The sequence below is a fragment of the Microcoleus sp. B4-D4 genome (assembly GCF_036705185.1).
In the GTDB taxonomy this organism is placed as follows: Bacteria; Cyanobacteriota; Cyanobacteriia; order Cyanobacteriales; family Microcoleaceae; genus Microcoleus.
In genome coordinates this window covers 12090-69760 of record NZ_JAUBTX010000033.1, presented here as the reverse complement: position 1 = coordinate 69760, position 57671 = coordinate 12090, and the positions used below count along the sequence as shown (strand labels likewise).

Sequence of the window (57671 nt, the reverse complement as noted above, 5' to 3'; positions counted from 1 at the left end):
AGAGCATTATGCTAAAGCAGACGGTACTGGCCCGCAAATTTATCTCAAACGGGAAGATTTAAACCACACTGGTGCTCACAAAATTAATAACGCTTTAGCTCAAGCATTGTTAGCAAAACGCATGGGGAAACAGCGGGTAATTGCTGAAACTGGTGCAGGTCAACACGGTGTTGCTACTGCTACAGTTTGCGCTCGTTTCGGTTTGGAATGCGTTGTCTACATGGGCGTTCAGGACATGGAAAGACAGGCTTTAAATGTGTTTAGAATGCGGCTGATGGGGGCCGAAGTGCGACCGGTGGCGGCGGGTACGGGAACGCTGAAAGATGCGACTTCCGAAGCGATTCGCGACTGGGTGACAAATGTGGAGACAACTCATTACATTTTGGGTTCCGTAGCGGGGCCGCATCCTTACCCGATGATGGTGCGCGATTTCCATGCGGTAATCGGTCAAGAAACGCGCGCTCAGTGTCAGGAAAAGTGGGCTGGTTTGCCGGATATTTTATTAGCTTGTGTCGGTGGCGGTTCTAATGCAATGGGTCTTTTCCACGAGTTTGTCGGGGAAGAAACTGTTAGATTGATCGGTGTTGAAGCGGCGGGCGAGGGTGTCGATACGGACAAACACGCTGCTACTTTGACTAAGGGAACTGTGGGTGTTTTGCACGGCGCAATGAGTTATTTGCTGCAAGATAATGAAGGTCAAGTGATTGAGCCACACTCGATTAGTGCTGGTTTGGATTATCCGGGCGTGGGGCCGGAACACAGTTATTTGAAGGATGCTGGCCGGGCTGAATATTACAGCGTGACTGATGCAGATGCGCTGGCGGCTTTTCAGCGTCTTTCGCAGTTGGAGGGGATTATTCCGGCTTTGGAAACTGCTCACGCGATCGCCTATTTGGAGACTCTGTGCCCTCCGTTAACGGGGAGTCCGCGCATTGTGCTTAACTGTTCGGGGCGGGGCGACAAAGATGTGAACACTGTTGCTAAAGTTATGAATATGGTTTAGCGGAATTTTGGGCGATCGCTCTGTAGGAATCGGTAACAATTAACTTTATTTGTCATTCAAATTCATGTCCAAAGCTTTGGTTTTGATTTCTTTAGGATTGTTGACAATCTTGCCTAATTGTGCTAATTCACTTTCGGCGCGATCGCTCCCACAAGATTCTATGAATACTAACGTTGCTTCGACGAGTTCGTTGGCTGACTTAGAAAAAGCTGTTAACCAACAGATAAATCTATACCGAGCATCGAAAAAGTTGCCGCCGCTGAGTGTCGATGCGCGAATTACTCAGCAAGCAAGAATTCACAGCCAAAATATGGCGAGTGCGAAAGTTAAGTTTAGCCATGACGGATTTGAGGGGCGGGTGAAAGCAATTTCTATTCCCTATCAAAGTGTGGCTGAAAATGTTGCTTACAACATGGGCTACAACGATCCGGTACGCAATGCTGTTGAAGGTTGGATCAAAAGTGAGGGCCACCGCAAAAATATGGAGGGTCAGTTTAATTTAACTGGTATTGGGATTGCCAAAAATGCCAAAGGCGAGTATTATTTTACTCAGATTTTTGTCCGCAGTAGATAAGGTGAGGGAAGAAGGAAGAGGGAAGAAGGAAGAAGGAAGAGGGAAGAGGGAAGAAGGAAGAGGGAAGTTCGGCAACGAGCAATGTACGGGATGTAACGGATGTAAGTCCGTCGGAAGAGGGAAGAGGGAAGAGGGAAGAGGGAAGAGGGAAGAAGGAAGAGGGAAGAGGGAAGAGGGAAGAAGGAAGAGGGAAGAGGGAAAAAAGCAGTCAACAGTCAACAGTCAACAGTCAGCAGTCAACAGTCAACAATTACTAATAATGGAATTTCCAGATTTTCAAGTGTGCGATGGTGATATTTCCGATGCTCTGTTATCTTATTATTTGACGGCGGAGGCGATCGCCGTTGATACCGAAACAATGGGTTTGCTACCGTGGCGCGATCGCTTGTGCTTGGTGCAGTTGTGCGATCCGCAAGGTAAAGTGGCTGCGGTGCGGATTGCTAAAGGTCAGACGGTGGCACCGAATTTAAAAAAGTTAATGGAAGTCCCGAATATTGAAAAAGTATTTCACTTTGCCCGCTTCGATATGGCAACAATGCGCTACAATTTAAGTATTGAGATTGCACCTATTTTCTGCACAAAAATAGCGAGCAAACTAGCGAGAACTTACACCAACAGACACGGACTTAAAGACTTAATTAAAGAATTAGAAAAAGTAGAACTCAACAAAACCTCTCAAAGTTCGGATTGGGGAAATTCCGAGAATCTTTCAGACGAGCAACTCCACTACGCTGCGAACGATGTCCGCTATTTGTTAAGCGCTAAACAAAAGTTGACTGCTATGTTGCAGCGAGAAGAACGCTGGGAAATTGCACAGCAATGTTTTCAATTTTTGTCGGTTTTTGTAACTTTGGATTTGTTGCAGTACAAGGATGTTTTTGAACACGGGCAATCTTAGGCGCGATCGCACAACTCCACTTATCTAGGTTCCTAATGCTTATTTGACGGGGCTAGATTCGAGTGAAAGAAAGTTCAAAACTTACAAGTATTTCTAATTAGGGCTGATCGGGATTGTGTTCGTGCATCAAAGCTTCAAGTTGGTCGTCAACATTTTTAACCACCTGTTCCAAAGCGGGTAGCCCGTCTAAAGGTAAAGGAGAAAGCCGAGTGCGATCGCGAATTTGATTCACTTTCCGCTGCAATTCTTTGGCCAGTTGCAGCGCGTCCCGACTCAAACTAGACAATTGCTGCTGCTGGTAAAACCTCAAAGCCGCTCCCCGCAGCACTTGCAGCGTGGCTTCTTCCTTGCCGCCCACTGCCATTACCCGCAAGCGCAACAGCAAATGAGTGTTTTTATATATGCGTTCAACTTCGACTTGTTTGGGATGTTCTATGGGGGAAACAGGCATATCCGTCAGCCGCTTCAACTCGTCGATGACTTCTTCAAACAGCACCGGATCGATACCTTCGACGATCGATTTCAAAACGCCGTCTTGACTCCAAAGAATGCGGCCCTGGGACTGGGGGCGCTCAAAAAACAGGCGGCCGATACCGTCTAGCAGCACTCTACCGAGCAATTCTTCCAGCAGTTGGGGCGCGGGTAAAGTTGCCAAAACTTCGACAGGGCTTGACAAATACAAGGCTTCGACATCCAAAACCGGTACATCTGCAGGTGTCGGGTACACTTCGGCGCTTGCTGGTTTGGTTGCTGCGGAGGCTGTTTGAAACTTCTCGCGAGGGGAAATGGGGGGTTTTTGGACAGACAGCAGGGTTTCTGATTCGGAGCCTAAAGTTGCTGGTGCGGGATTTTTGGGTGTTGGGGCTGCTGGGGTTGGTGTCGGGCCCGGTTCTTTGACTTGGTTGCCGTGGAGCAAGTAAGCTGAGAGCATCGAGCGTTGAGTTTCCGAGGGAATTTGCTCGGTTGTGACTGAGCAATTCATGTAAGCTAAAATCCGCTGCACGTAGTCCAAGGCGGAGTCATCTTGCCCATCGACTACGCCCAATTTCAATATATTGCCTTCTAGGGATATAGGCAAAACTTGATAGTAAAGGCAAGCTTCAAAGGGGACAACTGTGTCGATTAGTTGAAATATTCGATCGGAGTCCATGTCCATTGTAGCCGCCAAGTCTGTTGAAGATGTATGTACCATTAGCTGCTCTGTAGTCGGAAGCGCGATCGATCGCGCCACAACAACCTGATTTATATAATTAAACGCTGCAACTTCCCTGACGGAGACATTCGTCTGAAAACCGGAAGCTTTTATCAAAAAAAATCTTCAGTCTCAAAATTTTTTCCCTTCTGTGTTGCCATTTCAATATCTACCCAAAGATAGACAGTTAGATGATGACTTGCGTGCTGAGGGCAAACACTGGATCGATCGCGCGGCTGACAACGACAGAACGATCTCATTAATCCGCAAGTATTGCACCTGCACCACAATCGATGACTTGCGGGCAACGGCTAAATTGAGAATTTGTTAAAAAATCCTGACAAGTCGATGGCGCTGCTCATATTTTACCTCACAGAGTTCGCGGCGAGGCTAACGATCGAGATATCATGACGCCCGTGCTGCGATATCCCGATCGATCTTACCGAAATTGCGATCGCGCCAATGGCGATGTGCGAATTTTCCAGGGGAAAAATCGCAGGACTCTGTAGCTATTCCGGCATTGATTAGTAGCACGCATTCTGCAAAATCCTACTGTTAATTAAGAATTAGCAATTGCCCGCAACTAATGGCTCATCTAGTCGTTGCGGAGGGTTTGAGCGGCTAAATAGAGTTTACTCCACTCGCCGATAACTTGATTAGTTTTCAGCTTTAATTCAGATGCGATCGTCTCTACACTTTTTCCTGCCTTCAGCGATTCGACCAACTGCAGTTGCACCGGCGTGAGATTTTGTAAATATTGCTGCCACTGAGCGGGAGTCAAACCCAAATTGTGTTCTTTGAGCGAAGTTTCCAGCCAGTTAGCGACTAATTCCGGTGCTTGTTTGACCGCAAAAACCCGAATCGCGTGGTAACTGACTTTTTCTCGCAAGCGGTAAATTTGTTTGATGGGAACGTTCAAAGCCTCAGCAATTGCCTCTTGGGAACGGCCTTGCAGGTAAAGCCGCAGCCACTGACAAGCCAGCGGATCGACTTGATCCCTCAAATAATTCTCAAATTCTTGCTGGACAATCTGCCGCCCCGCTTGTCGCTCTTCCCAAACTTGATTTTCTTGGTAATCGGACATCGCCTGTGTGTCTAGCAGGCTGAGCGGTTCCTCTGTATCGTCGGGTAGAATTTGTTCCGACACCAGCCGCACCCAATCTCCCGCCGGGACTTGCGTCAACCCGCCCCGCTGGGAACGCCGCAGGTAGTTGACGAAGCGGTAAACTAGCAGCGGTTGGTTGCGGATGGGCCGCAAACAGTATTCTTCTGTACTAGCTAGCAGCAAAGCATTTCGCAGGCGTTTGTCTGTCGTGCATTCGGCAATCCAGGCGACTTGCTGCTGCAGGTAGCGATCGGAATTAAGCATTTCCTGAATCACTTCTTGCAATACCTCCACCGCACTCCGCTGTCTGTCGCGGCTTAGGGAAACCCACGCTTGGATTTTTTGCCTGAGCACTACCAAACCGCCCAGCCGCCCGATCAAGTTGCGGTAAGCTTTTTCTGGCGCGACTCCCAGATAGCGCTGCTGTAAAATTCGATATAAAAAGTCGATCGCCCCACAGGCGACGGTGAGTTGAGTCGGATTCAGAGAGTCAAATCTTTCTGGCTTGTCTCCCAACAGCCAGCGGACAACACTCTCGCGAGTGCTAGAACTCTCGTCGGGGCAATCTTTTTCTAGTCGCGACTTCCAATCTTGTGCCAGTCTTTCCGCCAAGGTCATGTGCTGCTGAGATTATCTTTCACCCCCGATTTTAAGTGGTATGCTGGTTTTTTGAGTCTTTTTTGGATTTAATAGGACTTGCGCCTCGGTAAAATAGTTCTGTCAATGCGTTATCGAGATCAATTCCAGGGTTTTTTAGATTGTGGAACGGGCAAATTAATTGCCTATTGACAAAAACACCCAATTCTGTTAATTAGTGGTTTTCAATCAACTGAGGTACTAGCCAGCCGATCGCGCATTACCAATTACTAATTACCAATTACCGATGACCGATTTACCCATTACCCATTACCAATCCGTACCTCACTAACTTCAGAATTTCTATATGCCTAACTTTTTATTAGAACTCGGTACCGAAGAACTGCCCGCATCTTTTGTCGCCAGCAGCGTCCGGCAGTGGGAACGGCTCGTACCTGCAACTCTGGCAGAACAATCATTGACAAATGAATCAATTAATGTATACGCCACTCCGAGGCGTTTGGCAGTTCTGATCAAAGGATTGCCAATCAAGCAATCAGACAGAGAAGAAGAGGTAAAAGGCCCGCCCGCAAGTTCGGCTTTTAAAGACGGGAAACCGACGAAAGCAGCCGAAGGTTTTGCCAAAAAACAAGGCGTAGAAATCGGTGCTTTGTCGGTTCGCGCTACGGACAAAGGCGATTTTGTGTTTGTGCTCAAAAAGATTCCGGGGCGGCTGAGTGCGGATATTTTGACAGAACTTGTGCCGCAGTGGATTAATAAGTTAGAAGGTAAAAGATTCATGCGGTGGGCTGACGGAGATTTGAAGTTTCCGCGCCCGATTCGATCGATCGTGGCACTGTTAGATGATACTGTACTGCCGATCGCCTTGGTCAGCGGTTCGGATACGGTCAAGAGCGATCGAATTTCCCAAGGACACCGCGTCTTGCATACCCCCCCTACACCCCCCCTTGCCAAGGGGGGGACATCGCTTCCTACACCCCCCCTTGCCAAGGGGGGGACGGGGGGGGTCACGATTCCGCAAGCCGAAGATTATGTCGAGTGTCTGCGGGCTGCTTGCGTGGAGGTCGATCGAACCCAGCGCAAAAATCAAATTAAAGCACAAGTAGAAGTCGCAGCCACAAAACAAGGCGGTTACGCCGACATTACCGAAGATTTGTTAGAAGAAGTCACCGACTTAGTAGAATGGCCGAACCCAGTAGTAGGGAAATTTGACGAAGAATTTTTGATATTGCCGCCGGAAGTAATCACCACAATTATTGTTACAAACCAGCGCTATTTCCCAATCCTCAAAAGCCCCGACTTTCCAGAACTTCTGCCCTACTTCATTACAATTTCCAACGGAGATCCGGCCGCATCGGCGATTATTGCTGCGGGTAACGAGCGAGTCGTGCGGGCGAGGTTGGCCGACGGTGAGTTTTTCTACAAAGCAGACTTGGCCAAGCCTCTAGAGGATTATTTGCCGAAGTTGGAGAAAGTCACTTTCCAGGAAGATTTGGGGACAGTGCGCGCCAAGGTCGATCGGCTGTGCAAAATTGCCAGCCTCATCACCAACCAACTGCAAATAACAGCCGAAGAAAAAGCTTACATAGAAAGAGCAGCCTTACTTTGCAAAGCCGACCTCGTTACCCAAATGGTTTACGAACTTCCCGAAATGCAAGGAATCATGGGGCAGAAATACGCCTTAGCCTGCGGCGAAGCAAAAGCCGTAGCCACAGCGATTTTCGAGCATTATTTGCCTAGAGGCGCGGGGGACAAATTACCGCAAACTCTCACAGGTCAAGTTGTCGCAATAGCCGACAAATTAGATACATTAGTCAGCATCTTCGGCTTGGGAATGTTGCCGACAGGTTCCTCCGATCCTTTTGCTTTGCGCCGCGCAGCCAATGCGATCGCTAACATTATTTGGGCGGCTCAGTTACCAATCAACTTGCACCAGTTAATCGCAGAAGTTGTCGCCGAATTTACTGCAGCACGCCCCCAGACATCGGCGGATTTGCTATCTCAATTATACGAATTTTTCCTGCAAAGAATTCGGACTTTGCTGCAAGAAGAAAAGAATGTAGATTACGATTTGGTGAATGCCGTTTTGGGAGAAAACGACCCCGAATATACCGAACGGGCATTGAAAGATTTGTTGGACACGCTGGAAAGAGCGCTGTTTCTGCAACAAATCCGCAATGACAAGACTTTGGATCGGATTTACGAAACAGTCAACCGTTCAACTCGTTTAGCGGCTCAAGGTGATTTGGATAAAGTTGAATTGGAACCGAAAAAAGCGGTGAAACCAGAGTTATTTCAAAAGTCGTCCGAACAAGCTTTTTATGATGCCGTGGTGCAGTTGGTGCCGCAAACTAAGCTATCGAAACAAACTCGAAATTACCAACAATTAGTAGAGAGTTTGACTGAAATTGCTCCGGCTGTGAGCAACTTTTTTGACGGCCCAGAAAGCGTTTTGGTGATGGATTCCGACCCGGAAATTAAGCGCAATCGCTTGAATTTGCTGGGTTTGCTGCGGAATCACGCGCGGGTGTTGGCTGACTTTGGGGCGATCGTCAATCGATTTTAGATTTTCGATTTTCGATTTTAGATTGGGGGATTAATTGGTTCCCAGGCAGAGCCTGGGAACCCAGATCACTCTGGCTCTGGCTCGCTATTGAAAAGGGAATATATGAACCATGAATTAGAGACAAATAATTCGTAAAAGCGCGGCAAGTTCAAATGTCGGTTTCTGGCTAGCGCCACTCGTTGTTACCATATACTATCTAGTATATAAAGAAAACCCTCTGATGAAGGAGATATACTTATTTGTAACGGTGGCGTTTACTTCGACCGTATCATCATATCAGCTTCGCTGTTTATCCAGAGAAATTGTCCGGTTAGAAGAAAAAATTGAAGAACTTGAAAGACGCACTGCTTGCAAAATTCAAAAAAAGGTCGATCGAAATCACAAAAGAGGACACGGCAGTGTCGTTTCCCTACGAATCAGGACACGGCAGTGCGGTTTCCCTACGAATATCGCGTGAGATCGCTCTCTGAAAAAATAAGCAAAATGGCCAATAGTCAACAACCAATTCAAGGTTAAGATATAAACTTATAAAACCAGGAAAGTTCGCTCCATCACACACACAACTTATGCCGATCGCTCACATCATTGGATTAGGAAAATCGGGGAATGCCGCCGCCAGACTGCTAAAACGCGAAGGATGGGAAGTAACGCTGAGCGATCGCTCATCTTCCCCAAACTTGCTCGAACAGCAACAGGAACTCGCCAGCGAAGGAATTGCAGTTGAGTTAGGTAAATCTTTTGAACCAGTCGAATCGATAGAATTAATAGTAGTAAGTCCCGGCGTTCCCTGGGACAGTCCAGGATTAGTACGCGCCAGAGAGTTAGGCATTGAAACAATCGGAGAAATGGCGCTCGCGTGGCGCTATCTCAAATCTCCTTGGGTGGGAATTAGTGGCACTAACGGCAAAACTACGACTACTGCTTTAATTGCTGCTATTTTTGCAGAAGCAGGGCTTCACGCTCCCGCTTGCGGCAATATTGGCTATGCTGCGTGCGAATTAGCTTTAGCTGAAAAACCGCCGGATTGGGTAATCGCAGAAATCAGCAGCTATCAGATAGAATCCTCGCCGTCTGTAGCGCCGCGAATCGGAGTTTTAACGACTTTGACACCGGATCACCTCAGCCGCCACAAAACTTTAGAAAATTACTACAACATTAAAGCGCATTTGCTGAAAAAGTCGGAATTGCAAGTAATTAATGGCGACGATCCTTGTTTGCGGCAGCAAGGAGTTGACATTTGGCCAGATGCGTGTTGGACGAGTGTTAAAGGTGAACAGGAATTATTAGGAAAGCGGGCTTTTGGAGCCTACATCGCAGACGGTTGGGTAATTGCTCAAAGCGAGAAAATTTTGCCTGCTTCGTCTTTGCGGATGGTGGGAGAGCACAATTTGCAGAATTTGTTGATGGCGGTGGCGACGGCTAATTTGGCGGGGATAGATAAAAGTGCGATCGCCCGGGCGATCGCTAAATTCCCCGGAGTGTCGCACCGTCTCGAACACATCCGCACTTGGGAAGGCATAGATTTCATCAACGACAGCAAAGCTACCAATTACGATGCGGCGCAAGTCGGGTTGGCTTCTGTCAGCGCGCCGGCGATTTTGATTGCGGGCGGCGATCCCAAAGAAGGGGACGATCGCGCTTGGATCGATACAATTAAGGCGAAAGCTGTGGGAGTGCTGTTAATTGGGGATGCGGCAGGTATTTTTAGCGATCGGCTAGAACAAGCAAATTATAATGCTTGGGAAATCGTCGAAACAATGGAAAAAGCAGTTTCCAGAGCCGCAGAATTAGGCAAACAGAACAACGCTAAAGTCGTGCTGCTTTCGCCAGCTTGCGCCAGTTTCGATCAATACCAAAACTTCGAGCAGCGGGGCGATCATTTCCGTCAATTGTGTCTCGAATCGCTTGCGAAAAAATCGGGCTATATCTAGATTATCAGTCAAGAAAGAAAATCAAATCAGGCTTTTGTAGGGGTAGTGGATGGTGCGAGCCTACCCCCTCCACTTGTTAACCCAAGCTTATTCGGCTATAATAAAGGCAGCCTAATTAGCATGGCCAGATTTTCATGCAGTTTGAGTGGGATGAAGCGAAGAATCTAAATAATATTCGCAAACATGACATTGATTTTGTAGATGTCCCTAAAATGTTTGATAGTCCAATGCTAGTTGAGCTAGACGATCGTTTTGATTACGGCGAAGACCGTTGGTTCGGTATCGGTTTCCTCGGTAACGGCATCGCGGTTGTTGTTTGGACAGAACGACAGAATGACGTGATTCGGATCATTTCAGCACGAAGGGCAAATCGATATGAGCGCCAAAAACTTGAGCAATACCTCTCGTACTATTGGAAAGCATTAGAAGAAATGGAAGATGAAGGAATTGATTACTCTGACATTCCACCCTTGACGGCAGAGTTTTTTGAACGCGCTACTGTAAGAATTCCTGCATCTCAAGCACAGCGATTAGTTCAAATTGACCCAGATATTTTGAAGTGGTTCCAAGCTAGAACGGGAGAACATAAAGCTTTAATCAACTCGGTTTTGCGTCGCTACATAGAAGGCAGTAGTGAAAATTCATCAGTATAAAAAAATACGCTTTGGTTGACAAGGTAATTGCTCCGCGCGCATCTCACAAAGATTGAGAAGTAACCTAGTCTCTGCGATTACTCTCCCGTAGCGCAATGACAAATAGCATTAACCCAAGCGTATCTATCTATCTATCTATGACTATGTTTGACCTTAAGTTGACACCAATAGATAATGCCGTGTCCGGTGCAGCAACCTGCGACTTTATAGATGCGCCATCCCTCAAATACTCTTCCAAATATCTTTAATTCTAGCCTGCTCTTCCCATTCCAGCTCATGAAAAACTAGCATCATTTCCTCATGGGTGTAATCAATAATAATAGCAGCAAACTGACCCACAGTGTCCGCTGACAGCATCGCTAGTTTCAATTTTGTCTTTGATTCTCCATCCATTAATATCATGTCAAATAAAATAACATTCCTCAGTTCGTAGTGAGGCCTAAAATCCTCAAAATTTGTTAAGCCAATCAGGACTAAAGTCCTCACTACAAACAATTTTAAACATTTATAAGTTAGTAGTTACAACTTCATTTTTCAAAATTTCTGCCAATCCAGACTAAAGTCCTCACTACCAACCAGTTTTATTTTAGCCGTTAGAGCTGACACAATATAACACTAAACCTTTGATTTACCCTTCACTTTGATTTTAACTTAGCCTGCAAATATCTTTGAGTTTTGCATTAAAACTAGAAACATCAGGAACACTGATTGTATCATAATCCTGCCAGGAAATTTGAAAATCTTCGCGACAAATCTGAGATCGCAATTTTTCATCAATCTCCAAAATCTTGCTTTCGGAAGCGACATTATTTTTCAACAAAATAGCAATTTCTCTTTCCAGTTGGCGATTTCCTTGCTCAAAGAAATCTTGAGAATTAGAACGAAACAAACCGCTATTGACTTGCTGAATTTGGCTTGGTGTCAGCGATTGAGCCGAGACGGCAGCCGGAAATGCCAAAGATGCTGCCACCCAAAAACTAGGAATTATTTGTTTGAGAATTCTGTTCATAACTGTCGGGAGGACTTTTTACCTCAATTTGTTTATCGTCTTCTGACTCGGTTGCTGATTCATCTTCTAGTGCAATTTTTTCTTGCCACTCGGTAAGCTGTTGAAAAAGCTGCTGGCTAATTTGAAATACGGGTTTGTTGGTTTCCGACATATTAACTCCTGAAGGTGATTGAAAGAATTAGATTTACTGGGTAAGGTGCTTTTGGCGCACCCTACTAATATTAGTTATAACTGTGAAACTTTGAGCAGCGCCATGATGATGCCAATTAAGGAACCGCCCAGTAAAGTTAAAGTAGCTAAGGTACTAATGCCAAATCCGGCGGCTCGTTTTTCCGCTGCTTGATAGTAACCCCAAGCAAACAAAATGCGTCCAATTATCCAAACTGCACCGATACCGGCGGCCCAAATTGGGCTGATAAATTGCGAGAATATCCACAGCGAGGGCAAAAATAAAATCAGTTGCTCTAAGGTGTTTTGATGAACTCGCACTACTCGCTCAAAGTCTGGGTTTCCTGTCATCTGCGGAGGAGAAACTTTGTACTTGAATCTGGCTCTGCCGACGTTGAGGGTAAGAATGAAGTAGAGAATTAATGCTGAGATAGTAATTAGACTGGGCCAGAGTGTGGCGTTTGCTTCTGCGAGCATGATTGGGTATGGTGCTGGGGTAGATATCTTGATTATAAATCAATTATTGTCGATCGCGCCATTCATCGCCATCGAGTAATTCAAGGCAGCGAATTTGATGCAACTGCTGGCTATTCGTGCCGTCGCAACTGGTTTCGGATTCGGGGACATCCTTCACAACTTGCTGGCTGCGCTTAAGTCTTTATTGCGAATTCAAGGAGATTATTTTGCTCAACAATGTTTCGTTCGATTCTCCGTAAAGGTGTGCCTTGTATTCCCAAAGTTTATCGATTAACTAGGCATAGATTCGTTAGTGTAAAGAAGTTAGTTTATACAATTTTGCCAAATAAGTGAGTGCTACCTGTGAACACGATGTTTTGGATGGTTAAAACTGCTAATAACAAGTTTTTATTAAATTGCTCTAGATGAAGTCCTATTTGTATAGGAACAGTAAGCAAAGGTTAATAAAGCGTGAATTTTTAGGTGAGTAGAGATATTATCCCATCCCTACTCGCTTGCGGGTCTACAATTCAATGACTGCGACTTTCTTTTTACTCTTTTGGTCGCGAAGAACTACGGTATTGTAAGGGGAGGTATCTGTTCCTAGGGGGACGGCACTTTTAACGGTACCCATAGTTCCTGTGAGTTCGCCTAGTTCTATGGATTTATTTAAATTTCCATCTATCGCTAGGTATGCACTCAATTTTACTTTAGAATTTGTGACTTCTAAATCCTTAAAGAGTACGGCCTCTCCTCCTTCAGGATCGATCCCTAAAATGGCCGTGCCGTGTGCGACAACTGAACTTTCTTCTTCATCTACGTTACCCATCTTGATGTCAGCGGGGTCTTGACCGTCCATAGCCAAATTTCCTCAAATGTTTGTTGATTTTAAATACTTTTTAGCTTATCTTAATGACAGAGCAATGACAAATCTCTTAAGACTGATATTCCACATCTCTATCGCTACACCGTTAGTAATAGAAATTTCACCCATCTGAGATGGATCGGAGGATTTTCAGCCGCAGATATGGCTAACTCATGTCCCAAATTTTGTAATTTACGAGCTAACTTTTGAAGGGTTTAAATTTATGATTTAAAAAGATGTATTTTTAAACTCATGCTAATTCTCTATAGCAATCCTAAGTGATTTACTCGTTCTACTCGTTACTTTCGCTCTGCCTGGTAACGCTTCTGGGGCGAGGCTCTGCCGACATTTTCGCAGGCGAGACTCTTCAAGAGTGACATCGATTCCTAGGCTCTTAACCTCTTAACCAGTTATTGAAAATGATTTAGGATTGCTATATATCGTCTTCTTGCCAAGGGGGTTGAGCAATTACCCTAGAAGTTAGGGAAGCTCACTTTGGCTTGGGGACGCTTGGAGCGATCGCATCTACGAACAGCTTTTGACCACATCCCTCATCCCTTCTCTGCTTTTTTCTTAATCTTGTCCCGCCTTAAGTTGGTAGCCATTTGGCTTATTAAAAGAAGTTTTGGCTCAGTAACTGAGTTTTTGCGTACTCAACAATTCAACTAGCCCGATCCTGTTTAGCGCTCCAGCCTCTTTTTGAGCTAACGCATCCTTAATCCCGATCGCCCTGAGTGCAGCGCTGCTGATAAATTTGAGCCGCTTTATCTGTAGGATTGTGGCGCAGGCACTCAGCAAACAATCGCTCCGCATCTCTAAGCTTTTGGCAATGGTAGAGTATCAAAGCTTCTTCAAATCGCGTTCTTGTGTCTAGTTTGCCCTCATAAGTCTCAGGCGGATCCGCATCGAAAACTTCAAACATCGATACCGCTTTTGATTTTCCCTTAACTTTTACGCGATCGATCAGACGAATAGCATACTGGTTAGAATCTGACAAAGACTGGAAAGTGTAGTTACTAATTAACATCGAAATTCCATATTGTTTAGTCAAGCTTTCTATCCGCGAGGCTAAATTCACTGCATCGCTAATCACCGTGCTATCCATCCGGTTTTTTCCCCCAACCGTACCGAGTATTAAAGAACCTGTATTGATGCCAATACCAATCTTAATCGGCACGTATCCAGAAGCAGTGCGATGTTGATTGTATTCGCTAAGACGATGCAGCATATCAATTCCTGCTTTCACTGCATTATCTGCCTCGCCACTAAATAGAGCCATAATTGCATCGCCAATATATTTATCAATAAACCCCTGATTTTCGATAATGGCGGGTTCCATTTGAGACAAATAGGCATTAATAAATTTGAAATTGTCTTGAGGGTTCATACTTTCCGACAAAGTTGTGAAGTCGCGAATATCGGAAAATAGTACCGACATATCCTGTTGAACTTGGTCGCCTAATTTAACATCAAGAATGCTCTCTTTATCCAAAATTTGGAGGAATTGACGGGGGACGAAGCGCTCAAAAGCCTGATTGAGTTCGGTGAGATTATTGTAGAGACTGGCATTTTCAATGGAAATTGCTGCCTGAGAGGAAAGCAGATTTAAGAGTTCTACGCGATCGGAAGTAAAAGCCTCTGTGGTTAGATTATTTTCTAAATAGATAATTCCTGTCAGTTTACCTTGATGTTGGAGAGGAAAGCACAAAATTGATTTAGGCTTATGCTCTTTGATATAGGGGGAATGAGCAAATTGAGGGTCATTAGCAGCATCGTTCAAGACTACACTTTCTTGCGTGCGAGCCACATAGTTAACAATCATGTGAGAGATTAGAAGTTGATCATCAGGTTCCCATACAGACTGGACAGGGATTGACTGCAACACAGTCACGCTATCTCGATCCGCAGAGCCTTCAGCTTCAATCAGCAATTTCCCCTTTTTTTCCAGAATCAAAAAGCCCTTTTGCGCTCCGGCATTCTCAATAATAATCCGCATCAATTTCGCCAGTAATTTATCTAGCACAATTTCTTCAGATAGGGTTTGTGAAGCTTTCATGACTGTGGTCAAATCCAGATCGGAAGAAGTGCTCCTGCCAGTTGTGGTAGGCGGCGTGGATATTTTTGTGCTAAGTGTTCCCCTGTTCGAGGGCTTTCTTTGTAATAACTGAGAATAGCGCGTATCTAAATCGTTAACTTTAGCTGTTGCACCCCAGCGGAGATAGCAATAACGGGCATCTTGCATATAGACTTGCGCGATTTTATCTTGACCTAAAGCGAGATAAAACTTAGCGGCGAGTTCGTGTGCCAGTGCTTCTTCATTGATGTATTCATGTTCTTGAGCAAGAGCAATAGCTTTTTTGTAATAGTCCATTGCCACAACCTCTGACCCTTGAACTCGGTGCAGTTCTGCTTCTACAAGATAAAATTTATGTAAATAATTCATTGGGGCATAATGCGCCCGTTTTTTGAGTTTTTTCTGGTTAGCTCGCACCCGATCGAGTAAGCGTTTCTGCTGAAATTTAGAGGTGGAAGAATATGTGGCAATTAGTGAGAGAGAATCGTAAAAGTAAACCAATGCAACGATCAGCATCGCTACTGCACTATCTATATATCTTGCTGCTAGTGCCGCATTTTCTAGGGCTTCCTCGTACTCTCCAAATAGGTAACAGAGCGTCAGTTTTTCAAGATATATGTGAAAAATTGCGATTCGGTCATTCGCCTCAATAGCCAGAGGCAGTATTTTCAACTCGTTATAACAATCACCAATTAAACGGCAGGGATTTTCCGATTGCCCCATCAAATTCAGCATCCTCTGCCGATTTAGATTAATCAAGTGAAAGCTTCGCTCTTGCTTTAATTTTTGGATGGCATTGCTGTATTTGTCCGACTCCCGCTCAACAACAGCTAACTCCTGCCCTATATAATAGGAATGGTAGGAGTACAGCGATAAGGAATATGCCCCATATTCTAAATCTCCTGTTTCTAGTCCGCTCGAATATGCGAGTAGTAAAGACTGTAATGTCTGCCTTCCATGCTCCCGCCAATGCCTGACAAAGTAATTAACTATATAGATTACTTTAGCTTTTACGTTCCTAGCATTGAGCCGCTCTAATAGACTTAAAGCTAGATTGCCAAATTTATACCCAGATTCAATGTCTCCTAATACTCCGCAAAGAATCAACCCATAAGCTGCATACATTATTGCCGAGAAGGAAGCATTGCCGTATTTAACCGATATATTGATGCCTTTAAAAACAACCAGAGGGAATAGGTTAGGAGCAGCTAGATAGGAAGCCGAAACTATTCTCGATAGAATACGAATTGCTGCCAACTGATCGGGAGCGGTCATTTCCGGTAAGTCGATTAAGTCTTCAATTCGTTTCCCCAACAAGGCTAACTTTGTCCCCATCAAACCGAGTAGAATATCTAATTTATTGGGCTTTTTGGGCAAGCTTACTCCCAACAGCTTCAGAACTGTTAATCCAGTATTAACTGCTTCTAATGGCTTGTTCTGTGCTAGATAAGCAGAGATTTTAACTTCATAAACTTTCACTTTATCTAGCTGTACTTTGCCCTGTTGCAGCACGACTGGAACTAACCTCTCCATTTCATCGAATTGACCGCACAAATAGGCAGCTTCTGCGGCTTCTATATACAGAGCAAGTGTAGTATCGTACTGCGTCTGCCAACTTGACTCCCCTTCACTTCCCCCCGAACTCTGGGAACACTGAAGGGGGTTCAATAATTCTAAGCCGACTGTTAGGTAGGTAAGGGCGGGTTGATAAGCGGCTGAGGCTTTTGCTTTCTTGCCAGCGATGAGATTTAACTTTGCCAATTCATCTCGTTTCTGCTGGCTTTCAAGCAGGTTGCTGCCGAAATTCAGTTGATTAACAATGTCAAAGATTTTTTCCTCTTGCTGCTGGAGGGGGGTATTATTCAGCAGCAACTGACCGATTTGCAGATGGCTAGCTTGCTTGCGGTGTGAGGGAATCAGAGAGTAGGCGGCTTGTTGGATGCGATCATGCACAAACCGATAAGCTACCTTGAATTGATCCGGATTTAGGTCTGTTTGCAGAAATTTGTAATCATCTCCCACTGGAACAATTAGACCTTCTCGCACGGCTGACCAGAGTTCGTTTGCCGTTTCTTTTTGCGGCTTTTCACCTACAATTGAGAGAATCTTTAAATCAAACTGGTTGCCAATACAAGCAGCCGTTTTCAAAATCTCTTGCGTCAGTTCTGGTAATTTTTGGATTTTTTGAGTCATCAACTCAACGACATTATCAGTAATATTTTGTGCTTGAATTTGCTCCAAATTCCACTGCCAACTGCCACTGAGTAAATCGAAATCTAATAGGTTTTCTGTATAAAGCGACTGGAGAAATTCTTTCAGAAAGAACGGATTACCCTGAGTTTTGGTAAGCAGTAATTCGGCTAATGGTTTTGCTCTTTGGGCGTCGCACTTAAGCGTATCGGCAATTAATTGATTGATACAAGTTAAATCTAACGGCGATAGCAATATAGAATTTACTGTTGCTCCAGTTTTTTGAATTTCTGATAAGGTAATTTTTAAGGGATGGGCTGCACTGACTTCATTATCTCGATATGCTCCAATTAGCAGGATATTTTTTGTATCTACATCAGTCATCATTAACTGCATTAATTTCAGAGTAGCGGAGTCCGCCCACTGTAAGTCATCGAGAAAGATAACTAAGGGATGTTCGGCTTGACAAAAGACTTGAATGAAGTTTTGAAAGACTAAGTTAAATCGATTTTGGGACTCTGCTGCTGCGAGTTCTAATACGGCTGGTTGCTTGCCAATAATCAGTTCGACTTCAGGAATAACATCAATAATAATTTGTCCGTTGGTTCCCAATGTTGATACTACTTTGTCATGCCATACCTGTAGTTGTTCGGACGTTTCAGTAAGCAGTTGCTGCACTAATTCTCGAAATGCAATGACAATAGCACTGTAAGGAATATTGCGTTGAAATTGGTCAAACTTACCAGAAATGTAATAACCGCGTCGTTCGGTAATTGGTTTATAGATTTCCTGCACTAATACTGATTTACCAATCCCGGAATACCCAGCAACAAGCATAAGTTGGCTGGTATCATTAGTTATCCGGTCAAAAGCTGAGAGTAAAGTTTCAATTTGGGTTGACCTGCCATAGAGCTTTTGCGGGATTTGAAATTTATCAGAAATATCTTGTTGGCCCACAAAAAAATGTTCGATTCTCTCATCTGCTTCTAGCTGCTTTAGACATAGCGCCAAATCGTTTCTGATCCCTAAAGCATTTTGGTATCGTTCCTCTGCTGTTTTCGCCATGAGTTTCATCACGATTTCTGAAACGACTAGAGGAATTTCGGGATTAACTCTATGGGGTGAGACGGGTTGTCTAGCAATATGACAATGAACCAACTCCATTGCATCGGTAGCGTCAAAAGGCAATTGGTTTGTCAATATTTTATAGAAGGTAACTCCGAGCGAGTAAAAATCAGTGCGGTAATCTATGGCTCGATTCATCCTGCCTGTTTGTTCGGGAGAAATATAAGCTAATGTTCCCTCTAAAACATTAGGGTTTTTTAAGGCAGTGTTTTCCCTTGATAAGATTGTGGACAAGCCAAAGTCAATAATTTTTAATTGTTTTGCTTGAAAATTAAAAACAATATTGGACAGGTTAATGTCTTTATGAATAATATTTGATTGATGAATTATACTCAGAGATTCAGTGATTTGAATGGCGATTTTGAGAAATTCTAATAATGTGAATTGTCTTTTTTTTAGAATTTCCTCTAAAGATTCTCCTCCAAAATCCTCTAATAGCATTACCAGCGTGTTATTGTGTCTTCGGATCTCGTGAGCCTTAATAACTCCTTGGCAGTCAAAGCTGCGCGTGATTTCATATTCCTGCTGGTAACGGACAAGTTCGGCGGGGGCAGGATAATCTTCTTTGAGGACTTTCAGGATCAGCGGTTGGTTATCCTGTTCTCTAATTCCCCGATAGACAATAGAATTGTCACTTTCGTAAATTTGGGCTAAAACTTTAATTCCAGGGAGTTTAATCATGTTTGGCTTTCCATCTTTGGTAGTTATGAACGTTACGGGCGATGGTCAACGACTGCTGATGGTACTCGATCGCCTTGGCATAGTTGCCTAGGGAAGTGTAAACATTTCGCAGATTACCCAATGCTGCTCCCTCACCTTAGCGGTCTTTAATCTCTCGGTAGATAATCAATGTCTGTTGACTAAAGTGCAATCAACCCTGGAACCCTTGTTCCTGAGTTTAGATCAAAGTTGGCTGACCGTTGTTCAATTCTAAGCGGCTGGATTTTAACCACAAAAACTTTTACCTTATTCGATCGCGAAAAGCGCTGATCAGACACTTCGCATAAAACTCGGTGCCCGTGGCCTTACAATGAACGCCCTTGCTACATAACGCAAAGCTTACGCAGAAGCCTTCATAAAAGAAATACGGTAAGTGGGAAACTAATCGCACTTACTCCTGAGAAGGAAACGACGCGAGGGACTTCAGTCCCCGTGAATCTTAAAAAGGGGGTGGAAATGGTTGGGAGCATCTCAGTTATGAAATAAGTAGAAATACTCAGGCAAAAGCCAGATTAAGATAAGAGCAGCGATGCTTGAGAACTTGAGAGATATTGTTGCGGTTCCATTGAGCGCCCGATATTTTAATTCTACGCCCAATCTGCTTAATGGTCGATTGGGAGCATCTCAGTTTTGATTTAATGCGTGCTTTCCCCACTCGCCATCCAACACTCGCGAGAGGGGACAACACTGTAAAGAAATTGTTTTTTGCATTCATTGAGATGCTCTCCCCATATTCTTGCACTTTTGGCTGGAGTCTCTAATATTTTAGTGCCGCTTTATGGAGAATTTGTATAAACACTTTCCCGAGGATTGGAATTGGTAAAGTATTTAGTACAAACCTGTGGACACGGGTACAAGTCAATGCAGCAATTCTTCTAGTTTTTGCTGGTTCCACAGATACTGATAAAGCCCTGGTTGTCCTACCAATTCTGCGTGAGTGCCACTTTGGACTATTTCTCCTTTTTCCATGACGAAAATGCGATCGGCTGTAGCAGCAGCGGACATCTGATGGGAGATGAAAATCACTGTTTTGCGATCGGTTCCTGTTGCCAAGTTATGCAGAATATCGGTAGCTGTTTGATTGTCTACGCTGGAAAGAGCGTCGTCCAAAATTAGCACGGGAGCGTCAACTAATAAGGCTCTGGCTAATGCTGTCCGCTGCCGCTGTCCGCCGGATAAGGTAATGCCGCGTTCGCCGACAACTGTTTTGTATTGCTGCGGAAAGTTGAGGATTTCGGGGTGAATTTGCGCTTGTTTGGCTGCTGATTCAACTTCTGGCTGTTCTGCTAAGGGATTGCCGTAGCGGATGTTATTCTTGATGGTAGTGCCGAACAAAAAGCTTTCTTGGGGCACGTAGGCGATCGCCCCGCGCAATTGGTTCAACTTCACTTCGGTAATATCGTGTCCGTCCAAAAATAATTCACCCGGATCGATATCTAGCAAGCGCGGCAGTGCGTTAGCTAAGGTTGATTTTCCAGAGCCGATCGCCCCAACAACTGCGACTGTTTCCCCCGGTTTTATGGTAAAATTGACATTCTTGAGCGCGGGTGTCTTAGCACCGGGATAAGTATAATTTAAGTTGCTGGCAGCAATTTCGCCGATTACTGGAGTTGGTATTTCAACTGCACCTGCAGCATCCTTAATTTGCGCTTCCACAGTGAGAATTGATTCGATGCGATCGACACTGACTTCTCCGCGCTGGTAAGCAGTAATTGTGAAACCCAACAGCGCTGTCGGAAACACCAAACGCTCGACGTAAATCAGCAGCGCCACAAAATCGCCGATGCTAATTTCGCCCTTAGCAATTGCGCCGCCGCCAGCAGAAAGCAGCACTAACAAGCTGATGCTTGCCAAACCGCCCAGCAGTGGAAAAAGAAAGTTTCTGGTTTTTGCGAGTTCCAAATTTGCTGATAGCAATTGGGCGTTAGAATTGCGAAAAGCGCGGCGTTCATTTTCTTCTTGAGCGTAGATTTTAATTACGGAAATGCCGCTCATATCTTCTTGAATCAAATCGCTCATTGCCGATAGTTCTTCTTGTACGGCTAATTGCTGGATGCGAAGTTTGTCGCTAAATAACTGCACCAAAACTAGCATTACAGGATAAACTGCGATCGCCAACAGCGTCAGCCGTACATCAATTCCCAGCATCACTGGCAAAGTCAAAGCATAGGCAAAAGCTGTATTCGCCAAACTCAGCACCGCAAACCCCACCAAGCGGCGAATGTTGTCTAAATCGGAAGTAGCCCGGTTAATTAAATCCCCTACTGTATTAACAGCAAAATAAGACGGTTCTAATGTTAATAAATGATTAAATATTTGCTGTTTGAGGTCAAATTCAACTTGACGGCCCACGCCAAACAGCAAAATCCGCGACACCATCCGAATTCCCCACATAATTGAGGCGAGGAGCAGAATTAGGAGCACGTAGTTGAAAACTTGGTCAAATTTAGTTGCAACTTGGAGAGTGTCAATGGCATTCCGAATCAGCAGGGGAATGTAAACGCCCACAGCATTGACAATTAATAGCGATAAAACGCCCCAGAATGCGGGTTTCCAGTGGGGGCGCATATAAGAACCGAGTTTTTGTAGTCGAGAATAACGAGCCATTATGTTAAGTCAGTTGTCAGTTGTCAGTTGTTAGTTGTCAGTTGTCAGTTGTCAGTTGTTAGTTGTCAGTTGTCAGTTGTCAGTTGTCAGTTGTCAGTTGTCAGTTGTCAGTTGTTAGTTGTCAGTTGGTAGGGGCGGTGCCCCGTGCCCGCCCTCTTAGTTGTCAGTTGGTAGGGGCGGTGGATGGTGCGTGCCCGTCCTCTTAGTTGTCAGTTGGTAGTTGTCAGTTGTCCGTTGTCATTAGGAAGAAGGCATGAAAGGCTTTGCTCAAGGTAAAAAGAAGCTAGAAGGAAGCTCTATCCTAAGCTAGACGATCGATCGAAGTTAAGAATTTTTTGAATGAAAATTGTGCTTTGGGATGACTGGCTATCAAAATTGGGATTGGACTTGAGACAAAAGCCGATCGCGCGAAATGACACAAACCACATTATATCCGTGGAGACACCACAGCGCCGTGTCCTGAGCCACCCGCACTCCTCGCCCGCCATCCCCAATCCGCCTCCCCCATCCCCTAGAAAGCTGGGGTGCGCTACAATCAAAAATCGATCGGCTTAGCACTCAGACTCAGAGAGTGCTAAATTTGCTATGTAAGCCAAAGGAGACAAACATGACCAAAATAGTTGCATTTAGCGACAAATCTAGGCGGGCACTAGAACGCGGGGTAAATCAACTCGCCGATGCAGTCCGCATCACCTTGGGCCCGAAAGGCCGGAACGTCCTATTAGAAAAAAAATACGGTGCTCCTCAAATCGTTAACGACGGTATCACCGTTGCTAGGGAAATCGAACTCGAAGACCCCCTGGAAAATGCCGGCGCTCGCTTAATTCAAGAAGTCGCCTCCAAAACTAAAGATATCGCAGGCGACGGCACTACAACCGCCACGGTGATCGCTCAATCTCTGATTCGCGAAGGTTTGAAAAACGTCGCAGCAGGCGCAAATCCAGTCGCCCTGCGCCGGGGTATTGACAAAACGATCGCCCATTTGGTCAAAGAAATCGAAAAATTGGCGAAACCAGTCGAAGGCGCGGCCATTGCTCAGGTCGCCACTGTCTCCGCCGGTAACGACGAAGAAGTAGGCGCGATGATCGCGCAAGCAATGGAAAAAGTCACCAAAGACGGCGTAATTACTGTTGAAGAGTCGAAATCTCTGTTAACAGAATTGGAAGTTGTCGAAGGGATGCAGTACGATCGCGGATATCTTTCGCCGTATTTTGTCACCAATAGCGATCGCATGGAAGTTGAGTATGAAAATGCTCGCATCCTGATCACCGACAAAAAAATTAACTCCATTCAAGAATTAATTCCGGTTCTCGAAAAAGTCGCCCGCACCGGTCAACCCCTGCTAATTATCGCCGAAGATATTGAAGGCGAAGCTTTGGCAACTTTGGTCATCAACAAAGCTCGTGGCGTGTTGAACGTCGCAGCTACCAAATCTCCTGGTTTTGGCGATCGACGCAAGGCTATGCTACAAGATATCGCCGTTCTGACCGGCGGTCAACTGATTTCCGAAGAAGTCGGACTCAGCATTGATACCGCAACACTAGAAATGCTCGGTACCGCCCGCAAAATTACGATCGACAAAGAAAACACGATCATTGTCGCTGGCGATGAACACAAAGCTGACGTGCAAACACGGATCGAGCAAATTCGCAAGCAACTAGCAGCGACGGATTCCGATTACGATCAAGAAAAATTGAGCGAACGCATTGCCAAACTAGCTGGCGGTATCGCTGTAATTAAAGTAGGCGCAGCTACCGAAACCGAGCTCAAAGACCGCAAACTTCGCATTGAAGATGCTCTCAACGCTACTAAAGCTGCTGTGGAAGAAGGCATCGTCGCAGGAGGCGGCACGACGCTGATTCACCTGATTACCAAAATAGATGCAATCAAAAACACTTTAGACGCTGAAGAACAAGTAGGCGCTGACTTGGTTGCGAAGGCTTTGGAAGCTCCTTTGCGTCAAATCGCTGATAATGCGGGCGTTGAAGGTTCGATCGCGATCGAGCGAGTGCGCGCGAGCGAGTTGAACATTGGCTACAACGCTCTCACCGACGTGTACGAAGATATGATTGCCGCCGGGATTATCGATCCGGCTAAGGTTGTGCGATCGGCTTTACAGAATGCCGGTTCCATTGCTGGCATGGTGTTGACCACCGAAGCCGTGATTGTCGAAAAACCCGAGAAGAAAAAAGCCGGCGGCGACATGGGCGACATGGGCGGCATGGGCGGCATGGGCGGCATGGGCGGCATGGGCGGCATGGGCGGCATGGGCGGCATGGGCGGCATGGGCATGATGTAGTCCCCACTTTGTAGGGTGCCGCACTGCGCACCTTCGGCAACTTTTGTAATAAACCGGTGCGCATTGCGCACCCTACAAACTCAACTGCGCACCTTCGGCAAATCTGTAGGGTGCGCACTTCCAGCCCGGTTAAAATGATAAATTTGAGCACAAAAAAAGCAGGAAACTTGGTAAACCGATGCCGGCGCGGTGGGCAACAAACTCAACCGGTGCGCAGTGCACACCCTACAAACTAAGATTCTCCCCATCTCCCCATCTCCCCATCTCCCCATCTCCCCATCTCCCCATCTCCCCATCTCCCCATCTCCCCATCTCCCTTTTCTATCCGATGCGTCTTGTTAAAAAAAAGCATCTGCTCTAATTAAGTTATATTCATACAAATACTATTTCCTGAAAATTATTGTATCCTAGAGAGTTGAGCCGAAAACTGCACCGGGAATCGCAGCAGTCAAGTGTGCAAAAATATTTGATTGGGTTAAACTAATTTTAGGAAAAATTTAAAGCTTTACTTGCAAGCGATCGCAAAATACCCATGCAGGAAGTTATCAACTCGTTACAGTCTTTTTTCTCTAACTCTGTTGATGCTTTCCTAGAGTGCGATCGACAGCAAAACTACCTATACATCAATCCCGTTGCTGCTGCTTGGATGGGATTGGAGCCTGCTGAAATAGTCAACAAAACTAACCAAGAATTATTGCAATTATATCCCAATAATTCTGCTCTCAAAAACATAATCTCGCAGATTGATTCCTGCCTGCAACAAGTATTTATCACAGGGGAAAAAAAGCTGGCCATTCACGAGGTGAGGGCGGCAGACGGCGGAATTAAAATTTACGAAACGGCTTACACGCCAGCGGTGGATGCCTCTAGCAACCAGATGCGGGTTTTGGGTGTCGGTAGGGATATCACCAGGCACTACCGCTGGCAGCAAGAGAAAACTCAGCAGTTGCGCCGATCGAATCATTTACTGTGGTTGAATGCAGCTAACAGTCCGCTGGCAATGGTAGGCTGGGATGAAAATTTCCGAATCGTTCAGTGGTCTAAACGCGCCCAAGAAATCTTTGGCTGGACATCGGATGATATGCTGGGCAAGCATTTCGGCGATTTGGATTTGGTTTGCGAAGAAGAAAGAGAGGCTGTAAGCGCGATCGAACTAGAACTAGCCTCTGGGAATGGCAATATTTCCATCAATCAAAATAAAACTAAAAGCGGACAAGTTATTTGGTGTCGCTGGTTCAACTCAATTATTCGCAGCGGCGACTCTTTTACCGTACTTTCTTTGGTGGAAGACATCACAGATCGCAAACGATTGGAAGCAGAAAAAGCCCAAGCTTCTCGCCTCACAGCAATGGTAGCCGATGTCGGTATTGCCCTCACCAAACACCCTCAAGATATCCTGCTTCCTTGCTGCGAGGCAATGGTGCGAAATATTGATGTCGCCTCCGCTGAAATTTGGACTTTAAACTCTCAATCCAATATTTGGGAGTTGCAAGCAGCCTCTGGAATCTACAGCCGCACAGGCGATCGGGCTAGCTTTATTGCAAGTAAGGTTAACTCGATCGCCCAACAGCAAAAACCGCAATTTGACTGCGGATTTGAACTGAATAATTTTGGACTTCTAGAAGAAAAATCCGAAGTTACAGGGTTATGCAGTTCCGAATTAGCAATTATCAACAGCCGCCAAAATCCGGCAAATTGCCAAATTCCCCAGCAGATTTTTACCTTCGCCGGCTACCCCTTAATAGTCGAAGAAAGGCTGGTGGGAGTCATGGTAATTATCAGCTTAAAGCCGCTGACAGCACCATTTCAAGAAACTTTAGCATCCGTTGCCGATGTCATAGCTTTAGGCATCGAACGCAAGCGCGCAGAAGCTGAATTAAAATCCGCTAAAGGGTTCCTCAATTCCGTAGTAGAAAATCTGCCCGTGGGAGTTTTTGCTAAAGATGCTTCTTCGCTAAAATTTGTGCTGTGGAATAAGGCCGGGGAAGCGATCGCAGGTGTTACCTCTCAAGAGGCGATCGGCAAAAATGACTACGATATTTATCCCAAAGAACAAGCTGATGTTTTTGCGGCTCAAGATAGGGAAATATTGACAGCTCATCGCAACCAATCTACGGTTAAAGAAATAGCCGAAGAGCCGATCCAAACTCGCCACAAAGGTATGAGAATACTGCACACCCGCAAAGTGCCAATTCTCGACGCTCAGGGGCATCCTCAGTACGTGTTGGGTATTACAGAAGATATTACTGAACGCAGGCAGGTAGACGAAAGCGTGCGCCTCTATGACCAAATAGTGGAGAATATGCAGATTGGTTTGTACGTCTATCATTTGGAAGATATAGAGGATGATAGTACATTAAGGGCGATCGCCTCTAATCCCGCTGCTACCCTGTTTACCGGATTAGAAATGGCCGACGTTTTGGGCATGACAATCGACGAGATTTTTCCCCACCTGCGATCGAAAAACATTCCCCAAGCATTTGCTTCGGTAATTCGCAGCCAAAAAGCCATAGAAGTTGAAGATATTGACTGCGATGAATGCGACAGAATAACTCGTGCTTTTTCTATTAAAGCTTTTCCTTTACCTAACAACTGCGTCGGCGTTGCTTTTGAAAACATTACAACTCGCAAGTGCCTGGAACTAGAACTGCAGGTAGCTTTGGAACAAACCGAAAGTTCCGAACAACTGCTCCGCACGGTAATAGACAAAACCAGCGACTGGATTTTTGCCAAAGACAAACAATTTCGCTATATTTTGGTCAACAAAAGTTTAGCTCAAGCTATCGGCAAAACAGTCGAACAAATAATTGGCAAATCCGATTTAGAATTAGGATTTTCAGAAGATCTAGTATTTGGGAATGCTGCAGAAAATATCCGAGGATTCCGCACAGACGACTCTGCTGTACTAGCTGGCGAAATTATCCACAATCCCTGCGATGCGGCAACTCTTGCTGATGGTTCAGTACATATTTTAGACACCCAAAAAGTCCCTCTGCGCGACGCTGAAGGTAATATATTTGCAGTGCTAGGTTTCACTCACGACATTACAGAACGCCATGAATCAGAAGCAGCTTTGCGTAGAAGTGAATCAAGATTTCGCTCTTTGGTAGCTAATATTCCCGGAGTTGTTTATCGCTGGGAATGCGATTTTTCGACAAGTTTTATTAGCGATGCCGTTTACTTACTAGCGGGCTACCATGCTGCGGATTTTATTTCGCCTTTGGAGATGGGAAGCCGGACTTTTGTTAGCATTATTTACCAGGAAGATTTGGCAAAAGTAGAAGCAACAATTCGGCAATCAATAGAAAGCAAACAGTCTTATAATTTGGAATACCGCTTGTTAGCAGCAGATAACACGGTTAAATGGGTGTGGGATAAAGGTTCTCCTGTGTTCGACGCAGATGGGAGCGTTTTCTGTTTGGACGGGGTGATTTTGGATATTAGCGATCGCTACTATGCCCAAGAAGCATTGCACCAAAAAACTTCCGAGTTAGAAGCTGTTTTTCTGGCCCTGCCCGATTTGTATTTCCGTCTCAACGCTGACGGCGTTATTTTGGATTACTTATCAGGAAATTATGCGGATTTGTACCTGAGCCCCGAGCATTTTGTGGGCAAACGAATGGCAGATATATTGCCGGTCAACGTCGCCAGCCAGTTCGATCTGGCAATGGTGGAAGTTTCCGAAAACAGAACTCCGGTTAATCTAGAGTATTCGCTACCAATGCCGGCAGGAGAAGAAACTTATGAAGCTAGATTGCTGCCTCTTAACTCGAATCAGGCGATCGTTATTGCTCGCAATATTACTAAGCGCAAACAAGCCGAATCTCAATTAAAAGATAAAAATACCCAATTAGAGCAAACATTGAAACAATTAGGAAAAACTCAAGCTCAACTAATTCATGCGGAAAAAATGTCTAGTTTGGGACAGCTAGTCGCGGGAATTGCTCACGAAATTAATAATCCTGTCAGTTTTATTTACGGTAATATTATTCACGCGAGCCTGTATGCGAATAATTTGCTACAATTGTGTACTTTGTATCAAGAACATTACCCGGAACCTGTTGCTGCGATCGCGAATTTTGCTGAGGAAATAGAAGTCGAATTTATGAAAGAAGATTTCCCGCACCTGCTGACTTCAATTCAAACTGGAGCCGATCGCATTCGTGAAATTGTTCTGTCTTTACGCAACTTTGCCCGCCTGGAAGAATCAGATATTAAGCGTGTTGATATTCACGAAGGAATTGACAGCGCGCTATTAATTTTGCAACACAAATTTAAAGAAAATGGTAGAAATCGCCCGATTGAAATAATTAAAGAATATGGGACGCTGCCACAAGTAGAATGCTACGCTGGACAGTTAAATCAAGTGTTTATGAATATATTAAGTAATGCCATTGATGCTTTGGCAAGTGTGAGAAATAGAAAGTGGGAATTGCCTAGTCCAACGGATGTCCAACGGCAAAATTCTACGAGTTTACCTTTGGGTTGTGACGCATTACCTTTGATTCGGATTCGCACGGAGGTTTTGGAGAACAATTGGGTGGCGATCGCCATTTCAGATAACGGCGCGGGAATGGCAGAGTCTGTAAAATCTCGGATATTTGACCCGTTTTTTACGAATAAACCAGTAGGTAAGGGTACTGGTTTGGGATTGTCTATCTCTTATCAGATTGTGGTGGAAAGACACAGGGGCGCGCTGCGCTGCATTTCGGTGCCGGGAGAGGGAACTGAATTTGCGATCGAGATTCCCATGCGGCAAAGATAATACGATTTTAGAATTGGGAATTGGGAATTGGGAATTGGGAATTGGTGATTGAATAGTCGTAGGGTGTGTCGTTATACAAAATCGCTAAAAAATATCGACAATTGAGCGATCGACGCACCCGAAAAACTGGGTCATTGTCAATAAACACAACTTTTAACGATACATCTTACGAATACTCCAAATACTGTTGCATGAAATTTCAGAAATGCTATGAATTATTAGTTATACTGAAAAAAATGATAGCCTAATTAAAAACACTAAAAGTTGGGGATATTCACATGGCATACAAAGGCATAAAAAATACTTCGAGTGTATTTCAAAAACCCATTAAAGATGATGATGATGATTCCTACGTTGATTATTTTTATGACCATCCGGGGGCGCTGCCGGGGACTCTAGACTTAGAACCGGATGCGCCACCTCCAGACATTGTATTAATTGACTATTGCGAAACCAAAGCTACTCGCCCTAAAAAATTGTTAAATCCTCAAGAAGCTGCTGCCTATTTAGATACAAAATCTGTTTCTTGGGTTGATATGTTGGGATTGGGCAACAAAGAAACTTGGCGACAAATGAGCGATGTTTTTAATTTGCACGTAATGGCTCAGGAAGATGTAGTAAATATTCCCCAACGCCCGAAAGTTGTAGACTATGAAGAACACCTTTTAATTATTGCCTGGATGGTGATGATTAAGCCTAATTCAGATAATTTTCATAAAGAACAAGTTAGTTTCATTTTGGGCAAACATTACCTGCTAAGTGTTCAGGAAGAACCGGACTATGATTGTTTCGATCCGGTGCGCGAGCGAATTCGCAAAGGACAAGGAGCTATTCGCAAGCACGGAGCAGATTATCTTGCTTATACTCTGTTGGATTCGATTATAGATGGATTTTTCCCCGTATTAGAACTTTACGGAGAGCGGATTGAAGAATTAGAGGATGAAGTGGTGGTGAACCCCAATCGCCAAACCCTGGAAAAAATCTATAAAATTCGGCGAGAATTGCTGACGCTGCGCCGCGCCATTTGGCCGCAGCGGGATGCAATTAATGTTTTGATTCGAGATAGCAGCGATTTGATTACTCCAGAGGTGCGAATTTACTTGCGTGACTGTTACGATCACACGGTGCAGGTGATGGATATGGTGGAAACCTATCGAGAGTTATCGTCGGGTTTGATGGATGTTTATCTGTCTTCGGTTGGCAATAAGATGAATGAAATCATGAAATTGCTAACGGTGATTTCGAGTATTTTTATTCCGTTAACTTTTGTGGCGGGAGTATACGGGATGAATTTCAATACAGAAAAATCGCCTTTGAATATGCCGGAACTGAACTGGTATTTTGGCTATCCGCTTTGTTGGGCGTTGATGGTGGCGATCGCGTCTAGTTTAGTTTTCTTCTTTTGGCGGCGCGGCTGGTTTGAAAATTTTTCTACTATTAAAGATGATTGAAATCTAAAATCCTCAATTGATTGACGAACGATCGCGTACAATAAGTCTGGGGAAAAAAGTAGGCGCAGGCGGTTGCGGATTGGCGAAAGCTGGTCTGAGGAAAGTCCGGGCTCCCGAAAAACCAAACTTGCTGGGTAACGCCCAGTGCGAGCGATCGTGAGGATAGTGCCACAGAAAGATACCGCCCCCCGATTTGAGATTAGAGATTGGAGATTGCATCAAAAATCGATCGTCAAAAATTGCAAGTTGTTAGGGGGTAAGGGTGCAAAGGTGCGGTAAGAGCGCACCAGCAGCATCGAGAGGTGCTGGCTAGGTAAACCCCGGTTGGGAGCAAGGTCGGAGGGACTATGGTTGGTTTTTTACCAGTTCCGTTTTTTGGTACCGCTTGAGGCGTTTGGTAACAAACGTCCCAGATAGATAACTGCCATCGAAAAGTGCTTGCATTTGAGAGAACAGAACCCGGCTTATGTCCGACTTTTTTCCCTCCAAAAATCCCAGAGTGGGAGAGTGGGAGAATTTTTATATATTATTTTTAGAATCAAGTGAGATATAGCAATTCGATCGCGTTGTGAGGTATGCGGGCTGCTTCCTGTGCCCGCGAGGCTTATGCGCGACAGATAGCCTCATGTTACCGAGACTCGGCTATAGATTTCCAATTCCCAATTCCCAATTCCCAATTCCCAATTCCCAATGCCCAATTCGCTATGAATATGCTTTATCCTGGTCGCCAAAAGCAACTTGAAACATTAATTGAAAAGTTGGGACTGTCGAAGGATGCTTCGATCAAATGGCATCTCGTCGATTTAGCTTTGACTCATGCGAGTGCGTCTGCTAAGGCAAATTACGAGCAGCTAGAGTTTGTCGGCGATGCTGTGGTGCGGCTGGCTGCGTCTGAATTGTTGTTTGAGATTTATCCTGACTGTACGGTGGGGGAATTTGCGGCTATTCGATCGATCTTGGTGAGCGATCGCATTTTGGCTACAATCGCTGAAAGTTACGGGTTCGATCGCTATTTAATTGTTTCCAGCAGCGCCGCCGCCGACAAAACAGGTGCTGTTCCCAGACTGGCCGATTCTTTGGAAGCCTTACTCGCCGCGCTTTATTTGAGCGCCCAGACTTTAGAATTAATTCGCCCTTGGTTAGACGGTCACTTTCAACGCCTAGCGGCGGAAATTCGCAGCGATCCGGCCAGGCAAAATTACAAAGCTGCTCTTCAAGAGTTGACTCAAGGCAAATATAAAACTTTACCCAAGTATACCGTGGAAGAAACCGGAACTGTCCAGGGCGGCGAGGATCGTTTTACGGCAAAAGTTAGTATTCAGGGAGAGTTGGTAGCAGAGGGAAAAGGTCGATCGATCAAAGCAGCAGAACAAGCTGCGGCTCGCTCCGCTTTCAATAAATTAGTCAGTTGTTAGTTGTTAGTTGTTAGTTGTTAGTTGATAGTTGATAGGGGCGGTGGATGGTGCGTGCCCGCCCTCTTAGTGGTTAGTTGTTAGTTGTTAGTTGTTAGTTGTCATACCAAATCAGGGTTTTGGATACCTTTTATGAACCAGTCGGCGTAGGCCGACTTTGTTTGTATAGACGCGGTTTCAACCGCCGAATCATCAAGGGGTATGTTACCCAAATTTAGTAGTCAGTAGTCAGCAGTCAGTAGTCCTTAGTCAGCAGTCATTAGTTAGTAGTTAGTATTCATTGGGCAGTGGAAGTTTTACTATTAAATAACACCAAATAAATTAGAAATTATGCTATAATTGCTGTGCGATTTTTAAAATTTATTATTAATGAAAATCGGAATAGCTGTATTGGGTGCGGGCCGCTGGGGAGTTAATCTCATTCGCAACTTTATCGAACATCCCAACAGTCAAGTTTTAGCGGTGGTAGATCCGAATCGAGATTCATTGATGGCTGTCCAAAAACAGTTTAATTTTAATGAGTCCGTGATTCTAACTACCGATTGGTCGCAAGTGCAAGAATTGCCGGGACTGGATGCTGTGGCGATCGCCACTCCAGCTTCCACACACTACACCCTCGCAGCCACAGCCTTGCAAAAAGGCTACCACGTCTTAGTAGAAAAACCCCTCGCCATCAATCTCAGTGAAGCAATAAAACTGTGCCAATTAGCCGAAAAACAGCAGCGGCAACTCTTCGTTGACCACACTTATCTGTTTCATCCAGCAGTCGATCGCGGCCAAAGAATAATTCAACAGCATCAACTCGGAAAATTGCGCTACGGTTACGCTCAGCGTACTCATTATGAACCAGTGCGGCACGATGTTGATGCCCTTTGGGATTTGGCCATTCACGATATTGCTATTTTCAACACTTGGCTCCAACAAACTCCTATTCAAGTCACAGCAACGGGCACTGTATTTCCGAAGTCACAAGTCACAAGTCAGAGGGAAGAAGCAATAAATCCTTCAGAAAAACTAGCAGATTTAGTTTGGGTAACGCTCACCTATCCTGACGGATTTCAAGCACTTATTCACCTGTGCTGGCTGAATCCCGACAAACAGCGGCGCTTAAGCGTTGTTGGTAGTTTGGGAACCTTGATTTTTGATGAAATGTCACCGGAAAGTATGCTGATGTTGCAGCACGCTAGTTCAAATCGGCGGGGGGAAGAGCATAATGTTTGCGAAAGTGCGATCGCGCCTCGGCCCACTACTAACATCCAAAGTCGCGAAATATTAAGTTTAGAACAAGTAGAACCGCTGCGGCGAGTGTGCGATCGCTTCCTCACCTCCGTGCAAACAAATACGCCTTGTCCTACCTCTTCCGGCAATGCTTCCGTCGAATTAATCCGCATTCTCAGCGCTTTGAGCAAATCTTTGGAACTCGGCGGACAGCCCCTGATACCATTTTAGATTTTAGATTCTTCGATTTCCCAAGCAAACAAGCTTTAGATGAAAGAGGCTGAGCCTCGTAACGAGCAGTTGAATTGTCATTCCTCATAGTATTCACCCGAAATGATATACCTCCTAATTTTTTAAATTTCCATTTTCTGTTACCAAATCCTGGCTGTTAAAATAAAAACTTGACTGATGGTTTACAGGCAAAGAAATCATCACCGAAGTACCTTGATCCACACCCGCGCTCTGCAGAGTAATGCGGCCGATCATAGATTCCATTATTCTTCGGGAAATAGCCAAACCCAAACCATTTCCGCCAAACTTGCGAGTTGTGGAACCATCAGCCATCACAAAAGGCTGAAACAATTTTTGCTGCTGTTCGGGATCGATACCAATTCCGGTATCTTTAATTGTCACCACTACCCAATCGTTTTTACTGCTACTATTACCGATCGCACTTTCCGGTACACTACCGTTAAAACCACCTGAATGATTACTCGATTCTAACCGCACAGATATAGTAATACTGCCAGACTCGGTAAACTTAACAGCATTGCTCAAAACGTGTATAAACACCTGTTTTAGCTTCTCAGGATCGGCATGAACAATAATCGGATCGTGAGGTTCGGGCAAGCTTAAATTCAAACCTTTTTCTTTAATTAGAAGTGCTTGCAAATCAATTGCATCTTCAAGTACCTGAGTAATATCAACTACTTCTAACATCAGGGAGAACGTGCCGGATTCTATTTTAGCAATGTCTAAAATATCATTAATAATATTCAGCAATTGCATTGACGAGTCGTGGGCGCGCTGCAAAAACTCCATTTCTTCCTCTCGGTCATCGCAGTAGCCGTCTCGCACAATTTGAATAAAACCAATAATCCCGTTGAGCGGCGTTCTCAGTTCGTGAGAAATATTGCCCAAAAATTCGTTTTTCAACTGATTGGCAACTTGCGCTTCCTTGGTTGCGACTGCCGATTCTCTGGCCGATTCTCTCAGGCTCTCCACCATGCTGTTGAGTGCTTCTGATAGTTGATTGAATTCCCGAATTTGGAAATTTTGGGGCACTGCCTGCGGCGCTTCTGTATCCACTGTCAGCGCGTAGTCTCTCAGTTGTTCCAAGGGACGCGCCAAGTCGCGAGACAGGTATAAAGTCGCGACGATGCTAGCCGCAACTAAACCGATGATTAAGTTAAATAAAACTTGCTGAATTTCTTCTAAGCCTGAGAGAGCGTAATCTAAGCGAGAGACAGCTAAAATAATCCATTTAGTGTTCTCTTTTTTACTTAAAGGGCTGGGGATGGCAGCGTATCCTGCTAGCAATTCTACGCCATTTCTTTCAAAGGAAAATAGGTGGAGAAAAGCTTGTCCGCCGGCGATCGCCCTTCTGACAATACTTTTTAGTCGATCGGCATCTGCCTCCGCGGCAATATTGCGGCCGACGCGGTTGATATTCGGGTGCGCCAAAATTGTCCCGTCTTGGTCGATCGCCACCGTATAGCCGGCTAGAGAACCCTTGGGAGCGCTCGTTTGCACCGGCAGAGCCGACTGCAAACTCAAAGCATAACTCAACTTTCGGCTGTTGCCGCGACCAATGTAAACAGGAGCGCTCAACACCAAACTGACTCGGCTGTCGCGGGCTTCTTTACCCGTACCTGAAAAATCTTCCTCACCCAAAGTCATCTTGTCGCCGTTTGCTCTCGGCTTTTGTTGATTCGGCCACAACAGACTGATGTAAACGTTTTTGTCGTCCTGGAGCGTTTGCTGCTGCTGCACTCGCGGCCAAAAATTGGTAGGTAGCGCCTGAATCGGCTGTTGCCCGCAAGTGCTCGCCATCACTTGATTTGTCTGTAAATTAGTCAATTGCAAGCAATCAACCTGAACTGGCAACCGCTGCCCTAATTGCGCGATAAACTTTTGATAATCCTTTGGCTCTACAGACTGCAACATCGAATTTTCCGAAGCGCCGATTAGATTCGATTTCAGCGATTTCGCCCACTGTTCAATTGTTTCGGCTTTTCTGCCTGCACTTTCTGTCAAGTTTTGGCGAGCGGTTTCCAGAAGCGTCGAGCGTGCCTTGCGATAGGTAACATACTCCCCCACCAGTAGAACAGGCACGCTGAGCAACAAAATCCGCGACAGTAAAATACGGCGAAAGGAGGACTGACCTAGCTTAACCATAGGACATTTCTAAATTAAGGTGCGACGCTCAACAGCGATCGTAGTGCAATAAGCCAGATTGAAAGTGCGAATCTGCCTAGGGCAATCTGCTGACGGGACAACACAGCTTCAGAACAACATTTAAACACAATTATAGAAGCCACTGTATTAATGTCGATACTAAGTGTACCCACTTAAAGATGCTCAGCAATTTGTTTGGCAGATGCCTGTGATTTCAGTCACACTTCCCTCTTGAATTTTCCGATCGACTTGCACCTGATCGCCCAGGCAAAATCTTTCAGGCGAGAAAAAGCGCGATCGCTGACAGAGCGCTGTTGGTTGAAGGTAGAATCCCACGGATCTGCTCGCCAGGCCGAAGTTAATAGGCCAAAAGTTTTGTTTCCGGCTAGTGTATGGAGAGAATTCTGGATCGATCGCACTTTTTGTTTCCGAATGCCATCTGGCGACGGGCTCCCGGAGCAGAGATGGGATCGGCCTCGAATCGGGGATTCGAGATTCTGCACCCTGTGAATTTTTTTTGGCACATCCGATCGAGCCGGTGACAACAATCCACCTGTCAAACAAAAAGAATGAGACGATCGAGTTGCCGATCGACTCTCACAACCAGCAGGTGGCGAACATTTACCCAAACAGTACACCCGCGCCCGGTAAATTTGCAATCTCGGCAATAGTATCCATAACTTAATTGATGAAAAAAAACTCTAGCAACTATACGTATTATTACACAAACAACCGTCCCAGATATCATCACGCTTATTTGATATCTCCCCTTCTAGAAATGCTGGCGACACTTCAGGAAGCCAGCCAGACAAAACTCCGAGTTTTGGATCTCGGCTGCGGCAATGGCAGCCTCAGTCACGTCATCGCACAGCACGGCTGCGAAGTTGTCGGCGTTGACACTTCTGCACCCGGAATTGCCATCTCCAGTCAAAGTTTCCCCGACTGTCAGTTTATCCAAGCCGATATTTACGAACTCCCCGATACCGATATGCTGCACTCATTCGATATTGTCTTAGCCGTTGAAGTAATCGAACACTTACTTTATCCAAAAGAACTGGCAAAAAATGCCAAAAAATGCCTCAAACCCGGAGGAAGGCTAATTCTTTCCACACCCTATCACGGCTATTTAAAAAACCTAGCCTTAGCTGTGACAGGCAAACTAGACAAACATTTTACCGTACTTTGGGATAACGGTCACATTAAATTCTTTTCAGTAGAAACCCTCACCAAATTATTGACCAAGGAAGGATACACCGATATTCAATTTAAATTCGCAGGTCGGTGTCCCTATCTTTGGAAATCAATGTTGTGCTCTAGTAAAACATCAGAAAAACCTGAATAATTATAATTTTTTGTCGGTGAGTGGGAGAATTGGTGTTTTGCTATAAAACACGCAAGAGCTACCTCTAACTACAACAAGACAATGCTTTTTATCAAGCCCCAGATGCCCCAAGGCCTTCGGGAAGAAAACACCAATGACCGATGACCCATGACCGATGACCGATGAATAATTAATCCCCTTTGCAATTCTTATTTTTTCCCAGACTTTTCCCTCAACATTCCACAGCGTTTCCACAGGCAAGTCCGAGGTTTTCCACAGATTTGAAAAAGTTTTCCACAGAAATTAACGGCACGGTCGGATCTTGCTGCGGAATTGGGGATTTTGTTAACCTGCCGCCAAATCCCTCAGAAAACTTCCCACACATAAAGATATGTAACAAAAAAAGCCCTGAAAGGCTTATTTATTGGTAAATATTTTTTTTACATAAAGGAGTTTGTAATATTTCGCAACATTGACAAACCCGCCTCCTGATACGCACAATGATGCGACCGACCTAAAAAAAAGCGCTCTAATTTCGGCTGTGTCTGCACCTGTATCCAGCCGAAAGGGGGGTTCTATTTTCAATTTATTAGCGAGACTAAAAAAATGATGAACCCGACAGTCAGTATTTTTGCCGAAATTCCCGAAACGCTGCACGATTCTCTCAAAATTTATCTGGAAACTCACCCCGAATGGGATCTAGACAGAGTATTCTCGGCGTCTCTGTCGCTGTTTTTGTTGCAGAATGCCGATAGCGGTACACCGGAAGCTTCGCGCAGTTATCGCCAAGCTGCGAGAGTTTATCTCGAAACTCTGTTTCAGTCCCCTCAAGACTTGCACAGCAATAATGTAACTCCGTCTTCGTGAAGGAGAGAGGGCTCGATTCGGCTTGCTTCGGCTATGTTATTCGGATAAGTCGCTCGGAGGGTAAAGATGGGAAGATGGGGGGACGGGGAGACGGGGAGAGTTTAATCGACAACCTTCGAGAAAAATGCTTGAGAAATGCGGGACAGCTTACCGATTCCCGATTCCCGATTCCCGATTCGCTAATCTGCAAGGGTTTAAAATCTTTGCCGGGGCTGTATTTGTGCAGCAACTACCTTGGAGGCGTGGCTTTGGGAGATTGCGTCCGCAGGGGTTTTGAGCGGGCGCAAGAAGTGGGCGAGTATTTGCAGCAATCAGATTAGTTCGTGCGTGCGGAATGCGAGTCCGCACTACGAACCGTTTTTATAACGAGTAGATCGATCGAACACCAGCGGAATTAGAACTCGTGAACCCGCCCCTAGAGCTTTGTGCCGAATGTTGTTAGGTTGTGGGTTCAAACTTGTAACCCACCCGCCGGACAGTTTGAATCATCGAAATTTGATTGGTATCTGGCTCAATTTTGCGGCGAATTTGACCGATATGGACATCCACCACGCGCTCGGCTCCTACATATTCGTAGTGCCACACTTCTTGCAGCAATTCCGCTCGCCTCCACACGCGACCGGGTTTGCTGGCCAAACAGTACAGCAAGTCGAATTCTAAAGCAGTCAAAGCCACTATTTGATTGTTGAGAATCACTTCGCGGCGGACTGGATCTATTAGTAGCTCCCCAAAGGTAAGACTTTGTTGCTCAGTGACAGTAACTGTGCGTTTGCGCCTCAAAATTGCTTCAACGCGAGCTCCTATCTCCACAAGACTAAAAGGTTTAGTAATGTAGTCGTCAGCACCTTCGGCAAACCCTTTCATTTTGTCAGCTTCATCGTTTCGGGCAGTCAGCATCAACACAAACACGCCCGTCCGTCTTTGCATTTCTTGACACAGTTTGTAGCCAGTAGTATCGGGTAAATTTACATCTAGAACTACTAAGTCAGGATTGAGTTGCTCAAATAATTCCAGACCTGTCTGACCGTCCTCGCCAGATTCAACTTGATAACCTTGCTGGCTTAAAAAACGGTGAATTAAATTTCGGATTGCTGGGTCGTCATCAACCACAAGGATTTTTACAGGGGCCATGACCACAACTTTAATTGAAGAATTAGGTAAGAATATTCAGCCATAATAATAGAAAACTGGATACAAATCTAGAAAAAATTGAGCTTTTAAGAGTTATAGCCGTATTTATAACCTACGCAAAATTTCTGGCAATAAATCTCCGGGAACTTTGGATAAGGCTAAATTTTGGCCGGCAAGCCCACATTCGCTATAGAAAGCTCGAATCGTTTTAACAATATAGCTTAATGCTGTTTGCCGGCAATCATCAGCGGCTTGGGAATTGGCTGGGGGTTGCAGGTTGAGTTTATCTCCATATATTAACCCTTTGTCGTTAAGATGCTGTCCCCATTCGGCGCACACTTGCAACAGGTGGTGCAGTGCTGCATCTAAATGGCTGGTTTGTGCGGCTTTGTTTAGGGCCAAATCTGGGGCTGTGGCTAGTTGATAGTGGGCTAGTCCGAGATTGTTGCGGGCGGCAAGAGTGTCAAAGGTGAGTTGGGCTCGATCGAGTTTTCGGGCGATATCCAAGGCGGCTTCGTAGGCGGTAATCGCCTGCTGCAATGAGTCGATGCGGGCTTGTTTCTGCTGGAACTGGTTCGCCAAATGCCAGTAAGCCGTAGCGAGATTGTTGTAGGTGGCGGCTGCGGCGGCTGGTACCAATTCTCGGGTGCGGTATTTCAAGGCTTCGCGGTAGGCCTCAATCGCCCTGACTAATAAAAGTTCTGAGGGTTCGTGCTGGGCGAGGTTCCAGCAGGCGGTACCGAGGTTGTTTTGGACTCCGGCATAGTTGAGGGGTTCTCGTTCTGGACTGTAGCAGGAGAGGGCTTGGGTGTAAGCTGCGATCGCGCTTTTGAGATAGACGATGGGTTCACCATCTTGGGCTAAATGCCAGTATGCTGTCGCCAAATTATTCTGAGCCGCAGCGCACTGCTGGGGCTCCGTCGCGGGGTCTAGATCCAGCAGCGCTTGTTGGTAAGCTGCAACTGCTTGCTGCAAGTTCTGCGTCTTGTCTTGATAGCGGGCTAAATCTGCTAAGGCGATGCCCAAATTTTTGTTCAATCTGACGCGGGTTTGAGGTGCGCTCTCGGCATCTGTGCGGTTCAAACCTTCAATGTAGAGGGCGATGCTGCGTTCGAGGCAGGATACGGGATCGGGGACTTCCACACCGTCGGTGCGATCGCGCGACAGCATCCAGTAAAAAGTGCCCAGATCGTTGATCAAATCGTCCATCGGCGGTAAGCTGTTGGACTCCTCGGCGTATTGAGTTAAATTTTGTGTCAATTGGGAGATCAGCCGCGCGCATTCCTCAGTTGGTGGTTGATTTTGCTGCGAGCTCGCGTCGAGTTCGAGGTATGCAATCACTTGCTCGATCGCGCGAATGGCGATTGTCAAGTTTTGTGGCGAAGACTCTCCGCCCAGAATCCGATCGCGGTAGTAATTCCCCAAACTGTGATAAGCCAAAGCCAAGGCTTCGGAACAGCACTGATGTTCTTGCAGCAATTCGATGTATTGCAAGGTTTGCAGCGGCAGAAAATTGTCCTCCGATGCGGCATCACCCTCTGCTTCCAACTCATCCTCCGAGGCCGTCGCTAGCACCAAATCTGCCAGTTCGATAGATTTAGCATCTGGCGCTGGGAATGATGCGGAATCGGGAATTGAGGATTGTTCGGACTCTGGCGATCTTAAAAGTTGGTCGCCGGAGTCTCCGTTGTCCCGCAAGTTGCCCAAGTTTTCGGAGTTCCCGAAGTCCTCGGAGCGGCCGAAGTCTTGCTTGGCTGGAGTCGGTTCGCCTTCAAACTCAAATACTCCGGTTCGCCACTGCCAAAATTCCGGGGCCGATTGCTCGATCGAACTCAGCCAGGGGCGCGACACCCACAGCAACAAAGTAGACTCGCACATTTGCAGGTGTGCTTCGATGTCCCTCAAATAGCTCAGGAACGACCACTGGACGGCTGCTGAATGCCTGGTCAGGTGTTCTGCCCCCAGAATTTGAAATCCCGGCAAAGGGCTGTAGATGCCCATATTTTGGGGCGGTGGGTGTTTGGTCAGCCACGCGGCTAGCGAGCCCCAAGGATTGGGATCGTTCAAGTCGAGTTCCAAACTGACAAATCGGGGATAGTCGATCGGGGAGCGAGGATTGGAGCCTGCGCTTTCTGCGGTTAATTCTGCCTGCAAGCGAGCTGCCAGACAGTCCCGCAAGCACAAGTCGTCGCAGGCGGCAATAAAAATTTGACGGCGTAAGTTGAGGTCGATCGCCTGTTTCAAGCGTTGGTATATCTGCTTGTTCGAGCTAGAAACTTTTTGGGAAGGAATAGACATCACGGTCAGCCGATTTTAGATTTTAGATTTTAGATTTTAGATTTTGGATTTTAGATTGTAGATTTTGGATTTTAGAGTTGAGAGTTAAAAACTCGATCGCTCATAACTCGCAACTAAGCCCCGAAGGCAGTCAATCGCACCGATGATGACCAAAGGATTGTAGATTTTCAATTGACAATTTTATGTTTGTGACGAACTCGTCTGATTAATTGCAACCCAAGTCCCTGAAGCCGACAGCAGAGAGTAAAAACCCAAATTTCTGTTTGTCTTATTTAGCTTTCGAGCTCGCTCGGTACGCTTCAGGATTGTCACAACTACCTGCTTTGTATTGAAACACAAAAACCATGTTGACCTTGGTTGGAAAACATGGTTTGCTGAAGAATTATTTTAAATTGTGATTTGAAGCAGCTTTGAGTGTCAGGGCAGTTTTCAGACTGAGGCCGCCACAAACACCAAACCGGCCACTAACATAGCTGCTGCAATACCCATGATGATGTAGTTGCGTTGCTGATTTTTGTTGGGAGGTACGGCTTCATACACCTTCGGCTCTTTAGCAAAGTTGTTCAGGCGTCCATCGTCATCTTTGATGTAAGGCATCAGTCACAATCCTTAATATTTTTGATGTTTACAACTGTACCAAAAAAGCGCCCTGGAAAATTCGGGAATTTATTTTGAGGTGACAGTACCTGTTTGGGGGGAAGAGGCGATCGCGTAATCTTTGACTGGCATTCTTCCTGCTAAGTAGGCGATCCGTCCGGCTTCTGCCGCCATTCCCATTGCTTTTGCCATTGCTGGAGAATTTTGGGCATTGGCGATCGCCGAATTAATCAGCAGTGCGTCAGCGCCCATTTCCATTGCTCTAGCAGCTTCGCTGGGGGTTCCGATCCCCGCATCCACTACCACAGGAACTTTTACCGTGTCAATAATGATTTGAATGTTGGCGGCATTATTGATCCCTTGCCCGGAACCGATGGGCGAAGCTAAAGGCATCACAGTCGCACAACCGACTTCTTCGAGGCGTTTTGCTAGTAGCGGATCGGCATTGATGTAAGGCAAAACGGCAAAACCTTCTTTGACTAATTTTTCTGCTGCTTCCAAAGTGCCGATCGGATCTGGCAGCAAATATTTAGCATCGGGAATCACTTCTAACTTGACAAAATTATTATCTTCCTGTCCCAAAAGCTTCGCCATTTCCCTGCCCAAACGAGCCACTCTAATCGCCTCATCTGCAGTTTGGCAACCAGCAGTATTGGGCAGCATCCAAATTTTAGTCCAATCCAGAGCCTCTGCCAATCCTTCATGACCGGGAGCATTTGTCTGCACCCGCCGCACGGCTACAGTCACAATTTCGCACCTGCTAGCATTGACACTTTGCTGCATTTCGGCAATGCTGCGATATTTTCCAGTCCCCGTCATCAAGCGAGAATGAAAAGTTTTGCCAGCAATCACCAGAGGTTTATCAAAAGATGGAGTTGCTGTATCTACGGGATAGCCAAAAATGCTGTACTCAAGTGCCTCTTCCCAGTTTTTTCTGCCGCCCATCATTTCTTCAAGCTGCCAAGCTTCTTCAATAGTTAGATCGTCGTGGGTAACAGCAGATATAATTTGCCCTAAAGTAATTAATTTAGCATCTCGCGGCATATTGTTCTGCAATCCCCGCCCTACAGTCTCTTTAAATTCGCTGAAATGATCTTCCATTTTTCCACTCTTCCCTTGTAATGATTTGAATCTGTTCGCTGTTAACAACAAAAAATATTTTTTGAATTTGCTTTTCGGTATCCCAAAACAGAGCTTGTTTGATGCCAGCGTTGATTTTCCAGACATCGTAATTTTCTCGGTTGATGTGAAAAATAACGGTTGCTGCACCTTGCTTTTTTGCTCTACTGATGCCTTCTTGCACTCTGTCTCTGATGTTTTGGGTCTGTTCTGTCAACTCCTTAAATTCGCAAATCTGACCGTCTATCTCAGCATCTGGCGTTCTCACACCCTCTGCTGCTTGCTCGCTCAACATTTTAACTCTCATCCCTATTTTAGCCAAAACTTCAGCAACAAAGATTTCCGAATTATTAAGATTGTGTTGTTGGTGGATGAGGACAAATCCGCCAGCTACCTCATCAAAATAATATCGCTGATATTCGGGTTCTGCATTTTCGTAGATGGCTTTGCTTGTCTGGATATATTCTGAATTCACCGTTATTATACTCTGAATGGACTCCGATCGCCTAAAGTTAAATGTATGAAAGCAACTGTCGAGCAACTGGCCGAAATTGGGATATTTGCCAGCTTAAACCGAACTGATTTAGAGCAATTGCAAGAACATACAGCAATTCGGACTTACCAACAGGGAGAAGTTGTGATGTATGAGGGCGATCGCATCCCCGAAAAATTATACACGCTTTTGAGCGGTTCTCTGCGGGTGACAAAAACAGCGGTGGCGGGCAAAGAAACTATTCTCCGCACTTTATTTCAGGGAGATATTTTTGCTGCACCTGCTTTGCTGGGTAACGGGATTGCGCCGGCAACGGTGACTGCTGAAACTGATGTGCAAGTTCTTACCACAGAACGGGAATTTTTGCTAGCAGCAATTCGGCAAAATCCTGAGATTGCTTTGCGAATCTTGGCGGTTTTTAACCAGCGGTTGCAGCAACTACACGAGACTGTGCACGGTTTGGTGTCGGAAAGGGCGATCGTGCGGCTGGCCCGATTCATTCATTACTTTAGCGTCGAGCAAAATACGAAGATTGTAGATAATAGTGTATGTTTAAAAAAACGTTTGCCCTACTATCAAATTGCTCGCAGCATTGGCATTACCTATGAAGAATGCGTGCGGTTGTTTAAGAAACTTAAGCCGTTTGTATCCTACAGTCGAGGCGGTAAAATTACTGTTTTGGATTGGCAGAAATTAGAGGATATTGCCTCTGGAGATGAAATAGATAATACGGCGGTTGAAACCGCGTCTACACAAACGATGTCTGCCTCCGCAGACTGAAAATTAGATAATTTTATTTTAACCACTCATTCTTCAACCCGCGCACCATCCGGGTTTTGTTTGTGTAGCCGCGAATTCCATTCGCCTGGTCTTATTTTCTGAGATAATTCTTCAACCCGCGCACCATCCGGGTTTTGTTTGTGTAGCCGCGAATTCCATTCGCCTGGTCTTATTCTCAGTCCGCTATTTTAGGGTTTTGTTTGTGTAGCCGCGAATTCCATTCGCCCGGTCTTATTCTCACGAATTCCATTCGCCCGGTCTTATTTGCCCTCCGAAAATGTCAAAACAAACGCTAGATTTTCTTCAGCTTTCAAAGCGTGGGGCGCTCGTGCAGGCATGAATACAAATACTCCCGGTTCCAAAACTATATCCTTACCTTCGAGGGTCAAAACTCCTTTTCCTGCCACTACATTTATTGTAGCATTTCGCGCTGAATGGTGTTCTGAAATGTCCGAACCTGCTGCCAAACAAAGTAAAGTATGCTGACAATTATTGTCTTTGACTAAAATTTTATTCAGCACTCCGGTGGCGGGATATTCGATTGTGTCTCTCAGTTGGATTGATGAAGATTGTAGCGGTAAAATGGTAGCAGTCATAACTTTTTACTCCGTTAAGATTGTTTTTGAGCACAGATGATGATGTAGCCTAAATCCTGTTGGTACTTCTGGAAAACTCGACGCATTGCTAAGATGCGATCGCGAATTTGCGATCGGCTTAAAACATTCCACACAATCCGCACAGTACCCACAAAGCCTTCGTCATTAAGCATTCGCCGCAAGTTGAGAAGTCCCATCCCCCCGGTTTGATACTTTTCTACTTGCAAACCCGCGTTTTGACAAAGAGCAATCCAGCCTGACTCAGACAAAGGTGTTGAATTAACTCGAATCACTTCCGATAAAGCTTTGTGAATTTCTGATTCTCGGTTTTTGGCTAAAAGTTCGTGAGACAAAAACTTGCCACCCGGTTTTAGCCGATCGCCAATTCCTGATAAAATCTTTGCTTTCCCCGACGGCGACTGCATCGTCAGGATAGCTTCAGCCAACACCCAATCAAACTCTTGGGTAATCCGATCCAAGTGCAAAATATCTCCTTCGATAATTTCCACTCGATCGCTCAAACCCGCTGCTGCAACGTTAGCACGGGCCCGCGCCACACTGTCGGGATTTTTTTCAACTCCCACTACTTTTACACCAAAACGTTCTGCAAGGGCGATCGAGCTATATCCAAAACTCGCCGCCAACTCCAAAACAGTATCCCCAGGCTTAAAATCCGCCAATTCTAATAACATTTCTGTAGCAGCTTTTCCCCCCGGCCTCAGCATTGTCTTACCAGCCGCAGCCAGCACTACATGGCCCGGCGCAGTCTTAAAATTGAGAGTAGTATCGGTCATTGACTTGAACTCCTATTTAAGCTTACCCTCAGCTTGCCAGATTCTCCCAAATCTGTCTATGAGCTAACTCATATTCAAATTATTGTAAGGTGCGTCAATCTCCTGTATTTTTGAAAATTATCCCAAAAATTTCGAGAGGCTGACGCACCTTACAATAGCGGGAACTCACCTAATTAATTAGGAAAGTCCCAGTTGCAATTGATCTCACTAGCTGCACCGCTAATCCTAGGATTTGGGCAATAAACCAGCACCCAAATTCAATGCGATCCGATTTTAATTAGCTACAGGGCTGAAGAGATTTTCTTGTTTAAATAATGCGATCGATTGCAGACTATCGGAATCAGCATCCCAAAGAATGAACTTGAAACAATCAGGTATCTCCCGAATTGTCAGAATTCTGGAATTACCAAGCAGGTGAATATTAGCATTGTGACACGCCCGAAGATTGTAATTGGGGATACGCTCAGACAGATGATGAATATTGTGGTAAGCAATATCAGCCGAAAACCAGTTGAGAATAGTTGGTAATTTTAGGTAACTACTGCCTTCAATTGCACCCATAAGGTAGTCCCAACCCTCTGTTTTATGAGCATAGGAACCCTCAAAATTATGCTGGACAAAGAAAATACAGATAAATATCGCTGCCGAACAGGTCATGACAATTGAGTAAACACTCCAGAAAAAGCCAACCCCAAGTAAGTTGCTGAGATAAATCCAGCTACCAACAACACAAATATTGTTGAATAGTAAATCCCAAAATTCAGCCGTGGTATACCAATGTTTAGATTTATAAGAAGCAATGATTGCAGATAAACCCATACCAAAATCTCTATTTAGACAAGCAAACATATGTCCTATAAAACCACTAATCCCCAATATCAGCGCTAATCTGGGCTTAATAATTAGATAGAAGAAACCACCAGGAAACAGCATCAATGGATGTCTGAGTAACTGATAAATCTTTTGACGAAATGGACTTAGCGCCGCAAATTGTTCGGTGGATATCAACGCCGAAGGGCCTCGGTACATATCCCAATTACCATTGTGTTTGTGGTGATAAGCGTGTCCCCTCGACCAGGGGTACTGAGGAATCGCATTGATGATACCTAGCAGAAAACCCACGGTGCGATTGACTTTTTTGGAACTAAACAGAGAATAGTGCCCGCAGTCGTGCATCAAAGAAAAACAACGGCCAGAAAAAAGTGTCATTAACACGATTATCGGTGGTAGAAGCCATACAGAAATTGCAGCAGCTTTAAATGCTAAAAACCATAAGAATGTATAGGGAATTACTGTATTGAAGATTTGCCAAGTAGCTTTGAAATTGTTGCTCTTCATGTAAGGAGATAGCACAAAATCCGACTTTTTGATCGCGCTTTTCATTCAGTATGTTTCTAGTGTGGATAAGTGCTGAACAGAGAATTAGAATGGGGTATTTTGCCCTTGTAAAAATAAGTTAATGGCAGTTTTATTTTAACCCATGCTTAATAAAGCTGCTGACAATATTGAGTTCATTGTCTTCTCATTTGGCTTGTATTGTACAGTTGAAATTCAGCCCAACACTGACGTACTTGGTCATAACAATCAACCGGAGGAATCGCCAACCGTTGCAGCAAATCGATTTCTATTTGACCGTCACCTGTTAGCAGGATAATAATTTCTTGGGTGGGATTGTAGGTGGCAATGATTTGAAGCAAATTTGAAATGGCGGATGGCTCTAATTCGAGTCGTCGTAGATAATCTGTTACTGATAATTCAGTGATGAATTGCAAGTAATGCGGAATTGTATCAACCTGCCAATTCACAGGTGTATTGACGGGCAGACTTACATCACAAACCGCCATACCTCGACCAACGGTTAAAAATCCATTCCAAGCTGTGTATCCAATTGTCAGCATATTTTGGTGGATGAACTGATTCTGCCAATAACCAAAGCTACCTTGTCGCTTGTTATCTTCAACTCGCATTGGTTTGATTCCCCAGCACTTTAGCATATTTCACCAGATTTTTCAGCGAGGGAACAGTCGAAAATAAAGCATCTGTCTCTAATTTCCCACTCGCAAATGCTTCGAGGGCTTTCTTAACTTCCAGGTTTTTACCAATCCAATGATATCTCAATGTCTCAGCTAGAATCGTCATAACTCCACTTACTTCAATGATTAAATTTGTGAAAATTGACAGCAAAAATATACTGAGACTGAGTTCAAACAGTTACAAAGTATGATGATTTTACCGTAGAGTAACGACAGACTACACGGAAATAGTTAGCGATGGACGATCGCCTATTATTCACAGTCACGCAGAAACTATTACCGACTAAAATCTATCAGAAATAAGCGAAATCTAATCAATATCGTTCTAAGTCAATAGATCGATCGCCATAATAGATCAATTTTGAGAAAGCTGAATAAACCATCATCTATGCCTCGTAGACGAAAAAGAACAGGTTTGCGATCGGCGGGCCTTCTGACTAAGAGACTCTATAATCTCATCACAGTTGCGGGACAGCGCCGGATTTACGCCGGACTTTCCCCGTTTCTTCCAACGGTTGCTTTTGGTTGGAACCGATTTTTGCACATCCATCAGGTTATCACAATTATGACTTGTTTGCATAAAAAACTGTGAAACGTGCCACCAGCGCCACAAATCGCTACTGTTTAGGGGCCAAGCTGTAACTCGATCGCACTCTCAAACATTCAGCGAGTCCCATCTTTTTATCCGTTGGGAGGGTGATGCGGGCGATCTCAGTTTTGAATTTGTGCGAGCTTAAGAGCTCGCGAGTTGTACAATACGCTAGCTCTTAAGCTCGCACGCTCAATAAAAAAATGCTTTTTGCAAAACCGAGATGCTCGCGATCGTTCTTTGTGTTCGGAGCTCTGACTTGCTACAATTTAGTCGCACGTAACTACAAGGGATTATGACCGAACTATTAGATGAGACGCTTTCTATTGAAATCGCCACTCGCATCAAAAGCAACCGCAAAAACTGCTTTGATAACGCTTCCAAAGCAGCATTAACCACCGAAGGCGCAGTCTACGTCCAAGGATTTTTAGCTGCACCCGGATCACCTTACAAACCCATCGAGTATAGCTGGATTGAACTCAACGAGCGAATTGTTGACCCAACTTTTCCGCATCTCGGCTTCAGCGCTCAAGACATTCATTACTTCCCAGCCCAGCGATGGAGCGTTAAGAAGCTCAAAGCAATTTTAGATGAATCAAAAGAAGATTATCCAGAAGATGACCCGCTACCGGTTTACGGAAATCAACCCTATGAATATTACGGCGATGTCATGTTAGGCGGTAAAGATTACCAAAATGCTTACGATTTGGCTGCGCTTAAATGCAGGGAATTGAACCTACCCAAAAAACCGGAATTGAACTAATTCACGACTTACTAAAAAATGGTTTTATATCAAATTTGGTAGCATCGGAACGATTAAACCGCGAAGACTCTTATAGCGCGTAAGAAAGACGTACATCTTCTGATTTCTCTGACTTCGCGTTTTTAGCGTCTTCGCGGTTCATTCGATCTTACCACCTATTAGTTATCATTCTGATACAACCGAATTTGATATTACACACTTACAACGGCTGACAGAAATTAAGTTTGCAGCATTCGGTTCCTGCGAACCGACTTGATAAATCAGGAAAATGCAAATCTAGAATAATTAAAAGCAGACAATAACGGATCTAACTTTTGTTCCAACATCAAATCAGCTAACAATTTAGCCGTCACCGGAGCCAACAAAATACCGTTGCGATAATGCCCCGTCGCCAGCGTCAAATTCTCCCAAGCACTCGCACCCAAAATCGGCAACTCATCAGTCGTAGCAGGCCGAAATCCCCACCATAACTCCAGAATTGGATAATTTTGTAATTCTGGATATAACTGCATAGCTCCTGCTAGCAAGCTTTGGATTCCCGCCGCAGTATTTCCCGAAGTAAAATCCACATTTTCGCTAGTTGCACCAATAATAATTCTCCCATCTTGACGCGGCACAATATAAATGCCGGTGCCGAATAAAACTGTTTGCAGCGGCTGAATGATTCCACAATTTTCTGGGACGCATACCGACAGCATTTGCCCCTTTCTGGGAAAAATAGGAACATTTAACAACTGCTCAGACCAAGCTCCAGTCGCCAAAACATAACGGTCAGCTTGCAATTTTCCTACCGTTGTTTCAATACCAAAAATTCGATCTTGCTGCCTAATAATTTGCCCTGCACTGCCTTGAATAATATTAATTTGCAATTCTTTGGTTGCAGTCTGAAGTGTCCGAAATAAAGCGCGGTTGTCTACTTGAGCATCGTCAGGATACCACCAACCACCAATTACTTCTTCACCCAATCCTAACTGCTGCTGGCGAACAGCATCTCTGTCCAACCATTGAGAGTTGAGGTTTGACAAAAATGGCTGTTCTTGAAACTCATTTTTACACACAGGCGCGAGAATTCCCGATCGCCAATATCCCGTTTTCAATCCAGTCATCTCTTCTAGCCGTTCCACCCAGGCTGCATACAGGGCGCGACTTTGCAAGCACAAATCCAGCATCGGACTGGGGGGAATCCGTTCGGCTTGGGGGGCGAGCATTCCGGCTGCAGCCCGCGCCGTCGGTTGTTTAGAATTGGTGGTGAGAACGGCGACAGATGCCCCTCGCAACTTCAGTTCAACTGCTAGCGAAAGGCCGATGATTCCGCCGCCAATAATCAGAATATCTTGAGATGAATTCATTGACTTTTATGTGGACTTTCTGGCTGGTTTTACCTCTGGGTCTTCTGGTATTTTTTATTGACCGCAGATCAAAAGTAGATAAACACAGATAAACGCAGATGCTTTTTAAGATTGTTTATGACTTTGCTAATGCAAATGTCTTGAGAATTTTTGGGCAAGTCTTACATATTATCTTGCAAGCCGATCGGGCGATCGGCCTTTTTTCACAAAAAATCTATGCTTGCGGTTTCCAGACAGTTTCCGAGCCCTGGCCCCAAAAACCATCATATTTTGTCACCTTAATATCGCCTAAAACCTTAGTTTGGCAGGACAAACGGCGGTTCGATGCGGGAGAATGGGGAGGAAGCGAAAGTCGGGCTTTTTCGCGCCACTCGGGCTCGGAAACTTCACCCTCGATGCTGACGGCGCAGGTGCCGCAAGTGCCTAGCCCGTGGCAGTTGATGACTTTGGCGTTACCATTGTAGAGATCGATGCCGTTTTTGAGCAAAACTTCACGGAGATTCGATTCGCGATCGCACTCAAATGTTTTTCCTTGCGCTTGTACCTTAACCACAGCAATTTACCCCAATTAGATTTATGTTAATTTTCCTATATATTATCGCATTTATTTCAAATAAATTCATCTAATATAATAAGTCATATCTTACCAAATTCTCTATCCCAATTCCCCATGACAAATCGGCTCTGGATCTACGATACCACACTGCGAGACGGCGCTCAGTGCGAGGGACTGTCTCTATCTCTCGAAGACAAACTGCGAATTGCCCGTCAGTTAGACAGTTTAGGAATTCCCTTTATAGAAGGCGGCTGGCCGGGAGCTAATCCTAAAGACGTACAGTTTTTTTGGCGGCTCAAAGAAGAGCCACTAACTCAAGCAGAAGTTGTAGCTTTTTGTTCCACTAGGCGGCCGGGAAAAACCGCAGCTAATGATGAAATGTTGCAGCCTATTTTGTCGGCCGGTACTCGTTGGGTAACGCTGTTTGGTAAATCGTGGGATTTGCACGTTATTGAAGGTTTGAAAACGACCCTAGATGAAAATTTGGCGATGATTCGAGATACCGTTGAATATTTGCGGAGTCAGGGAAGGCGCGTTATTTACGATGCCGAACACTGGTTTGACGGCTACAAACACAATCCCGATTATGCTCTTCAAACTTTAGCAGCGGCGGCGGATGCCGGTGCAGAATGGCTGGTGCTTTGCGATACTAACGGCGGCACTTTACCCCACGAAGTAACTCAAGTAGTTCGCGATGTCTTAGCATTTTTAGCAACAAAAAGTACAACATTTTTACACTTAGGAATTCACACTCACAACGACTCGGGAGTTGCGGTTGCTAATGCTTTAGCTGCTGTGCAGGAAGGCGTGACGATGGTGCAGGGAACTATTAACGGTTACGGCGAACGCTGCGGCAATGCCGATTTGTGTTCTTTGATTCCTAATTTTCAGCTTAAATTGGGTTATAATTGCATTAAAGACGAGCAATTAGTTAAATTAACTCAAGCCAGTCGATCGATCAGCGAAATTGTCAACCTTGCTCCCGATGACCGCGCTCCTTTTGTCGGTCTTTCGGCTTTTGCTCACAAAGGCGGCATTCACGTATCGGCTGTTGAAAAAAATCCGTTAACTTACGAACACTTGGAACCCGAAAAAATTGGTAATATACGACGAATTGTGATTTCGGATCAAGCTGGTTTGAGCAATGTCTTGGCGAAGGCCCGCACTTTTGGAATTGAACTCGATCGCAAAAATCCTGCTTGTCGCCAAATTCTGGAAAAATTAAAAGCTTTGGAAAGTCAAGGATATCAATTTGAAGGCGCTGAGGCGAGTTTTGAATTGTTAATGCGGGAGGCTTTGTCACAGCGCCAGCGGTGGTTTGAAATTAAGGGATTTCAAGTACACTGCGATAAGGTTGGCGAAGATTGTACGGCTTTAGCAACTGTCAAATTGTCAGTCAACGGTACAAATATTCTGGAATGCGCGGAAGGAAACGGCCCGGTTTCCGCTTTGGATTCGGCTTTACGGAAAGCTTTGGTGAATTTTTATCCGGCGATTGCACATTTTTATCTGACAGATTACAAAGTACGAATTCTCGACTCTGGTGCGGGTACTTCTGCTAAAACGCGCGTTTTATTGGAATCGAGCAACCGCCAGCAGCGGTGGACAACTGTAGGGGTTTCTACGAATATTTTGGATGCTTCTTGTCAGGCGGTTGTTGAAGGTTTGGAGTACGGTTTGGTGCTGGACAATCAAGAGGCGATTCCCCTAGTTTGTCGGGTTCATTAACTAAGAAGATTGGGCGGTGAGATAAAAGACCGGGCGGTTAGAAACCGCGTCTATACAAACCAAACCCGCCTCCGCGGGTTGAAGATCAAAAGACTGGGCGGTTTCTAACCGCGTCTATACAAACCAAACCCGCCTCCGCGGGTTGAAGATGAAGAGTCTGCGGTTAAAATTACCTTATTCTCTTCAGTCCGCGGAGGCGGACTTCGTTTCTGTAGGCGCGGTTTCAACCGCCGTCTTATCCGTATTGATTTTCCACTGACGCACCCTACAATTTTGTTTAAGGATGCAAAAACTCTAAATGATCTCCGGGAACAGAGCGCAATCTAGCCGCCGATCCTTGCACTTTCAACCTGCCGCGTTCTAACATGATAATCCAATCGGCGCGATCGATCACTCGCGGCCTGTGACTGATAAAAATCGTGGTTTTCCCGTGCCGGTACATCAGCAAATTTTCCAAAACTTCCGCCTCGCTGGCGGGGTCTAGCCCTGCGGTAGATTCGTCTAAAATCAATACTGGCGGGTTGTTGAGAATGGCGCGGGCGATCGCCAATCTCTGTCTTTGTCCCCCAGAAATATTAGCTCCAAACTCCCCTAAAACAGTTTGATACTTATCAGGTAATTGGCTGATAAACTCATCAGCCCCCGCAAGTTTACACACTTTCACAATCTGTTCAAAGCTAGCATCTGGACTCCCCAAACGAAAATTATCTATAATCGAACGGCTCCAAAAATGCGCTTCTTGAGGAACTAAAACCACCTGCTGTCTGAGACTGTCTAGAGACAAATCTTGCAAATTGTAGCCACCAATTCTCACATTACCCGATTGCAGCGGATACAAACCAGCAATTACCTTAGCAAGTGTACTTTTTCCGCAGCCAGAATAGCCGATTAAAGCAATTGCTTGACCCCCAGGAAACGTCACAGAAAAATTTTCCAGCAAGTCAAGTCTACCGGGGTAGTGAAAATTCACATTCTTGCAAACAATCTCATCGCGACCTTGAATCGTGACCGCAGGTTTATTACTATCATTCTTAGTTTCCGGCGCAGCATCAATCACTTCTGAAAGCCGTTGAGTTGCTGTCTTAACGCGAGTCATTTCATCACTAAATCCGACTAAAGAAGTCACCCAAGTAGTAACGTTTTGATTCATACTAATAAACGCCAGCAACTGACCGATACTCAATACCTTGTCAATCACCAAACCGCTGCCCAACCACAGCAAAGTAATGCCACCAGCAGAAGCAATAAAACCCGAAAAAATATTATTGAGGATGCCAATTTGTGTAGTGCGGAAAGTTAGATTTGCTAAGCGACCGAAGCGGCTTTGAAATTCCTCCCAAAGTTGCTGGGCGCTGCTAGTAGTTTTTACAGTCAACGCACCTTTAAACGTTTCGACTAAAACGCCTTGAGTTTCTGCTTCCAGCACAAATAGAGACCGCGTTTTTTGCTGCAGTGCGGGCAGAAACACAACTGTAGATGCAGTCATCAATAGAGCGATCGCTGTTGCAGCCAACGTTAGTTGCGTGCTGTAAAATAACATAAAAATAAAAGAAACTACCGCTATAAAAAATTGACTGGGCAAGCTGATAGCTACTTGAGAAACTAATTTATTTATTTCTTGGATATCTTGTAATCTACTGACGATTTCGCCGCTGCGTCTGGTTTCGTAAAAGCTCAAAGGCAAGCGCAGAAATTTGCGCCCAAACTCCATCACCAATCCTAACTCTAAACGCTGGGAAAATTGAGCAATTAAGTTTGACTCAACTAATCCTAAACTGCTGCTAAAAAAATTCATAATTATAACTGCGATCGCCACACTTGCCAAAAGTTGCGTGTCGCCCCGCACCAGGATGTCGTCGGTGAGCAGTTGAACTAAAAAAGGCGACGAAATCGACAGCAAACCCAACACTAAATTCATCAACAATGCTTCGATTAAAATGTGGCGGTAAATCCCAACCCGGCGCATCCATTTTTGTAAGGAATTGGCGGGCGGTTGACCGTCTGCTTCTGCAAAAAACCGCTCTGGATCTGGGTCTACTAGCAAGCACAGCCAATCTGTCCAACCCGCTGCTAATTCTTCTTTAGAAACATAGCGCAGACCAATGGCCGGATCGGCGATCGCATATTTATTGCCCTGTTTTCCGTACAAAACAACCCAATGATACCCGCTCCAGTGAATAATTGCCGGCAAAGGTGCTTCATCAATTTTATCTAAAATAGCAGCGGCTGCTCGCACGGATCGAGCATTAAAGCCGATCGCCTCAGCCCCCTGTTTCAAACCCAGTAAAGTCGTTCCCTTTTGACCGGTACCGGCAAATTCTCGCAAGCGGCTAATTGTAAAATTCTGTCCGTAATATTTGGCGATAGAAGCCAAACAAGCCGCCCCGCAATCTTCTTCGCTTTGCTGGAGAACAACCTGATATTTCTTAAACCTGTTTACTTGTCCGAATAATGGCATTTTGCCGATCAAAGGAATATTTTTTAACATTTTGCCAATTGAATAATGAGTAGAGCATAATGAACACTACTCCTCACCCACTACCCAATCAGCAAAAAGCACCCATAAAGTTATGGGTGCTTTTCAATCAAGAGTTAGAGAGCTGAATTCACAGCCCTAAACTTTATGAGTAGCCGTAGCGGACTACTCTTCTGAAGGAACCGTCGCAATTCCGGCGGTAAACTACCCAACTGCGGCGGCTTCCACGGTTACAGTCGTTGTAGCGATTATTGGCATAATAGTAACCGCCGTTGACGCTAGCTGATTCTTCAGGGGTGAGTTCAGCAAACAGTGAATTTTCCTTAGTGTCTTTCATGATTTGACTCCTTTCAAGATTAAAAGTTTTTAACAGAAACTAGAAATTATTTAAAATTTCTACAGCCTCGCTTAAATAAAGCACCATGAAATTATGGGTGCTTTCTCGATCGACAGTTAGAGAGCTGAATTCACAGCCCTAAACTTTATGAGTAGCCGTAGCGGACTACTCTTCTGTATGAACCGTCGCAATTCCGGCGGTACACTACCCAACTGTAGCGGCGCCCACGGTTACAGTCGTCGTAGCGATTATTGGCATAATAGTAACCGCCGTTGACGCTAGCTGATTCTTCAGGGGTGAGTTCAGCAAACAGTGAATTTTCCTTAGTGTCTTTCATGATTTGACTCCTTTTAATTTGACAAGATGGAACGAGAACTATAAGTTTTATAAGTTTTATATAGCCTCGTGTAATTACTAACTAATAGTTCTTTAAGTGCTGTGCGAGTTCCGGAATGTTACTGAGATATTTTCCAAATTTCTTTCGATCGCGCTACCAGACTCACCTATCTAGACTATTAGGGTTTTGTAAGGGCGCGATCGGTTCGGATCGTACAGATACAACTGGTTCGGCTGCGGCATGAAAAACAGCATATTGAGGTCATTGCTGCTGTTTTCGCTCCCGCTGTTGCTGTTATTAATGCTGACACCGCTGGTAGAGCTGCCACCGCTGACAGTAGCCGATTCTCGTTCGGTGATCTCGGTAAAGAATGAATTTTGTTGATTTTCCGGCATGAGGAACTCCTATTAATACCTATGTACTTACTTACGTACATCTCCCCAAAAAACCGGGTAACAGCGCCAAAAATCATTACTGAAATGTCCTATTTTCATGAATGTTGCCCGCTTTGTCCACCATTCTTGATGTTTGGGGAAATTTGCGGGTGGGGACAGCAAAGCTGTGCGGATTTTGACCTTGACCCCGTGAATTTTGATTTATATAGTCCTGGACGCACTCCTTGTCAGATACCGGATTTTTTGACGAAAATCTTTGGTTGCAGCCCGCAGACTCGATCAAAAACCCAGTTTCTTCGGGCTTGATTGGTAAGCCGTATTAGACTTCTCAACCTATCCTTGGTATCCGGAAAACGGAAAATAAATATGACAAAAAAAATAAACGATCGCTCTCTTCCTTTTCATTTTACTATTTGAAATGAGAGATGAAAACATTGAAAATAACGGATTTTATAAGGATTTAGAGCTTGTATACAGTTGCATTGTTTTTTAGAACTGGTATCAAAACTCAAAACTATCCTCCTCCCCCCAACTCAAAACTCAAAGCTCAAAATTATTCCTCTCACCCCCAGCACCCACCATGTCTCTCACTCCCGAACCCACACCCGCTGAAACCTTTAATAACGACCAGTTTTTGCCCCCTGTCAGCCGTTGGACAAGTTTGGGGGGAATTTTGATGGTGGCCACCTTTGGCGGGGCGATCGCCCTGGCTAGTGTCACCAAATACAGCGCCACAGTCAAAGCAGAGGCGATCGTCCGTCCCGCCGGAGAAGTGCGCGTCGTGGAAGCGGCCACCGAAGGAACCGTCGAAAGCATTGCTGTCAGCGAAAATCAGACAGTGAAAGCCGGAGATGCGATCGCAGTTGTAGACGGTTCGCGTTTGGGCGATCGAAACAAGCAATTCCAAGAAATCATTAATCAGTCTCAAGCAGCAGCACAGCAAATCAACCAGCAACTGCGCGACTTAGAAAATCAAATTTTGGCCAGCGCGCAACTTAAAAGCATCCAAAGCGGAAGTTCCGCCGAACAGGAATTAGTCGAATCCGCTTTAGTCAAAATCGCCGCATCGCTGCCGGATGTTGCCGAGAAACTGGGTAGAAGTCGGCGGGTTTTGCTCGTCAAGCGATCGACCATCCAACAACAATTGACTCAAGCTAAAAAACAGCTAAATCAAGTTGAGTCACAACTCAAAAATAGCGTGATCCGCGCCCCCGCTGATGGTACAATTCTCAAATTGGAAGTACAAAATACCGGTCAAACCGTACAAGCCGGAAGTGCGATCGCCCAAATCGTCCCCAGCGACGTACCCCTGGTAGTCAAAGCCAAAGTCACATCCCAAGACATCGCCCGCATCCAAATCGGCCAACCCGTACAGATCAGAATTTCCGCTTTACCCTTCCCCGACTACGGCACATTGAAAGGAACAGTCAGCGCGATCGCCCCAGATGCGATCGCCCCTCAAAATCCCGCCAATAATTCAGGTGGATCTTATTACGAAGTTGCAATCAAGCCAGAACAAACTTATTTAACAAAACTCCAATCCAGCAGCGGTCAATTCTTCGGAAATTCCCAGGCAAATGTCCCCCGCCAGTATTCAATTCAATCGGGAATGGAGGGCAGAGCCGATATTATCACCGGTCAAGAAACAGTCCTCACATTTATTTTACGCAAAGCCCGGTTGCTGACAGATTTGTAATTAGTCATTAGTTATTTTGAGACTGCGGTTGAAACCGTACACTCTTCAACCCGCGAAGGCGGGTTTTGTTTGTGTAGACGCGGTTTCAACCGCCGAGTCTTTGTTTGTGTAGACGCGGTTTCAACCGCTGAGTCTTTGTTT

The 57671-nt window shown here is 45.2% G+C and carries 48 protein-coding genes, 1 other RNA gene, 1 pseudogene and 1 riboswitch (1 of these 51 only partly in view); of the genes and pseudogenes, 20 read left to right on the top strand and 30 right to left on the bottom strand.

Annotated features, from left to right (window positions below):
- The 3 genes from trpB to QUB13_RS21580 form a co-directional block, all read left to right on the top strand.
- A protein-coding gene (trpB, locus tag QUB13_RS21590) for a tryptophan synthase subunit beta (protein ID WP_333384574.1) crosses the window boundary here: on the top strand, positions 1-1003 show its 3' portion. Its footprint begins 239 nt before the window's first position; the window shows 1003 of its 1242 coding nt (coding positions 240-1242); its start codon lies off the left edge, out of view; the stop codon is at positions 1001-1003.
- A 64-nt stretch (positions 1004-1067) separates the two neighbouring features.
- Entirely contained in the window at positions 1068-1577 is a 510-nt protein-coding gene (locus QUB13_RS21585) for a CAP domain-containing protein (protein WP_333384571.1), read from the top strand.
- Positions 1578-1836: 259 nt separating this feature from the next.
- Positions 1837-2475: a ribonuclease D gene (locus QUB13_RS21580; RefSeq protein ID WP_333384587.1), complete on the top strand. Its 639-nt coding sequence runs from the start codon at positions 1837-1839 to the stop codon at positions 2473-2475.
- 97 nt (positions 2476-2572) lie between these two features.
- Here the strand turns inward: QUB13_RS21580 and QUB13_RS21575 are convergent, their stop codons facing one another.
- Both QUB13_RS21575 and QUB13_RS21570 read right to left on the bottom strand, forming a co-directional pair.
- A complete protein-coding gene (locus QUB13_RS21575) occupies positions 2573-3784 on the bottom strand; it encodes a hypothetical protein (protein WP_333384567.1) in 1212 nt (403 codons plus the stop codon).
- A gap of 478 nt (positions 3785-4262) precedes the next feature.
- Positions 4263-5390 carry a HetZ-related protein 2 gene (locus tag QUB13_RS21570; protein WP_333093398.1) on the bottom strand — a complete coding sequence of 376 codons (1128 nt, stop codon included), beginning with the start codon at positions 5388-5390 and terminating at the stop codon, positions 4263-4265.
- A 325-nt stretch (positions 5391-5715) separates the two neighbouring features.
- On the opposite strand from QUB13_RS21570, the gene glyS reads away from it, so the two are divergent.
- The 3 genes from glyS (at position 5716) to QUB13_RS21555 (ending at position 10519) form a co-directional block, all read left to right on the top strand.
- On the top strand, positions 5716-7935 hold the full coding sequence (gene glyS, locus QUB13_RS21565; RefSeq protein WP_333384564.1) for a glycine--tRNA ligase subunit beta: 2220 nt from the start codon (positions 5716-5718) through the stop codon (positions 7933-7935).
- Positions 7936-8501: 566 nt separating this feature from the next.
- Entirely contained in the window at positions 8502-9866 is a 1365-nt protein-coding gene (gene murD / locus QUB13_RS21560) for a UDP-N-acetylmuramoyl-L-alanine--D-glutamate ligase (RefSeq protein ID WP_333384561.1), read from the top strand.
- A gap of 134 nt (positions 9867-10000) precedes the next feature.
- Positions 10001-10519 (top strand): BrnT family toxin, encoded by a 519-nt coding sequence (locus QUB13_RS21555; protein WP_333384558.1) that lies wholly within the window; start codon positions 10001-10003, stop codon positions 10517-10519.
- A 222-nt stretch (positions 10520-10741) separates the two neighbouring features.
- Here the strand turns inward: QUB13_RS21555 and QUB13_RS21550 are convergent, their stop codons facing one another.
- The 9 genes and pseudogenes from QUB13_RS21550 to QUB13_RS21510 form a co-directional block, all read right to left on the bottom strand.
- Entirely contained in the window at positions 10742-10912 is a 171-nt protein-coding gene (locus QUB13_RS21550; RefSeq protein ID WP_333384555.1) for a hypothetical protein, read from the bottom strand.
- A 253-nt stretch (positions 10913-11165) separates the two neighbouring features.
- Positions 11166-11528 (bottom strand): hypothetical protein, encoded by a 363-nt coding sequence (locus QUB13_RS21545; RefSeq protein WP_333384552.1) that lies wholly within the window; start codon positions 11526-11528, stop codon positions 11166-11168.
- On the bottom strand, positions 11497-11679 hold the full coding sequence (locus tag QUB13_RS21540) for a hypothetical protein (RefSeq protein WP_333118259.1): 183 nt from the start codon (positions 11677-11679) through the stop codon (positions 11497-11499). The genes QUB13_RS21545 and QUB13_RS21540 overlap by 32 nt, the downstream gene beginning before the upstream one ends.
- Positions 11680-11753: 74 nt before the next feature.
- Positions 11754-12173 carry an MAPEG family protein gene (locus QUB13_RS21535; RefSeq protein WP_333093390.1) on the bottom strand — a complete coding sequence of 140 codons (420 nt, stop codon included), beginning with the start codon at positions 12171-12173 and terminating at the stop codon, positions 11754-11756.
- A gap of 502 nt (positions 12174-12675) precedes the next feature.
- On the bottom strand, positions 12676-13011 hold the full coding sequence (locus QUB13_RS21530; RefSeq protein WP_194008708.1) for a hypothetical protein: 336 nt from the start codon (positions 13009-13011) through the stop codon (positions 12676-12678).
- 721 nt (positions 13012-13732) lie between these two features.
- On the bottom strand, positions 13733-19087 hold the full coding sequence (locus QUB13_RS21525; RefSeq protein WP_333384549.1) for an AAA family ATPase: 5355 nt from the start codon (positions 19085-19087) through the stop codon (positions 13733-13735).
- Entirely contained in the window at positions 19080-19208 is a 129-nt protein-coding gene (locus QUB13_RS21520; RefSeq protein ID WP_333384546.1) for a tetratricopeptide repeat protein, read from the bottom strand. Before QUB13_RS21520 ends, QUB13_RS21525 begins: the two co-directional genes overlap by 8 nt.
- Positions 19209-19622: 414 nt before the next feature.
- Positions 19623-19742, bottom strand: a pseudogene (locus QUB13_RS21515) (ISKra4 family transposase); the annotation flags it as partial.
- A 242-nt stretch (positions 19743-19984) separates the two neighbouring features.
- Entirely contained in the window at positions 19985-21733 is a 1749-nt protein-coding gene (locus QUB13_RS21510; protein ID WP_333384543.1) for an ABC transporter ATP-binding protein, read from the bottom strand.
- Between the two features lie 339 nt (positions 21734-22072).
- Here QUB13_RS21510 and QUB13_RS21505 point away from each other — a divergent pair, with 339 nt between their 5' ends.
- The 7 genes from QUB13_RS21505 to QUB13_RS21475 all read left to right on the top strand — a co-directional run bounded on the left by QUB13_RS21505 (position 22073) and on the right by QUB13_RS21475 (position 33109).
- Entirely contained in the window at positions 22073-22288 is a 216-nt protein-coding gene (locus QUB13_RS21505; RefSeq protein WP_333384540.1) for a hypothetical protein, read from the top strand.
- A 52-nt stretch (positions 22289-22340) separates the two neighbouring features.
- Positions 22341-24032, top strand: coding sequence for a chaperonin GroEL (gene groL / locus QUB13_RS21500; protein ID WP_333093329.1), 1692 nt, complete (start codon positions 22341-22343; stop codon positions 24030-24032).
- A 532-nt stretch (positions 24033-24564) separates the two neighbouring features.
- Entirely contained in the window at positions 24565-28797 is a 4233-nt protein-coding gene (locus QUB13_RS21495) for a PAS domain-containing protein (protein ID WP_333384537.1), read from the top strand.
- Positions 28798-29075: 278 nt separating this feature from the next.
- Positions 29076-30248 carry a magnesium/cobalt transporter CorA gene (gene corA, locus QUB13_RS21490; protein ID WP_333093327.1) on the top strand — a complete coding sequence of 391 codons (1173 nt, stop codon included), beginning with the start codon at positions 29076-29078 and terminating at the stop codon, positions 30246-30248.
- 55 nt (positions 30249-30303) lie between these two features.
- Positions 30304-30730, top strand: an RNA gene (gene rnpB / locus QUB13_RS21485) — RNase P RNA component class A.
- Between the two features lie 222 nt (positions 30731-30952).
- Positions 30953-31663: a ribonuclease III gene (rnc, locus tag QUB13_RS21480; protein ID WP_333384585.1), complete on the top strand. Its 711-nt coding sequence runs from the start codon at positions 30953-30955 to the stop codon at positions 31661-31663.
- 366 nt (positions 31664-32029) lie between these two features.
- Complete coding sequence (locus QUB13_RS21475) at positions 32030-33109, top strand: Gfo/Idh/MocA family protein (RefSeq protein WP_333384533.1); 1080 nt, start codon at positions 32030-32032, stop codon at positions 33107-33109.
- A gap of 114 nt (positions 33110-33223) precedes the next feature.
- On the opposite strand, the gene QUB13_RS21470 is transcribed toward QUB13_RS21475, so the two are convergent.
- Together QUB13_RS21470 and QUB13_RS21465 are read right to left on the bottom strand one after the other, a co-directional pair.
- The gene (locus QUB13_RS21470; RefSeq protein WP_333384528.1) at positions 33224-35275 is read right to left on the bottom strand and encodes a sensor histidine kinase; all 2052 of its coding nucleotides are present in this window, start codon (positions 35273-35275) and stop codon (positions 33224-33226) included.
- 218 nt (positions 35276-35493) lie between these two features.
- Positions 35494-35943 carry a hypothetical protein gene (locus QUB13_RS21465; protein WP_333384525.1) on the bottom strand — a complete coding sequence of 150 codons (450 nt, stop codon included), beginning with the start codon at positions 35941-35943 and terminating at the stop codon, positions 35494-35496.
- Positions 35944-35963: 20 nt separating this feature from the next.
- Between QUB13_RS21465 and QUB13_RS21460 the strand changes: the two genes are divergently transcribed.
- Positions 35964-36617 carry a class I SAM-dependent methyltransferase gene (locus tag QUB13_RS21460; protein WP_333384522.1) on the top strand — a complete coding sequence of 218 codons (654 nt, stop codon included), beginning with the start codon at positions 35964-35966 and terminating at the stop codon, positions 36615-36617.
- Here QUB13_RS21460 and QUB13_RS21455 read toward each other — a convergent pair whose 3' ends face one another.
- On the bottom strand, positions 36618-36851 hold the full coding sequence (locus QUB13_RS21455) for a hypothetical protein (protein ID WP_333384519.1): 234 nt from the start codon (positions 36849-36851) through the stop codon (positions 36618-36620).
- 354 nt (positions 36852-37205) lie between these two features.
- Between QUB13_RS21455 and QUB13_RS21450 the strand changes: the two genes are divergently transcribed.
- Together QUB13_RS21450 and QUB13_RS21445 are read left to right on the top strand one after the other, a co-directional pair.
- Entirely contained in the window at positions 37206-37463 is a 258-nt protein-coding gene (locus tag QUB13_RS21450; protein WP_194012004.1) for a DUF2811 domain-containing protein, read from the top strand.
- Positions 37460-37783, top strand: a complete 324-nt coding sequence (locus tag QUB13_RS21445; RefSeq protein ID WP_333384516.1) for a hypothetical protein — start codon at positions 37460-37462, stop codon at positions 37781-37783. The genes QUB13_RS21450 and QUB13_RS21445 overlap by 4 nt, the downstream gene beginning before the upstream one ends.
- Before the next feature lie 118 nt (positions 37784-37901).
- On the opposite strand, the gene QUB13_RS21440 is transcribed toward QUB13_RS21445, so the two are convergent.
- The 5 genes from QUB13_RS21440 to QUB13_RS21420 form a co-directional block, all read right to left on the bottom strand.
- A complete protein-coding gene (locus QUB13_RS21440; protein ID WP_333093320.1) occupies positions 37902-38594 on the bottom strand; it encodes a response regulator transcription factor in 693 nt (230 codons plus the stop codon).
- Between the two features lie 105 nt (positions 38595-38699).
- The gene (locus tag QUB13_RS21435) at positions 38700-40892 is read right to left on the bottom strand and encodes a tetratricopeptide repeat protein (RefSeq protein ID WP_333384513.1); all 2193 of its coding nucleotides are present in this window, start codon (positions 40890-40892) and stop codon (positions 38700-38702) included.
- Positions 40893-41321: 429 nt separating this feature from the next.
- Entirely contained in the window at positions 41322-41489 is a 168-nt protein-coding gene (gene psb34, locus QUB13_RS21430; protein ID WP_015177107.1) for a photosystem II assembly protein Psb34, read from the bottom strand.
- 69 nt (positions 41490-41558) lie between these two features.
- Entirely contained in the window at positions 41559-42590 is a 1032-nt protein-coding gene (locus QUB13_RS21425; RefSeq protein WP_333384510.1) for a thiazole synthase, read from the bottom strand.
- Positions 42565-43083 (bottom strand): hypothetical protein, encoded by a 519-nt coding sequence (locus QUB13_RS21420; RefSeq protein ID WP_333384508.1) that lies wholly within the window; start codon positions 43081-43083, stop codon positions 42565-42567. The genes QUB13_RS21425 and QUB13_RS21420 overlap by 26 nt, the downstream gene beginning before the upstream one ends.
- A 45-nt stretch (positions 43084-43128) precedes the next feature.
- On the opposite strand from QUB13_RS21420, the gene QUB13_RS21415 reads away from it, so the two are divergent.
- On the top strand, positions 43129-43881 hold the full coding sequence (locus QUB13_RS21415; protein WP_333384506.1) for a Crp/Fnr family transcriptional regulator: 753 nt from the start codon (positions 43129-43131) through the stop codon (positions 43879-43881).
- 260 nt (positions 43882-44141) lie between these two features.
- Here the strand turns inward: QUB13_RS21415 and QUB13_RS21410 are convergent, their stop codons facing one another.
- The 5 genes from QUB13_RS21410 to QUB13_RS21390 form a co-directional block, all read right to left on the bottom strand.
- A complete protein-coding gene (locus QUB13_RS21410; protein ID WP_333384503.1) occupies positions 44142-44477 on the bottom strand; it encodes a cupin domain-containing protein in 336 nt (111 codons plus the stop codon).
- 14 nt (positions 44478-44491) lie between these two features.
- Positions 44492-45271, bottom strand: a complete 780-nt coding sequence (locus tag QUB13_RS21405) for an SAM-dependent methyltransferase (protein WP_333384501.1) — start codon at positions 45269-45271, stop codon at positions 44492-44494.
- 273 nt (positions 45272-45544) lie between these two features.
- A complete protein-coding gene (locus QUB13_RS21400; protein WP_333384500.1) occupies positions 45545-46654 on the bottom strand; it encodes a fatty acid desaturase in 1110 nt (369 codons plus the stop codon).
- Between the two features lie 128 nt (positions 46655-46782).
- Positions 46783-47238 carry a hypothetical protein gene (locus QUB13_RS21395; RefSeq protein WP_333384498.1) on the bottom strand — a complete coding sequence of 152 codons (456 nt, stop codon included), beginning with the start codon at positions 47236-47238 and terminating at the stop codon, positions 46783-46785.
- Positions 47228-47410, bottom strand: coding sequence for a hypothetical protein (locus tag QUB13_RS21390; RefSeq protein WP_333384493.1), 183 nt, complete (start codon positions 47408-47410; stop codon positions 47228-47230). The genes QUB13_RS21395 and QUB13_RS21390 overlap by 11 nt, the downstream gene beginning before the upstream one ends.
- Before the next feature lie 300 nt (positions 47411-47710).
- A riboswitch (cobalamin riboswitch) is annotated at positions 47711-47855 on the bottom strand.
- Positions 47856-48188: 333 nt separating this feature from the next.
- On the opposite strand from QUB13_RS21390, the gene QUB13_RS21385 reads away from it, so the two are divergent.
- Entirely contained in the window at positions 48189-48656 is a 468-nt protein-coding gene (locus QUB13_RS21385; protein ID WP_194011988.1) for a hypothetical protein, read from the top strand.
- Positions 48657-48916: 260 nt separating this feature from the next.
- Here QUB13_RS21385 and thiO read toward each other — a convergent pair whose 3' ends face one another.
- Both thiO and QUB13_RS21375 read right to left on the bottom strand, forming a co-directional pair.
- Complete coding sequence (thiO, locus tag QUB13_RS21380) at positions 48917-50005, bottom strand: glycine oxidase ThiO (RefSeq protein WP_333118858.1); 1089 nt, start codon at positions 50003-50005, stop codon at positions 48917-48919.
- Between the two features lie 214 nt (positions 50006-50219).
- The gene (locus QUB13_RS21375) at positions 50220-50558 is read right to left on the bottom strand and encodes a 2Fe-2S iron-sulfur cluster-binding protein (protein WP_194066975.1); all 339 of its coding nucleotides are present in this window, start codon (positions 50556-50558) and stop codon (positions 50220-50222) included.
- 117 nt (positions 50559-50675) lie between these two features.
- On the opposite strand from QUB13_RS21375, the gene cimA reads away from it, so the two are divergent.
- A complete protein-coding gene (gene cimA / locus QUB13_RS21370) occupies positions 50676-52289 on the top strand; it encodes a citramalate synthase (protein ID WP_333384491.1) in 1614 nt (537 codons plus the stop codon).
- A 277-nt stretch (positions 52290-52566) separates the two neighbouring features.
- On the opposite strand, the gene QUB13_RS21365 is transcribed toward cimA, so the two are convergent.
- From QUB13_RS21365 to QUB13_RS21350, 4 genes are all read right to left on the bottom strand, one after another.
- A complete protein-coding gene (locus QUB13_RS21365; RefSeq protein ID WP_333384490.1) occupies positions 52567-54777 on the bottom strand; it encodes a peptidase domain-containing ABC transporter in 2211 nt (736 codons plus the stop codon).
- Between the two features lie 133 nt (positions 54778-54910).
- Entirely contained in the window at positions 54911-55102 is a 192-nt protein-coding gene (locus QUB13_RS21360; protein ID WP_333384489.1) for a hypothetical protein, read from the bottom strand.
- A gap of 145 nt (positions 55103-55247) precedes the next feature.
- The gene (locus tag QUB13_RS21355) at positions 55248-55439 is read right to left on the bottom strand and encodes a hypothetical protein (RefSeq protein ID WP_333384482.1); all 192 of its coding nucleotides are present in this window, start codon (positions 55437-55439) and stop codon (positions 55248-55250) included.
- 170 nt (positions 55440-55609) lie between these two features.
- Positions 55610-55834 (bottom strand): secretion protein HlyD, encoded by a 225-nt coding sequence (locus QUB13_RS21350; RefSeq protein WP_333384479.1) that lies wholly within the window; start codon positions 55832-55834, stop codon positions 55610-55612.
- A 580-nt stretch (positions 55835-56414) separates the two neighbouring features.
- On the opposite strand from QUB13_RS21350, the gene QUB13_RS21345 reads away from it, so the two are divergent.
- Entirely contained in the window at positions 56415-57530 is a 1116-nt protein-coding gene (locus QUB13_RS21345) for an HlyD family secretion protein (protein WP_333384478.1), read from the top strand.
- Positions 57531-57671 lie beyond the last annotated feature (141 nt).

Excerpts from the sequence above, each read along its gene's own strand:
- murD (WP_333384561.1), top strand. The coding sequence starts at position 8,502 with ATGCCGATCGCTCACATCATTGGATTAGGAAAATCGGGGAATGCCGCC.
- QUB13_RS21585 (WP_333384571.1), top strand. The coding sequence starts at position 1,068 with ATGTCCAAAGCTTTGGTTTTGATTTCTTTAGGATTGTTGACAATCTTG.
- QUB13_RS21400 (WP_333384500.1), bottom strand. The coding sequence starts at position 46,654 with ATGAAAAGCGCGATCAAAAAGTCGGATTTTGTGCTATCTCCTTACATG.
- QUB13_RS21530 (WP_194008708.1), bottom strand. The coding sequence starts at position 13,011 with ATGGACGGTCAAGACCCCGCTGACATCAAGATGGGTAACGTAGATGAA.
- QUB13_RS21450 (WP_194012004.1), top strand. The coding sequence starts at position 37,206 with ATGAACCCGACAGTCAGTATTTTTGCCGAAATTCCCGAAACGCTGCAC.
- psb34 (WP_015177107.1), bottom strand. The coding sequence starts at position 41,489 with ATGCCTTACATCAAAGATGACGATGGACGCCTGAACAACTTTGCTAAA.
- groL (WP_333093329.1), top strand. The coding sequence starts at position 22,341 with ATGACCAAAATAGTTGCATTTAGCGACAAATCTAGGCGGGCACTAGAA.
- QUB13_RS21525 (WP_333384549.1), bottom strand. The coding sequence starts at position 19,087 with ATGATTAAACTCCCTGGAATTAAAGTTTTAGCCCAAATTTACGAAAGT.
- QUB13_RS21355 (WP_333384482.1), bottom strand. The coding sequence starts at position 55,439 with ATGAAAGACACTAAGGAAAATTCACTGTTTGCTGAACTCACCCCTGAA.
- QUB13_RS21440 (WP_333093320.1), bottom strand. The coding sequence starts at position 38,594 with ATGGCCCCTGTAAAAATCCTTGTGGTTGATGACGACCCAGCAATCCGA.
- QUB13_RS21460 (WP_333384522.1), top strand. The coding sequence starts at position 35,964 with ATGAAAAAAAACTCTAGCAACTATACGTATTATTACACAAACAACCGT.
- QUB13_RS21550 (WP_333384555.1), bottom strand. The coding sequence starts at position 10,912 with ATGGATGGAGAATCAAAGACAAAATTGAAACTAGCGATGCTGTCAGCG.
- QUB13_RS21410 (WP_333384503.1), bottom strand. The coding sequence starts at position 44,477 with ATGACTGCTACCATTTTACCGCTACAATCTTCATCAATCCAACTGAGA.
- QUB13_RS21435 (WP_333384513.1), bottom strand. The coding sequence starts at position 40,892 with ATGTCTATTCCTTCCCAAAAAGTTTCTAGCTCGAACAAGCAGATATAC.
- corA (WP_333093327.1), top strand. The coding sequence starts at position 29,076 with ATGGCATACAAAGGCATAAAAAATACTTCGAGTGTATTTCAAAAACCC.
- QUB13_RS21415 (WP_333384506.1), top strand. The coding sequence starts at position 43,129 with ATGAAAGCAACTGTCGAGCAACTGGCCGAAATTGGGATATTTGCCAGC.
- QUB13_RS21545 (WP_333384552.1), bottom strand. The coding sequence starts at position 11,528 with ATGAACAGAATTCTCAAACAAATAATTCCTAGTTTTTGGGTGGCAGCA.
- QUB13_RS21350 (WP_333384479.1), bottom strand. The coding sequence starts at position 55,834 with ATGCCGGAAAATCAACAAAATTCATTCTTTACCGAGATCACCGAACGA.
- glyS (WP_333384564.1), top strand. The coding sequence starts at position 5,716 with ATGCCTAACTTTTTATTAGAACTCGGTACCGAAGAACTGCCCGCATCT.
- QUB13_RS21385 (WP_194011988.1), top strand. The coding sequence starts at position 48,189 with ATGACCGAACTATTAGATGAGACGCTTTCTATTGAAATCGCCACTCGC.
- QUB13_RS21570 (WP_333093398.1), bottom strand. The coding sequence starts at position 5,390 with ATGACCTTGGCGGAAAGACTGGCACAAGATTGGAAGTCGCGACTAGAA.
- QUB13_RS21495 (WP_333384537.1), top strand. The coding sequence starts at position 24,565 with ATGCAGGAAGTTATCAACTCGTTACAGTCTTTTTTCTCTAACTCTGTT.
- QUB13_RS21425 (WP_333384510.1), bottom strand. The coding sequence starts at position 42,590 with ATGGAAGATCATTTCAGCGAATTTAAAGAGACTGTAGGGCGGGGATTG.
- QUB13_RS21580 (WP_333384587.1), top strand. The coding sequence starts at position 1,837 with ATGGAATTTCCAGATTTTCAAGTGTGCGATGGTGATATTTCCGATGCT.
- QUB13_RS21535 (WP_333093390.1), bottom strand. The coding sequence starts at position 12,173 with ATGCTCGCAGAAGCAAACGCCACACTCTGGCCCAGTCTAATTACTATC.
- QUB13_RS21505 (WP_333384540.1), top strand. The coding sequence starts at position 22,073 with ATGAAAATTGTGCTTTGGGATGACTGGCTATCAAAATTGGGATTGGAC.
- QUB13_RS21475 (WP_333384533.1), top strand. The coding sequence starts at position 32,030 with ATGAAAATCGGAATAGCTGTATTGGGTGCGGGCCGCTGGGGAGTTAAT.
- QUB13_RS21540 (WP_333118259.1), bottom strand. The coding sequence starts at position 11,679 with ATGTCGGAAACCAACAAACCCGTATTTCAAATTAGCCAGCAGCTTTTT.
- cimA (WP_333384491.1), top strand. The coding sequence starts at position 50,676 with ATGACAAATCGGCTCTGGATCTACGATACCACACTGCGAGACGGCGCT.
- rnc (WP_333384585.1), top strand. The coding sequence starts at position 30,953 with ATGAATATGCTTTATCCTGGTCGCCAAAAGCAACTTGAAACATTAATT.
- QUB13_RS21395 (WP_333384498.1), bottom strand. The coding sequence starts at position 47,238 with ATGCGAGTTGAAGATAACAAGCGACAAGGTAGCTTTGGTTATTGGCAG.
- QUB13_RS21360 (WP_333384489.1), bottom strand. The coding sequence starts at position 55,102 with ATGAAAGACACTAAGGAAAATTCACTGTTTGCTGAACTCACCCCTGAA.
- QUB13_RS21390 (WP_333384493.1), bottom strand. The coding sequence starts at position 47,410 with ATGACGATTCTAGCTGAGACATTGAGATATCATTGGATTGGTAAAAAC.
- QUB13_RS21470 (WP_333384528.1), bottom strand. The coding sequence starts at position 35,275 with ATGGTTAAGCTAGGTCAGTCCTCCTTTCGCCGTATTTTACTGTCGCGG.
- thiO (WP_333118858.1), bottom strand. The coding sequence starts at position 50,005 with ATGAATTCATCTCAAGATATTCTGATTATTGGCGGCGGAATCATCGGC.
- QUB13_RS21405 (WP_333384501.1), bottom strand. The coding sequence starts at position 45,271 with ATGACCGATACTACTCTCAATTTTAAGACTGCGCCGGGCCATGTAGTG.
- QUB13_RS21555 (WP_333384558.1), top strand. The coding sequence starts at position 10,001 with ATGCAGTTTGAGTGGGATGAAGCGAAGAATCTAAATAATATTCGCAAA.
- QUB13_RS21510 (WP_333384543.1), bottom strand. The coding sequence starts at position 21,733 with ATGGCTCGTTATTCTCGACTACAAAAACTCGGTTCTTATATGCGCCCC.
- QUB13_RS21345 (WP_333384478.1), top strand. The coding sequence starts at position 56,415 with ATGTCTCTCACTCCCGAACCCACACCCGCTGAAACCTTTAATAACGAC.
- QUB13_RS21365 (WP_333384490.1), bottom strand. The coding sequence starts at position 54,777 with ATGTTAAAAAATATTCCTTTGATCGGCAAAATGCCATTATTCGGACAA.